Genomic DNA, 57,671 nt, shown 5'->3' on the forward strand with positions numbered 1-57,671 from the left:
AAGCAATCGTAGACAAGGAAACTAAAGAAATGAGGTTTCACCCTGCATATTTAAACAAAGATGAAGGCAATAGACCCGAAACTACGGCTGAAGGTTTGGCGAGTTTACGTTTAGTAAATGAAGGTGGAACAATAACTGCGGGTAATGCTAGCCAAATGTCTGACGGTGCTTCTGCCTGTGTTTTAATGGATTCTAAATTAGCAGAACAACGTGGTGTTTCACCATTAGGTATATATCGCGGTATTGCCGTTGCCGGTTGTGAACCTGATGAAATGGGAATTGGTCCTGTTTATGCAATACCAAAATTATTAAAGGCAAATGGCTTAAAAATGAGTGACATTGGTCTTTGGGAACTTAACGAGGCTTTTGCCGTTCAAGTACTATATTGTCAAGAGCGTTTAGGTATACCGAATGAATTAATGAATGTTAATGGTGGGGCCATTTCTATTGGTCACCCGTATGGCATGTCTGGATCAAGAATGGTAGCACATGCATTGATAGAAGGAAAAAGACGCGGCGCTAAATATGTAGTATCGACCATGTGTGTTGGAGGCGGAATGGGCGCTGCAGGACTTTTTGAAGTGGTATAACAATCACATCAAATATTGTAATTAATACAACCATTACAAATTTTATATATAAACAACCTCGTGGCGAACCCACGAGGTTTTACATTAGAAATAACCTTTAATTTCAACCTAAGCTTCACCTTATTTAAATATCGATTGCCCAGCTAGTTTATAATTGACAACAAAACAGTATTACTTAATCATTTAAGGAAAAAAAACTTTTATCACTTTTTAAAAGAATGTCATAATCTAGATTATACTTTATCAGAATTACACCGTAAAAAATATAGTAAAAGTTAAGAATAACTTTTACAATCATTTCTAGAACTACTGATTTGATTACAAAAGTACAACATCTCGCTGTGTACATTTTCGGTTACCAATTACTATTCAATAACAGCATACTTAATATCGACTTAATAGTTATAGCATTGATTTGAGCTTACGTTAACCTTATACCAGTACTTTTAAAAACACATATCAATAGAACTATTTTAAGTAGTCATATACGATTGAAAGATGTCAAAAACTAATTATTCATAGTGATTATACAGAAGAAATTGAGTATTTGTGATTTAAATTTTAATCAATAAAAACACATATAAATTATCATATTCATAAATATTTAGTATTAAAATTATTAATTTAATTTATTAAACTAGTTTAATTTAATTATTTAATAATATCTATATATTAGGGCGAACATTAAACCGATCAACCAAAATGAAAAAATTATTCTTAGCGACATTGGCAATTTTTGTGCTATCAACAGTCGCTCTTACAGCACAAACCACTATTTCTGGAGTAATTACAGATGAAGAAATTGGCGACCCTTTAGTTGGTGCCAATGTAATAATACAAGGAACCAATACTGGTGCTAGTACAGATTTTGATGGTAAATTCACCATTACTAGTAATGAACCGCTTCCTTGGAATTTATCTATTAGCTATTCTGGTTATGCTGCTAAAATAATACCGGTAACCAGTGCTAGCTCTAACCTAAAGTATAGCCTAAAAGAAAGTGCTTTTATAATAGATGAAGTGGTCATATCCGCCTCAAGAAGGAGAGAAAAGGTACAAGAAGCTCCTGCTTCAGTAACTGTACTGTCCGCTAAAAAATTAGTGGGCTCCCCACAGATTGATGCCGCCAGAAATTTGGTAAATGTACCAGGTGTTACTGTTCAACAGCAATCTGGCTCTAGAATGAATTTTGAAATGAGAGCAGCTGCTAGTACCTTTAGTACAAGAGTTTTCCCTATTAAAGATTATAGAAGTCTGGTGGCTCCAGGAAATAATACATTTCAATCAGATAAATCAGGTCTTAGCAATATTGATTTGGAAAGAATTGAGGTAGTAAGAGGTGCGGGTTCTGCACTTTACGGTCCTGGTGTAACTTCTGGTGTTATACATTTTATTACCAAAGGTGCAATAGACCACCCCGGAACTACACTTCAAGTTTATGGTGGTGAATTAAATACATATGGCGCTGCTTTAAGACATGCGACTAAAGTTTCCGATAAATTCGGTTTCAAAATAAATCTTCAATACAATAGAGGTGATGAATTTACACTTGATGGTTCTGAAGGCACAACTGCAGCTGATGGCACTTTTACAAGACAAATTGATAAGTTTCAATCTACTATTATACAACCTGCCCTAACTGCTGAAGGTGTAGTAGATAATAGAGTGCCAGGCAGAACTTTACTAGAATTGACTCCTAGAGCAGATGGAAATGTGATGCAAGATTATTATTGGAATATGGGTTCAGATATAACATTAGAATTCCGTCCGCAAGATGATTTAAGTATAATTGTAGCAGGTGGGTTAAATCAAGCTTCTTCTGTGTTTTATAATGATTTAGGGGAGGGTTTATCACAACCGCAAGAAGTTTGGGGACAAGCAAGAATGCAAAAAGGTGGGTTGTTTGCTCAATTTTATACAACTCACACGAATTTTGGTCCTGAAGACAGACCTATATTTTTATATCAAACAGGTAATAGAACTCCCACAGCTATAAAACAATACGAAGGGCAATTGCAATATAACTTTGATATTCCTGATTTTTTAAATTCAAATTTTACGGTTGGGTCAGATTACCGTCTTACTAAAACAGATACCGAAGGATTAGTGCATGGTAGAAATGAAAACGATGATGATTATAATGTATTCGGTATCTATGCACAGGGTAAATTTGAATTGGCAAAAAAGTTAGATTTAGTTTTGGCAGGACGTTTTGATAAATTTAATATTCCTGACGAAACGGCCATCGCTCCTAGAATTGCATTAGTTTATAAGGCAAGTCCAAAACATACGTTTAGAGCTTCTTTTAATAATGCTAGTTTCTCTCCTTCTGCGTCCGAATGGAATTACGATTTCCCTGTTAATTCCCCTGTTCCAGGCTTTTTTGATTTTTGGTTAGCCGGGTCAAATGACATTCATTCATTTGATAATGCAACAAGTATCGAATTTCTAAATCATAATATAACAGCTGCTGGAATAAGTGCGGCGACTGGTATTCCTATTGAAGCACTAACGCCTCTTGCTGGTGCTCTTCCGCAAGAATTACCTAAAGAATTATTAGGCACAGGCGGTCTTAGTAATGAGTTTGTTCATCAATTCGCATCAGGCTCCTTAATTGCAGCTATGCAAGCCAATGGTTTAGAAAATTTTATTGATGATATTCAAGACGTGTTGGCAAATAGCCCTACCGGAAACAACGGAACATTTCTTGGAATTAACGCATTGGAAGGTGGTGCACCTAATAATAATTTAACCAATACAGTACGTGGGGTAATAGCAACATCTAAGACTTATGAAGTTGGTTATAAAGGGATTATAGGTGATAAATTTTCTGCTTCTCTTGATTTGTATGCTATTACAGAAAGAGGCGGTTTTGACTTTACAGCAATTGCTCCGTTAATAGGTTTAAATGGTTTTAGTCAAGATCCTTTTTTAGCTAAAACAGGAGAATTAATAGGCGCATTAGTAGAAGCTGGTTTACCTCAAGAAGCTGCTATAAGCTTAGTCTCGCAAGCCTATGCAGGTACTGCTGCCCTGATTCCCAATTTTTATGGAACAGGCAGTGTTGAAACTAATAGAGTGCCACAAGATGACGGAATCCTACATGTTGCTGCAGGTTACAGAGTTTTTGATGCTCCTTACACAAGATATGGCGCAGATTTAGGTCTTCAATATTTTGCATCGGATAAGTTAACATTCTTCGGTAACTATTCTTGGGTTAACGCTTCTGAGTTTGAAAGAGAACAAGGCGATGGCAGCGCTCCATTTACTACCTTTTTAAATTCACCTGCAAATAAATATAGATTAGGAGCAAATTATGGAGAAGAAAAAGGGATTAGAGCTAACGTATCTTTTCAACATGATGATGCCTTTACTGCAAGTGCCGGACAGTTTTCTGGTGAAGTACAAGAAAAAAACTTAGTAGATGCCGGTATTGGCTACGTATTTAATAACGGTTTGGCGGTAGATGTATCGGCTCAAAATTTATTTGACAATGAATACAGAGCTTTGGTTAATATGCCTTCTATTGGCAGAAGGGTAATTGCTAAATTAACCTATAATTTTGGTGGAAATAAAAAATAAGAATAGTTTTTAAAAAAAGGTAAATGTTGATATTATGAACCAAAGTAAAACTTGAAATAGGTTCAATTATAAGGCTTGATGAATAAAAATTTTATTTTGAGAGCCTCTATAAAGCAGCTTCTTAATTGAACAAAATGCCTATATTTATAGAGTCCCAAAAAGATTTTATAAATAAATGACTTCAACTGTTTCCAAAGATTATTTAAAGAACCTTAAAAATAAAATTCTTTCATATACAGAGGTTGACGAAGATCTTTTAAACCATTGGTTAGGCTATTATAAAAGAATTGATGTTAAGAAGGGTGATACCTTAATTTCTCCTGGGCAAATGGTAGAGCACTTTTACTACGTTGCAAAAGGCTGTATTTACTATTATAAATTGGAAGAGGGTGAGCAAAAAGTGCTTGAATTCTATACAGAAGATATCTTCTTTACAGATTTACCTGCCTATGTAAAAGAAACACCTTCTGACTATTATTTAAAAGCTTCTGAAAATACTATTGTGTATGCCATATCAAAATCTGATGGCGAAAATTCATTCAAAAAATCGCATCAATTAGAGCGTTTTGGCCGCCTTTCAATGCAAGAGGCTTTTATGAAAATTTTTACTCGGGTCGAAAGATTAAGCAATAGAACAAACGAAGAACGTTATCTACGTCTTCTAGAAAAACGCCCAGATTTACTTCAAAGAGTACCACAGTATTTAATTGCCTCATATTTAGGACTAACCCCAGTCGGACTTTCAAAAATCAGAAAGCGTATAAGCATATCGCAACAGAGTTAAATAATTAACAACTACATATTTTTAATCTGCTTTATACCTCTTAAATTATCATAATCGTAAAATTTTAACCTTATATTATTATTTTATTAAACTGGTTTAATCAGTTTCGTATGAAATAATTCTAAATTGTCGTACGATAATTTCAAAGATAAAATTCGATATGGCAAACCAATATGTAGACTTAGAAACCCTTAAATTTTTATTATACAAAGTACATAGTGTACAAGATGTACTTGAGCAAGAACGTTATGCCGAGTATGATAAAGACTCTATAGAAATGCTTTTAAATTCTGTTAAGGATTTCTCTGACAAAGAATTATTTCCTTATTTCAGAGAGATGGATGAACAACCGGCACATTTTAAAGATGGTGAAATTGTAGTACATCCGCAGGTAAACAAATACATGAAAGCCGCTGGTGAAATGGGTTTTATTTCTGGATCTTTTTCATATGAAGATGGTGGTATGCAACTGCCTCAAATGGTATTGAATGCTTCTGCTTTTATACAAGAAGCTGCTAACAATTACTTACCTGGCTATGTTGGTTTAACCGTAGGTTCTGCAGAATTAATAACACATTTTGGTAATAAAGAACTTAACGAAACCTATGTACCAAAAATGTTAGAAGGTACTTGGGGCGGTACAATGTGCTTAACAGAACCACAAGCAGGTAGTTCTTTATCTGATATTGTCACCTCTGCTACACCAGATGGCGATTCATATAAAATAAACGGACAAAAAATATTTATTTCAGGAGGAGATTACCAAGGTGCAGAGAACATTGTGCATTTAGTATTAGCTCGAATAAAAGGAGCTCCTGCAGGTACAAAAGGGATTTCTCTCTTTGTAGTACCAAAAAAGAGACCAACTTCAGACGGTGGGTTAACCCCAAATGATGTTACTACAGTTGCAGATTTTCAAAAAATGGGTCAACGGGGGTATTGTACAACACACCTCTTTTTCGGTGACAAAGAAGATTGCAAAGGTTGGTTAGTCGGTGAGCCACAACAAGGTTTAAAATATATGTTCTTAATGATGAACGGAGCAAGAATTGGTGTTGGTAGAGGTGCTGCAGCAATTGCTACAGCTGCTTATCATGCTTCATTAAATTATGCGAATGAAAGACCTCAAGGACGTAAGCTTACAAGCACAGGTAAAAAAGATGCTAATCAAGAACAAACATTAATCATTAACCACCCAGATGTTAGAAGAATGTTATTGCTTCAAAAAGCAATTTCTGAAGGTTCGTTAAGCCTGATTTTTTTAACGGCAAAATACCATGACCTTTCTCTTGCAAGTGCAACTGCAGAAGAACGAGAAAAATATAGATTATTATTAGAAATAATGACTCCCGTTGTAAAAACATACCCATCAGAAATGGGCAAAACATCTGTTGACAATGGGGTACAAGTTTTAGGCGGATATGGCTTTTGTTCTGATTACGTTTTGCAACAATACCTAAGAGATATTCGAATTTTTGCGCTTTATGAAGGTACCACGGGTATACAATCTCAAGATTTATTAGGCAGAAAGGTAACCATGAATAATGGCGAAGCGTTAAAACTATTATCAGTAGAAATAAGTAACTCAATTCAGGCTAGCATGGCACATGATTCATTAGCCCCATATGCAAAAAAACTTGCTGCCAAATTAGAGTTAACGCAATATGTATTGAAATCATTAATGGGCTTTGCCATGAAGGGTGATTACCAACGTTTCTTAGCAGATGCGACCCCATTTATGGAATTTTTCAGTAACATTTTAATGGGATGGTTATGGTTAGACTTAGCTAGAGAAGCACAAAATGCCCTTGTAACTGGCAATAAAGAAAACAGTGCTGAATTCTACGAAAGTAAAATACATACAATGCAATTCTACTTCAAGTATGAATTGCCAAAAACTACAGGATTAGCAGAAATTTTAATTGACAATAAGACAGCCTTGACTATAGGTACCGATAAGGAAGTTTTTGTATAATTAAAATACTAGATTCTAAAATGTCATACTGGGTATAGTCCAAAAATAAGACTGATTAATATTTTTCAGTATGACATAAATTCTATCAACTAACAACGAAAAATGAGTATAAAACAAAGATTTGATCTTACTGGAAAAGTAGCCGTAATAACAGGTTCTAGTAAAGGAATAGGACTCTCTATAGCTAAAGGCCTAGCAGAAAATGGAGCTAAAGTAGTCATCAGCAGTAGAAAACAAGACGCTGTTGACGCTATTGCTAAAGAAATGCAAGAAGCTGGTTTTGAAGCAATCGGTATTGCATGTCACATTGGCGAAGCAGACCAACGCGAAGCATTAATAGCCAAAACCATTGAGGAATATGGAAGAATAGATATTTTAGTAAACAACGCTGCTATCAATCCATATTACGGTCCGTTAGAAGCTTCTGATGAAGAAGTTTTCGATAAAATAATGAATGTAAATGTTAAAGCGCCTTGGTTACTTTCAAACTTAGCTCACCCACATATGAAAGCACAAGGCGGCGGTAGCATCATTAATATTTCGTCTGTAGAAGGTATTCACCCAGGTTTTAAACTTGGCTTATATAGCGTTACAAAATCAGCTTTAATAATGCTATCTAAAAATCAGGCAAAAGAATGGGGAAGACATGGTATTCGTTCTAATGCAGTTTGCCCTGGTCTTGTTAAAACAAAGCTTAGTCAAGCACTGTGGTCCAACGAAAAAATGGTAGCAGGTTATACAGGTGTAGTGCCATTGAAAAGAATAGCCGAACCCGATGAATTAGCAGGTATAGTAATGCTTCTAGCTTCAGATGCAGGATCTTATATGACAGGCGGTGTCTATACTGTTGATGGAGGATATTTAATCTCAGGTTAAGGAAAGTAATCAGTACAAAGTATTAGTATTAAGTATTAAGTTGATTAAAGAAAAAGCTAATGAATTTCGAACATAGTGACAAAGCAATCGCATTACAACAAAAAGTACAAGCTTTTGTGGAAGAACACATCAACCCAATAGAGGTCGAGGTAGATTCTTTTCATCACAACCCTAATAATGCCTGGAAAAAATGGCCAGGATTAGAAGGTTTGAAAAAAAAGGCTAAAGACGCCGGTCTATGGAATCTTTTTCTTCCAAAGTCTTATGGCGATTTAAGCCCGGGATTAACCAATTTAGAATATGCTCCCTTGGCTGAAATAATGGGTCGTATTATATGGGCTCCCGAAATTTTTAATTGTAATGCTCCTGATACAGGTAATATGGAAGTAATAGCAAAATACGGTACTCCAGAACAGCAAGACAAGTGGTTGAAACCATTATTGAATGGCGAAATACGTTCTGCTTTTTTAATGACTGAACCAGATGTTGCTTCTTCAGATGCTACTAATATTGAAACATCTATAGTTGCTGATGGTGATGAGTATGTCATTAATGGTAAAAAATGGTGGTCATCTGGTGCTATGGATCCAAATTGCAAGATTAGCATTGTAATGGGGAAAACAGATTTTGATGCTCCAAGACATGCTCAACAAAGTATGATTTTAGTACCTATGGATACTCCGGGGCTAAAAATCATAAGACACTTACCCGTTTTTGGCTATACTGATTCTCCCGAAGGGCATGCAGAAATTTTACTAGAGAACGTTCGGGTTCCAAAAGAAAATTTATTAATGGGTGAAGGTCAAGGTTTTGCAATAGCCCAAGGACGATTGGGACCGGGTAGAATTCATCATTGCATGCGTCTAATAGGCATGGCACAACGATCGCTAGAAATCATGGCAGAACGCACTACTAAACGTAAGCCTTTTGGTAGAACTTTAGATACGTTTAGTAGTGTACGACAAGATATTGCAAGTTCAGCTTGTGAAATTGAGCAAACACGTTTGCTGGTATTATCTGCTGCCGATAAGATGGACAGGCTAGGTAACAAAGAAGCAAAAGATTTGATTGCGATGATAAAAATTGTTACACCAAAAATGGCTTTGAGCGTAATAGATAGAGCCATTCAGATTTTAGGCGGTATGGGCGTAAGCGACGATACACCATTAGCTCACTTTTATGCAGCTGCGAGAACATTGAGATTAGCAGACGGTCCAGATGAGGTTCACATGAGTCAGTTAGGCAAGAATGTTATTAAGAAATACGCCAAATAAAGTAAGAAGTTCAACAACCAAAATATCGCGGTTTACCAATATCGACATCGTAAAACAGGTAAGCCATAGAAACATCAATCAATTTCAAAAGCATCCCTCCTATTTGGGAAAGAAAATAACATATGAATATAAAACCAGTCAGAGAAGGTGAAGAATTAAATCAGATAAATCTCAAGAAATTTCTTCTTGAGAACAATTTAATTGCTGATGTCGAAAGTCAACTTCAAGTTGAGCAATTTGCCAATGGCTTTTCAAACCTTACCTACTTACTGAATATTGAAAATAAAGAATACGTTTTACGACGACCACCTTTCGCTGCTCCAAAACGCGGGCACGATATGAGCCGTGAATACAAAGTAATTTCAAACTTAAATTCCGTTTTTGACAAAACTCCGAAAGCGTACACGTATACAGAAAATACTGATATTATAGATGCTCCTTTTTATATTATGAGTAAAGTAGAAGGGATTATTTTGACCGCTAAAGAAGCACATAAAAGACAGATTCCTGAAAATGATTTTAAAACAATCTCTAATACTTGGCTAGATACTTTTGTTGCCTTTCATGCAATAGATTACAAAGCAGCAGGACTTGAAAATTTAGGACGCCCAGATGGTTATGTCGAACGACAAGTAAGGAATTGGAGCAAGCAATATTTGGCTGCCGCAACAGATGATGTACCTACCGCAGAGAAGGTAATGAAATGGATGTCAGAAAATCAACCTAAAAGCTACGACCACACTCTAATACACAATGATTTTAAATATGACAATGTGGTTTTTAAGGATAATAGCTGGAAAGAAATAATAGCTATTCTAGATTGGGAAATGTGCACGCTAGGTGATCCCTTAATGGATTTAGGCACTTCTTTAGGATACTGGACTACAGCAGCAGATCCAGATTTTATGAAAAAAGGTTTACAATCACCAACAGTAATGAAGGGCAACCCGCTACGGTCTGAAATTGTGCAACAATATGCTGCCAAAAGTGGTCGAAACATAGATAATCTAGTATTTTATTATGCCTACGGATTATTCAAAATAGCAGTAATCGCACAACAAATTTATTATCGATATAAGCATGGGCATACAAGCGACCCAAAATTTGCCCAATTGAACAAGGCCGCTGAACTATGTTGCAAGACTGCTTGGGAAGCGATACAAAAAAAACAGATAGACAATTTATTTTAAGCATTTGGAAGAAAAATCACATACAGAAATTAACACGGAGCAATTAAAGGCATTTGCGCAATTACCTATGGACAAGCCCGTGGTGATGCTTAACCTTTTGAAATTTAAAGAAACCGTTATAGAAACTGGATTAACAGGAGCTGAATCATATAAAAACTACATGAAAGCGGCTATGCCGTTCTTTCAAAAAGCAAATGCTGAAATTCTTTATATGGGAAAACCTCAACGAACATTAATTGGACCAGCAGATGAAAATCTATGGGACAAAATATTGTTGATAAAATATAACACCGTAGCTGACTTTTTAGGGATGGTAAAAGCAGAGGGATATCCTTCACATTTAAGAGACCAAGCCTTATTAGATTCAAGGTTAATTCAATGTGACTAGAATACCAGAATCAAAATTAGAAGAGCTTAGAGAAACTAAGAATAAAACAAAATAGATGAATTTAAAAGATAAAGTAGTCATAATAACAGGTGCCGGAAGCGGTATAGGTGCAGCTGCAGCCAAACTTTTAGGCGAACGAAACGCAACCGTCGTGGCGTCAGATATCAACCTGAGCAATGCAGAAAAAGTAGCTGCTGAAATTGAAAAAAATGGTGGTGTTGCATCTGCCACAAAAACTGATGTTACAAAATTTGAAGAGGTTGAAGCCCTAATAGCGCAAACAGTCTCAAAATATGACCGTGTAGATGTCATTGTTAATAATGCCGGTATTGGTGGCAAGCACCAATTGAAAACCGCTGAGCATACCCATGACGATTGGCATAATGTCATTGCCGTTAATCAAACAGGTGTTTTTTACTGTATGCAGGCTGCATTAAAACAAATGATAAAGCAAGGTCATGGCACCATTGTTAATGTAGCTTCTTTAGCAGGTCTAAAAGCGTCAGGAAACAATTTATCCTACAGTGCTAGCAAATTTGCTGTGGTTGGTATGACAAAGTCAGCAGCTTTGGAATATGGCAGTAAAAATATTCGTATTAACGCGGTTTGCCCTGGTTACACACATTCTGCCTTATTAGACCAATTACTTACGGTAAGACCAGATATGGGCGATTTATTGAAGAGATTAATACCCATGAAAAGATTTGGTGAGGCCAATGAAATTGCAGAAGGTATTTGCTTTCTTGCTTCTGATAATTCAAAATTCATGACTGGGCAAACATTAACATTAGACGGAGGAACATCCTTATAAAATATATGAAGACATTAGAAATAACTTATAAAGACGAGTACGCTATTGTACAAATGAACCGCGGTAAAGTCAATGCTATCAATGCAGAAATGGTAGCTGAATTGCGAGATACTTTTAAATCTATAGCAGCAAATGATGAAGTTAAAGGAGTTATCCTTTCTGGTCAACCGCATTATTTTTCTGCAGGTTTAGACTTAATTGAACTCTTTCAATATGACAAAAACCAAATAGAAAATTTCTTTTCATCGTTCGGTACTCTGTATTTAGAACTGGTACAATTTAAAAAACCCTTCATTTCTGCCATTACAGGATATTCACCCGCCGGAGGTTGTGTTTTAGCTGTAGCAAGTGATAATCGCTATATGGCCGATGGAGATAAATATGTAATTGGTCTTAATGAGGTTGCGGTAAACATTCAAATAAGTCAAAATCTAACCGAAGTATATGCTTTTTGGATGGGTGATGGTTTGGCAAGCAGATATATTCTAGAGGGAAAATTATTAACCGGTAAAGAAGCAGTATCTGCCGGTTTGGTAGATGAACTTGTTCCATTAGAAAATGTTTTGGAGCGCGCAGAAAAACAAATGCGCCTTTACATGAAAGCAGACCAACAAATTTGGATAAATACCAAAGCTAAAATTAGAAAACATCTTCTTGAAAAATTAGATGCAGATGGTAAAAACTCTCTAAAAGAAGCTGCTGAACTTTGGTGGAAACCAGAAATACGAGCAAAGATGAAAGCTTATGTAGAAAGTTTTTCAGGTAAGAAAAAATAAAAACTCAACGATCATAAATTAAAATCAATCAGATTCTAACTCTTATCAGATTGATCATAAAATAACTAACTCATGAATAAACAATTATTATTTGTAAAAAGACCCACTGGTGATGCTGACGCTTCAACATGGTCATTAGTCTCTAACCCTATTCCTACAATCAAAGAAGGTGAAGTATTGATACAACAACATTATGTATCTCTAGATCCTGCTATGCGTGGTTGGATGAATGATGCAAAATCTTATATAGCACCCATGGAAATTAACTCTGTAATGCGAGCAGGTTCTGTGGGGCAAGTAATAGAGTCAAATAATCACCCAAAATTTAAGGTTGGTGATTACGTTGCCGGTTATGCTGGTGTACAACAATACATTGCCACAGAAGGTGAAGGCTATTACAAAGTTGACCCAAACCTTGCTCCCCTACCCACCTACATTGGTACTTTAGGTATGACAGGTATGACCGCTTATTTTGGAATTACAGAAGTAGGCAAAATAAAAGAAGGTGATATTGTTTTAGTTTCTGGGGCCGCAGGTGCTGTTGGTAGCATTGTTGGTCAAGTAGCTAAAATAAAAGGTTGCAGAGTTGTAGGTATTGCAGGCGGTGCTGACAAGTGTAAATATGTTGTTGATGAATTAGATTTCGATGCATGTATCGATTATAAAAACGAGAATGTAAAAGACCGCATAAAAGAAGAATGCCCAAAAGGTTTAGATGTTTATTTTGATAACGTAGGTGGAGAAATTCTGGATTTAGCTTTAGGAAGACTTCGAATGCATGCTAGAATAGTTATTTGTGGAGCAATATCTCAATACAATAATAAAACCGCTATGAAAGGACCTAGTAACTACTTGTCTCTATTAGTAAATAGAGCTAGTATGACAGGCATGGTTGTTTTTGATTATGCAGATAGATATGCAGAAGGAGCTAAAATTTTAGGCGGATGGATGGCGCAAGGAAAACTAAAAAACAAAGAAGACATCTACGATGGAATAGAAAATTTCCCAGAAACATACAATCGTCTTTTCTCTGGCGATAAAATGGGGAAATTGATATTAAAAATAATTGAGGAATAAAAAGTATACCACCACTTAGAGCGCAGTGGAGAACTTAACAATGCGAGATTTAAAATATTTCTGTTTACACAGAAATGAAAAACAAAGAACTTATATATGAAAGCTATACGATGTAAAAAATTCGGTCCTCCTTCTTCATTAGTATTGGAAGATGTTGCTAATTTAAAACCGAAGGCAAAAGAGGTTTTAGTCGAAGTCAAGGCATGTGGATTGAATTTTCCAGATACATTGATTATTCAAGGCTTATATCAGTTCAAACCAGAATTGCCCTTTACACCAGGGAGTGACGTCGCCGGTATTGTTAAAGAAGTTGGCGAAGGTGTTTCTCATTTAAAAGTAGGTCAAGAAGTATTTGGTTTTGTAGCTCATGGTGGTTTGGCAGAAGAAGTTCTAGTTCCTGCAAATGCTTGTTTCCCAAAGCCTCCCCAGATGGATTTTCCCATTGCCGCTTCTTTTCTTATGGCGTATGGAACTTCATACCATGCCTTAAAAGACAGAGGTAATTTGGCAGAAGGTGAAACACTTTTGGTTTTAGGTGCTTCAGGTGGTGTAGGCTTAGCCGCTGTTGAACTTGGCAAACTTATGGGTGCAACGGTTATTGCTGCTGCATCAACTGATGATAAACTCGATTTATGTAAGGAATATGGTGCTGACAAAACAATTAATTACACTACCCAAGATTTAAAAATAGCCATAAAAGAACTAACTGATGGTAAAGGTGTAGATGTTATATATGACCCTGTAGGCGGAACATATTCAGAAGCAGCCTTTAGAGGTATTGCCCGAAATGGCAGGTATTTGGTCGTAGGTTTTGCTGCTGGCGATATTCCTAAAATTCCGCTGAATCTTCCTCTATTAAAAGAAGCAGCGATAGTTGGTGTTTTTTGGGGTGCATTCGCAATGAAAGATGCTAAAGCGAATATGCACAATACAATGGCTTTAATGAAATGGCATGCCGAAGGCAAACTAAAACCACATATTCACGCTGTTTATGATTTAAAAGATACAGCAACTGCTCTTGAAGAAATGACCCAAAGAAAAGTGAAAGGCAAATTGATTGTTAAGATTTGAAAAATATAAATAAAGAAAAATGACTGTCACTTCTAGTACTGTCAAGAATATAGAAATTACAAAATAGAATAACATGAGATTAGAAAACAAAATAGCAGTAGTAACAGGTGGTTCTAGAGGAATAGGACAAGCGATATCAGAATTATTTGCAAAAGAAGGTGCTACAGTAATAATAGTAGACCTATTACCAGAAGGGCAAGCAGTTGCAGATGGCATAAATGCTAGTGGTGGTAAAGCAGAGTTTCATTCCGTATCTGTAACAGAAAAATCGGCTATTGAAACCTTATTTGCATCGATAAACGATAAGTACGGAAAACTAGATATCCTTATTAACAATGCCGGAATTACAAGAGATAAAACTCTTGAAAAAATGAGTGAAGAAGAGTTTGATTCTGTGGTAAACGTGAATTTAAAAGGTGTGTTTTTATGCACCCAAGCTGCTGCACCATACATGAAAGCCAACAAATATGGTCGAATAGTAAGTGCTGCTTCTAATGTTGGGTTACGAGGTAACTTTGGTCAAACAAATTATGCAGCTACAAAAGCCGGAGTTATAGCAATGTCAAAAACATGGACTGTTGAATTAGGTAAGTATGGCATTACTGCCAATGCAATTGCACCAGGTTTTACCATGACCGATATGGTTGCTAAAATACCTAAAGAGCATTTTGCTGCTATTGAAGCAAGTATACCTCTAAAAACTGTTGCACAGCCTATTGATATCGCTTACGGATATTTATATCTGGCATCAGATGAGGCGCGATTTGTATCTGGTATTTGTTTAACAATAGATGGTGGAACTTCAAGATAATAATATGGCAAAGTTAGAAATAGAAGATTTTAAGGCATTCAGAGAACTCGAAGGCAAACCACTACCAGTAGGTAATTGGATAACCGTAACTCAAGAAATGATCAACGATTTTGCCAAAGCTACGGGAGATCATCAATGGATTCATGTTGATGTTGAAAAGGCGAATAAATACTCTCCTTTTAAAAAACCAGTAGCTCATGGTTTTTTATCAGTGTCATTACTATCTAAAATGCTGGAAGATCTCATTATGGTAAAGTCAGCAAAAATGGGGGTGAATTACGGATTAAACAAAGTTCGTTTTCCTAGTCCTGTTTTGGTCGATAGTCGTCTTCGACTTATAGGTAATATCGCTAACATTGAAGAATACGGTGATTCTGGCTTAAAAGTTATATGGAATTGTACAATTGAAATCGAAGGTTCTGAAAAGCCTGCCTGTGTTGTAGAATTTATTAGTCTTATGTTTTCTTAAAACCTCAACTTATATAATTAAATAAAATCACGTGTAATTTATCTCAATTAAAATTAACAAAAAACAATCCAAAGCAATGACTAGACTCTTTGACCTCTTATATTACCAATTAGAAAATCATCCATTAGAAAACTCTATAAACGGTCGAGATACCTCTGGTAAATGGAAATCATATAGTTCGCAGGAAGTTAAAGAAACTGCGGAAAGTATGGCATCAGGATTATTGAATCTTGGTCTAAAACCTGGCGATAAGGTTGCTTTTGTTACTTATAAAAATAGACCAGAGTGGATGATTCTAGACTTTGCCATGCAAATGGCCGGATTGATAAGTATTCCTCTGTATCCGACAATTAGTGTAGGTGAGTATGAATATATTTTAAATGAAGCAGAGGTAAAAGTAGCTTTTTGTGGAGGTGGAGATTTGTACAAGAAATTAAATGCTACACGTAAAAACGTTACCACTTTAAAGCATATCTACACTTTAGACAAGCAAACTGACATTCCCTTCTGGGAAGATTTATTCAATGATTCACATAAGGCGGAAGTTGAAAAAATTAAAAGCGGAATTACAACTGAAGATCTGGCTACAATTATTTATACCTCAGGTACTACCGGAAACCCAAAGGGTGTTATGCTATCGCATAAAAACATAATGCACATCGCTTTGAAAACTTCTCCACATTTACAAGCCAAGCCTGGTAATAATGTGTTGAGTTTTTTACCCTTATGCCATATTTACGAACGATCGGTGTCTTTTGTATACTATTACAAAAGTGCTAAAATATTCTTTGCAGGTACAGATAATTTAAGCGGTCCAGATGGCGATTTAGCTGCTGTGAAACCCGCAACATTTACAACCGTTCCAAGATTGCTTGAGAAGATATACGAGGCTATTTATAATAAAGGCTTGGCTTTAGATGGAATAAAAAAGAAGCTTTTCTTTTGGTCCTTATCATTAACCGATGACTATGAAATAAATCAAAAATTATCTTTTGGTAAAAAGTTGAAATGGAAAATTGCCGATAAATTAATTTTTTCTAAATGGCGCGATGCTCTTGGTGGTAATATAAATGCAGTTGTTACAGGCGCTGCCCCATGCCCTGTAAAAGTAATGCGTGTTTTTTGCGCAGCAGGTATTCCAATACGTGAAGGGTACGGACTTACAGAAACTTCACCAACATTAAGTGTAAATACTATGGAGCCCGATGGCGCACTATTAGGTTCTGCCGGTCCTCTTATTAATGGAGTAGAAATATTAATTGATCAAGAAGGCGGAGATTACAGAGAAGGTGAAGGTGAGATTTTAGCATACGGTCCAAATGTAATGATGGGCTACTACAAGAAACCAGAAGTAAATGCCCAGGTTTTTTGCGAAATAGATGGCAAGCGATGGTTTCGTACTGGTGATATAGGTACATTAGTAAAAGGACCTACAGGTCGAGAATTTCTTAAGATTACTGATAGAAAAAAAGAATTACTTAAAACATCTGGAGGTAAATATGTTGCCCCAGCACCAATTGAAAATAGAATAAAAGAGGAGTTTTTAGTAGAACAAATGATGGTAATCGGTGACAAACAAAAATTTGTTTCCGCTTTGATAGTGCCTGCAGAAGAAGCTTTAAAAAGTTATTGTAATAAAAAGGAAATTCCCTGGACCAGTTTAGACGAAATAATAAAACACCCAAAAGTATTAAAACGATACCAGAAGATTATAGATACGTACAATCCTGAATTTAGCCATGTAGAACAAATTAAAAAGTTCAAACTTATTGCTCGTGAATGGCTACCTGTACATGCTGATGGTGCAGATGCAGAATTAACCCCTACCCTTAAATTAAAGCGTCGGGTTATAAGAGAGAAGTTTAGTGCTGAAATTATGGATATCTATGCTGAATAAAGAGTCTAACTAAAAAATTGAATTGAATTCTTTAGTAAGGCTGTAATTATTGTGAATTAATAACTTGATTTTTTTTGAAAAAATTATCATAACAAATAACAACTTCACAAATTGAAAACTACACTTTGATTTATATGCCGTAATCTATTTTCGCTACCATTACAAGGCGAAATTCGTAAGCAAGCTGATATGAGTCAGATTGGAAGATAATGTTTCTGTAACGGCTTTAAAAGACCTACAAATCATTAATGCCCTATAAATAATAAGTTTAATGTAAATATAAATTACGTTGAAGTAAATTCAATTGTAATCATCACGGTACTATAGAGAATATTAGATTATAAAAAGATTTAGGACCAAGTAACACATCTGAACAAAGGCTAAAATTAAAGCAAAAAAAAACCAGTTCATTTCTGAACTGGTTTTTGTCGGGGTGGCAGGGTTATACCCCTACCCCACAATAACTTATAAATCAAACAGTTACATATTCAAAAACTAAGCTGTTAGCCGAATTGTTGACGGCAATATAAATGACCTCAAAGTAAAATGCTTTACTCTCTGATAAATCAAATATATAGTTTTGGGTTAAAAAAATCAACAAAACAAGTTAAATCTTGACTACTATTCTCAAGTTTGCGTAATTCATATTTGGAAGGACTCACTGTAATCGAATAGAATTTAGGTTCTTTCTTTTTTAGTTTTACTGTGTTTCCATCAATTTCTTTAACCACCTCCTCCGCAGAAATTTCGTCGCTAAATTGATTAAAAAAGTGTTCCATATCCTGTTGTTCTAAACCTTGATTTTCTTTCTCCAAATAGCCTACAAAATCCCCTGAACTTTGACTATAGTTAGCACCCATTTTTTGAGGTGTAATTGTAATGTACATAGCTCAAATATTTAGAATTGATTACTCGGATTTTGCTTCTCTCCCAAACCTACTTCTTTGTTTTCTTTAGCGTATTTCTTTTCTATCATCATGGGTTTTTTCCTTGGCTCTTCTGTTTCAAAAAGTGATTGAATCATAGCTACCGTAGGTTTGGTCTGTGTCTTTTCCACATCCCTCATAATTGCAATAACCGCGTTGATTCTTTTTAAGAGTTTAGCTTCAATAGTTCGCCCTGTAGGACCTAATTTTTCCTTTGGCGAAATTTCGTTGTAGAAAAAAAAATCGAGCATCGTTGCCATTGCCTCGGTATGCGATTTAAAGTAAGTTCGGGAGAATGTTTGGAAACGTTTTGTAGTCTCTTTCTTAAATCTAATTCCAATAAATGAGTCCATATTTCGCCAATTTGTCGCAAATTCTTCCCTAAAAACAGGCGTTTACAAGGCGTTTGTCGCAAATTGCTGAAGGTCAAGAAATTAAATAATTTTCAAGTAGCTGAATATCAGCGTTTTGAAAACGAAAAGGAATGCTTAACACCGCATAGCGTGTTACCCTCTTGCTATTCCTTTTCGTTCGCTACAGGCGAACAAAAATTTCATACAATCTGGCTACAAAGCCAATTGCCATTTAAAGGAAATGAATTTCCGATATGTTATTATTTCGATGTGTATGGTTATCGGCGAAAGTCGAAAAATGGATAACCCTACTTAAAATTGAATGCTGTATATCAGCAAACTAAAGATACAATTTTTTTCTTAATATGATATTCCCTAAAAGCAAAACACCCCTGAAAATTTAGAGGTGTCAATTTAGTTATTTCAAAATTTAAGGGTTAAAAACAAAAGTATAGGAATATAAATTTCGTATTGCTTCTTACTCAACCATCGTTTCAAAACAGGTGCGATTTCCTTTAATATATTTCCGAATACTATCGCCAAATTTTCGTTCAACGTCTTTCTTAGAATTTTCTAAAAGTCGGTTTTGAGCCTCTTCGCTCAGGTCTGTAAAATTCAGATATACCATAGCTGTAGATTTTAATATTCGCTAGGTAACATTAACGTATCATTTACAAAAAACAACCGCAGTTCATCGAGCGGAAAATCGGTTACGCTATACCTTTGCTTTTCCAAAATAGTATCATTGCCATCGCTGTAAATTATCTCCGCTTCGTATCCTTCAAAATCCTGCTTTTCTTTATTCAGCCTTTTGAAGTCTATCGTTATAAACTCGCTTCGGTTCATCAAGTTTTTTGCCATTACTGAAGTGTCTGTTATCAGCCAAAAACATTCAGCGACTTCGGCTAAATACTTTAATCCGTCCGTAAAACGGGTTCGCAATAATGGGATTTGATAGAACATTTCCGTTCCGTGAAAATGTTGTAAACCTTCTTTGATTTCGTTAACTTGTGCTTTACTCACTTGTAAATATTTGTTTTGGTGTTCGTGAATCTTCGATTTCATTGTGCATCGTATTAAGGTGTGAATAATGAAAAAAGAGGGCGCATCTTTAGACGGTTACACCCTCTTTAATTTTAAGTTCTATTTGTCGTTCTTACTTCCAAGTAATAGCATTTCGTTCGCTTCGATTTCCGTAACATAGCGTTGGTTTCCATCATCAGTGGTATAGGTCCTAGTCTTAAGTTTTCCGGTTACCCCTATCTCTTTACCTTTTACGACATATTTTTCAATGATATCGGCAGTTTTACCCCAGGCTACCACGGTATGCCAATTCGTTTCAGTTTGCTTTACGCCTTTGGCGTCTTTGTAATACTCGTTTGTTGCCAACGATAAACGGGCTACTTTTTTACCGCTTTCAAGATTTGTAATAGCTGGTTCCTGTCCAACGTTCCCAATTAACTGTACATGATTTTTTAAAGTACTCATAGTAATAGATTTAAAGATTAATTAAAATGCTACCTGAACCATTCAGATAGTTTTTGTTTATTTTTTTTGAAGTGATTTACTTATTATATCTAGAGCGTTTTCCTTTTTTGTTTTTTTTGGTGTCGCTTCCTTTTTGATGTTTTTGTAAGATTTCATATCCTTCATTTTAGATTTACTTCCCATAGTGCCGTCGCTGTTCCCTTTTTTTGTTGCTGATACTTTTTCAATATTTGGAATTGATAAGGACTTATAAAAAGTGGAGCGCAGCGAGAACGGTTTATGCAGTCCGTTCAACTTCCCAATGTTGGTATTTTGCTGGCATAAAAAGGGAATAACAGTGATGGTACGAAAGGAGAATCTAAAGGACTTTGTGAAGTACAAAACCATAGGAAGTGACACCAAATGAATAATGGAATTCGGATTTGGCGGACTTGATTCACGATTTTAGCTCTGGAATGGAGCGTTTCATTCCGGCGCAGCGGAATGGGTTAGCAGAATGGAAAGCTAAAATTGGGGATTGTGTCCAAGACCTTTTGTTAGTGAAGCTCTTTCCCTGAAATGTAGGGAAACGGAATAAAGAGGAATGTGCTGAACGGGTTATGCTAATCGATTACTAATATTTTGGTAGAATATAGGGCAGACTTAATTTCTAAGATGGATATTGGAAATGAAGCGTTTCCCGCACTTTTTGCGGGTTTAGTGTAGTGGAAATCGTAATCTTTGACATTGTGTCCAAGACCTTTTTTAGCGAAGCTTTTTTCCAAGAATGAAGCTTTTCGCGGAATGCAGGGGAATGGGCTGTCTAATTGAATAAGTGTCAAAACATTTTCAAGAAAGAAATTTATTTCTGACCACATAAAATATAAACCAATATTTGACAGATTCCAATTTTATTCAAAAAAATTATTAAAACACAACGAGTGTCTCAAAGGACGAAAAAATCAAAGATCGACCTTTGACATTTAAAAGTAGAATCGACATTAAGCATGCCTCACTTGTCCCTTCGTAACTTTGTACTACCTAACCTTTTTAATCTTGAATTTATAAAAATTATATCAATTTTTTAGTAGAATTACCAATAGTTAATTTTGTTTTAATAATAGTATGAGAAGGGCTTTCTATATTTTTACTCTCAATACGGCTTATAAGAATGTTAGCAGCAGTACTTCCCATATTAGATGCTTGATGGCAAACTGTTGTTATAGATGGGTTTGAGTATCTAGTTAAATATCCATTTGTAAAACCAATAATTGAAACGTCATTTGGCACCTTATAACCTAGAGCCTGAATAGTATTCAAAGTACAAAAAGCAGACAATTCATCGGTAATTAAAAAAGCGTCAATTTGATGTTCACAAATGGCCTTTTTTAACATTTTTTTTAAACCATCATAATTTTCAATATTAAATATAAAACCATCATGAGAATGACCATTTAGTTTAATCGCTATCAAATAACCTTCTTTACGGAGTTCACCTATACTCGTTTTAGAAATTGTTGTTATGAATCCAATTTTTTTACACCCAGTTTCAATTAAATATTCGGTAGCGGTATATGCACTATCGAAATCATTAATAGTAATCTTGTCTCCAACCAATTTGTCATAAACTCTATCAAACTGTACGATGGGTAAATTATGATTAAAGAAATTTTCTATGTAAGATGTTTTATTTTTACGCTGGGTTTCTTCTGCGAAAGAAATTAAAATACCGTCAACGTTATCCTTTATCAAACTTTGCAAACTCTCTTTTTCTTTAATATGTTTATCATCTGTAATACAAACGAATACTTTATACCCATAGGTTGAAGCTTCTTTTTCAATACCATGCAAAACTTTCGCAAAAAAACCTCCGGTAACATTAGGAATTACAAGACCTATGGTCTTTTGTTTTACTCCAAGTTTTAAACTTCTGGCCAAATAATTAGGCACATACCCATATTCATCAGCGGTTTTTCTAACCTTTATCTTGGTTTTTTTAGGTATCTCAATACTATCATTAAGTGCCTTAGATATTGTAGAGACAGAAAGGTTTAAAATTTGCGCAAGCTCTTTTAGTGTTGTCTTTTTCATGAGTTTTAAAGTGAAAAATCACACATAAAAAATGGTGAATTTTGAATTATTAATCAGAGCGCTTTTTCTATTATATTCTCGACTACTTCCGGATTCAACAAAGTGGAGGTATCTCCAAGATTACTTGTATCCTTGGATGCTATTTTTCTTAAAATACGCCGCATAATTTTTCCGCTTCTCGTTTTAGGGAGACCTGGAACAAATTGTATTTTATCCAATTTTGCAATAGGTCCAATATGTTCTGTAATGACTTGATTAATTTCTTTCTTAAGATTATCGCGATCTCTAGACTCCCCCGTTTCCTTTAGAATTACATACCCGTATAAAGCGTTACCCTTAATATCATGAGGGAATCCTACAATGGCAGATTCGGCAACAGCTGGATGCTCATTAATAGCATCTTCTATTGGAGCTGTGCCTAGATTGTGACCAGAGACAATAATAACATCATCTACACGACCTGTAATACGGTAATAACCAACTTCGTCTCTTAGTGCTCCATCCCCGGTAAAGTACATATTTTTAAAAGCAGAAAAATAGGTATCCTTATAACGTTGATGATCTCCCCAAATAGTTCTTGCCATTGATGGCCATGGGAATTTTATACATAATCTACCATCTACTTGATTACCTGTTATCTCTTCTCCGTTCTCGTCTATTAAAGCAGGTTGTATACCAGGAAGAGGCAAAGTTGCATAGGTAGGTTTCGTTGGTGTTGAAAATGGTATCGGAGAAATTAAAATTCCACCTGTCTCTGTTTGCCACCAAGTATCTACAATAGGACATTTTTTATCTCCAACATGGTCATTGTACCAATGCCAAGCTTCTTCATTTATGGGTTCTCCTACAGTTCCTAATACTTTAAGACTAGAAAGGTCATGTTCCGTTACAAAGTTTAAATTCTCTTTCGCTAAGGCCCTAATTGCCGTAGGCGCTGTATAAAATTGAGTTACTTTATGTTTTTGTACTACATCCCAAAAACGACCAAAATCAGGATAAGATGGTACTCCTTCAAACATTACCGTAGTTGCACCATTAGCTAACGGACCGTAAACTATGTATGAATGACCCGTAATCCAACCAATATCTGCTGTACACCAGTATATGTCATTTTCACGATATTGAAATACGTTTTTAAATGTGTAAGCTGTATTTCCATATACCCAGCTGTAGTGTGCATCATTCCTTTGGGCTTTCCTGTAGAGCCAGAAGTGTACAGAATAAACAATGGGTCTTCAGCATCCATAACTTCTGGTGGATAATCTGCGTAGGCATCCTCCATCAAAGGAGCTAACCACTCATCCCTGCCCTCCTTCATTTTAATATCCGAATTAATACGGTTTACTACTAAAACACTTTCTATTCCTGGGCAGTCTTCCAAGGCGTCATCTACAATACCTTTTAAATCAATTGTCTTTGCCCCACGATAAGAACCATCTGATGTAAGAACCATCTTTGCTCCACAATCATTAATACGAGTAGATAATGCTGTTGATGAAAAACCAGCAAACACAACAGAATGAACTGCACCTATACGTGCACAAGCTAAAAGTGAAATAGCTAGCTCGGGAATCATTGGTAAATAAATAACGACTCTACCTCCTTTTTCTATACCCTTCTCTCGTAACACGTTAGCCATTTTACAAACACGCTCTTTCAGCTGTTTATAGGTAATATGCTGTGCCTCCTCGTCAGGATTGTTAGGTTCAAAAAGTATAGCCGTTTTATCTCCTCTTATATGTAAATGCCTATCTATACAGTTTTCTGTAATGTTTAGTTTAGCCCCTTCAAACCACTTTACTTCTGGCTTTGAAAAATTCCAATCTAATACTTTGTTCCATTTTTTTCTCCAAACAAAATGCTCCTCCGCAATTTCGTCCCAAAAACTTTCTGGATTACGAACCGACTTACGATATACTTGATAGTATTCTTCTAGATGTTTAATATGATAATTACTCATGTACTTAATTACTAATGATTAATGGCTTCTCCTGCACCACTTGGTATTCTTATACTCTCAACTATTTCCTGTACATTTTTTGGGGGAGCTGGGGTGAATTTTGAAATAACAATTGATACCCCGAAATTTACAATCATTGCTACGGTTCCAAATCCTTCTGGAGAAACTCCGAACCACCATTCTCTTTCTGTGCCACCTCCAAACCAATCAAATTTGAATTTGAGCATATAAAATAACATGAGTAAAATACCTGCAATCATACCTGAAATAGCACCTTCTTTATTCATTCTCTTATAAAAAATACCTAGAATAATAGCCGGAAAAAAAGAGGCTGCTGCAAGACCAAAAGCAAGTGCTACAGTTGCAGCTACAAAATCTGGGGGATTAATTCCAAAGTAACCCGCTACAGAAACTGCAAAAACCGCAGCTAAACGTGCTGCAATTAATTCTCCTTTTTCTGAAATGTCCGGTTTTACCATTTTTTTAATTAAATCATGTGAGACTGATGCAGAAATAACTAATAGCAAACCTGCAGCTGTTGATAATGCAGCTGCCAAAGCACCGGCAGCCACTAAGGCAATAACCCAATTTGGCAATTGTGCAATTTCAGGATTTGCCAAAACCATGATATCCTTGTCTACAATGAGCTCGTTTACTTTTGGGTCCGCTACGTATTGCACTTTACCATCACTATTTTTATCGTTAAATGAAATTAAGCCAGTGTCTTCCCAATTTTTGAACCAGCTTGGTAAATCTTCATAATCTTTATTACTAACCGTCTCTATTAGGTTTATTCTTGAAAAAACAGCTATGGCAGGTGCGGTAGTATATAAGATAGCAATAAGTAATAATGCCCAACCAGCTGATTTACGCGCATCGCTTACTTTTTTAACGGTAAAAAAACGAACAATTACATGAGGAAGACCTGCTGTACCTACCATTAAGGCAGCGGTTATAAAAAACACATCTAATTTTGACTTGCTTCCTGAAGTATACGCTGCAAAACCAAGGTCTCGATGCAAACTATCTAATTTTTCTAAAAGTGAAACACCTTCACTATCATACCCTCCGAAACCTATTTGTGGAATAGGGTTGCCAGTCATTTGTATTGATATAAAAATAGCTGGCACCATAAAGGCAAAAATAAGCACACAATATTGAGCCACTTGTGTATACGTAATGCCCTTCATGCCACCTAATACGGCATAAAACAAGACTATTATCATGCCTATAATGACCCCAGTATTAATATCTACTTCTAAAAATCTTGAAAAAACTAATCCAACACCCCTCATTTGCCCAGCCACATAAGTAAAAGAAACCAATAAGGCACATACTACCGCAACACTCCTAGCCACATTAGAATAGTAACGATCACCTATAAAGTCAGGAACAGTAAACTTCCCGAATTTACGTAGGTATGGCGCTAGCAGGAGAGCAAGTAGCACGTAACCCCCTGTCCAACCCATTAGATATACGGAACCATCATAACCGCTAAAAGATATTAAGCCCGCCATCGAAATAAATGAGGCGGCACTCATCCAATCAGCAGCTGTTGCCAAACCATTTACTAGTGGAGAAACCCCACCACCTGCAATGTAAAATTCTTTTGTTGAGCCTGCTCTAGACCAAATAGCAATACCAATATAAATAGAGAACGTTATACCAACTAAAACCCAAGTCCATGTTTTTAAATCCATACTATTCTATTTATCAAAATTATATTTTTTATCTAGTCTATTCATTAATAGTATGTATGCGAAAATTAAAACTACAAATACATAAATTGAGCCTTGTTGGGCAAACCAAAAACCTAGTTTAAATCCGCCTAATTTGATACTGTTCAATTCTTCTACCCAAATGATTCCAAATCCGAAAGAAGCTATAAACCATATAAATAAGAGAATGCCTAAATATTTTAGATTCTCTTTCCAGTACTTTGTTTTCATTGATGTTGACATATATTTAGTATGATTTACTTGGGTTAGGGTTTGTATATTACTATTATTCTAGATTTGGCATTATTAAACATTGTGATTTTAGAAATATAAAATCATAATTATTTGACTCATTTTCAAAATTTATTGCTGTAACGATTTAATTAACGTAAGTATATTTCTAACTTCCTGTTCTAGTTTACTGTAATTTTCATTAGCCAAAATTTCTTTTGAAATTAATTTAGAACCAATTCCAACACAAGTAACTCCAGCATCAAACCACCCTTTAAGATTAGACTCTTCAGTACTAACACCGCCTGTAGGCATTACACTCGTCCAAGGTTGTGGACCTTTTATTGCTTTCACAAATCCGGGGCCATAAGTAGATCCCGGAAATAACTTAACAATTTCACAACCCAGTTCTTCGGCCTTGTTGATTTCAGTTAACGAACCACAACCAGGAGACCATAATACTTTACTTCTATTACAAACCTTGGCAATGTCTTCTTTTAAAGATGGGGTTACTATGAAATTAGCACCCATTTGCATGAACATACTAGCTGCTGCTGCATCTGTTATAGAGCCTACACCCATTATCATTCCCGGTAGTTCTTTAATAGCATATTTATTAAGTTCTAAAAAAACTTCATAAGCAAAATCACCACGAGCCGTAAATTCCATTAAACGTGCTCCACCATCATAGCAGGCTTTTAAAACTTTTTTTCCTAATTCAATATCAGCATGATAAAACAAAGGAACCATACCCGATTCCTTCATTACTATTGCTACTTCTATTCTAGAATATTGTGCCATTTATATAGATTATTAATTATTAGATTCTTCGATTATTAGCATTTATTCATTTCTATTAGCTATCTAGCCACTCTACCTGACGCATCACCATTCATTAGCTTTTCAACTTCAGGTACGGTTACTAAATTCGCATCACCTTTAATAGTATGTTTTAGACAGGAAGCTGCCACTGCAAAATCAAGTGCGTTCTGATCATCTTCAGGATATTTTAATAGACCGTAAATAAATCCTCCAACTAAAAACAAGTTATCTGAACGAAAGGTTGGATACACTTTGGTAAAAAAACCTTTTTCAGCAATTTGTTTGTGGTATTTTAAATCATCTGTAGGGTCGTCTGTAGTGCAAACCACCTTAACGTTCATCTCTTCTAATAGCCGTGCAGGTGTCTTTATCCTTAATATCTCATTCGCCCTAGTATAAGTAGACTTTGCTGAACTACTTTGTAAAATAGCGTCAATATCAAAATAGCGTTTGAGTTCTAACTGTGTCCAATGGAATAATGGGTTCCTAAGTGTGTAAGGCACAGTTTCCGCCCATTTGACAAACTTCTCCTCTGAAGAAGCGTTCCCTGTAATATATTTTTCTTCAATACCATTCGCACGCATACCGCGCCATTTGTAGTGATCACCACTTAACCAAGCTTTCGTGATATTTTCAATAGGAACATCTTCTGCAATTTCTTTGGCAGATAAGTGATTATGGTAATCGATAATGGGCATTTCTTTCGCATAATCATGGTATAGCGTACAGGCTATTTCTGAATTAAGAAGGAAATCCTCGGTAATAAAATGATTAGCGTTTATCTCCATTTCTAAATACTTTTATTTATACCCATCTCTAAACCCCGTAATTCTGCTAACCCGCGTAATCTTCCAATACCTGAATATCCAGGGTTTGTCTTTTTGTGAAGATCATCTAACATCTGGTGCCCATGATCTGGTCGCATTGGTATTATCGCATCCGTTCTTCCTTCCACTTTTCTTCTACGTTCTTCTATGACCACTTCTTTTACAACTCCATACATGTCAACATCCCCTTCTAAATGGTTCGCTTCATGAAAATTACCTTTGGTGTCACGTTGCGTGCTCCTAAAGTGAAGAAAATGTACTCTATCTGAAAACCGTTTGAAAATTTGCACCAAATCATTATCGGCTCGGACACCTAGTGAACCTGTACAAAAGGTAATTCCATTAGCAAAATCAGGTACCTGTTCAAAAATAAATGCGTAATCTTCTTCTGTACTTACCACTCTTGGTAAACCTAAAATAGAATACGGCGGATCATCTGGATGGATGCACATTTTAATATTATTACCGGAAGCAATTGGAATGATTTCCTTTAAAAAATGAATTAGATTCTCTTTCAGAGTCTGTGAGTCGATATTTTTATAAGTATCTAAAATAGATTGAAACTGTTCTAAAGTATACCCCTCCTCTGCACCTGGAAGTCCGGCTATAATTGTTTGTACCAAAGCTTCTTTTTCCTCCTTTGAAAGTTTGTCAAAATACGTTCTAGCGTCGGCTTTCTGCTGATTTGAATAACTATTTTCTACACCCGGTCTTTTGAGTAGATAAAGCTCGAAGGCAGCAAAAGCGGTAGTATCAAAACGCAAGGCTCTTGAACCATCCTCAACTTCAAAATCTAAAGAAGTACGTGTCCAATCTAAAACAGGCATGAAATTATAGCACACAATAGGAATACCGCAACTTGACAAATTGGCGATACTTTTCTTGTAATTTTCGATATAAATTTCAAATTCACCTGAACGTGTTTTTATATTTTCATGTACCGGAATACTTTCTACTACGCTCCATGAAAGTCCAGCAGTTTCAACTATTTCTTTTCGTTCGTTAATAGCTTCAGTAGACCAAACCTCCCCATTTGGTATTTGATGCAATGCAGTAACTATTCCGGTTGCACCTGCTTGTTTTATATCTGATAGGGATACCGGGTCTTTTGGTCCGTACCAACGCCATGTTTGTTCCATTTCTTATTATTTTTTCAATTAAACACCACTATATGCGGCAAATCCGCCATCTATGGGGATGACAACACCTGTTACAAAAGCTGATGCATCATCACATAGGTAAAGTGTGGTACTCACTAAATCGTCTGGTTCTCCGTATCTACCCATTGGAGTTTGATCTATAATTTGCTGTCCCCTTTGGGTTAAACTCCCGTCCGTCTCTGTTAATAGAGCTCTGTTTTGATCGGTCAAGAAAAATCCCGGAGCCAAAGCGTTCACACGGATACCAACTTTAGAAAAATGAACGGCCAACCACTGGGTGAAATTGGACACGGCAGCTTTGGCTCCGCTATATGCCGGTATTTTGGTCAATGGAGTAAAAGCATTCATTGATGAAATATTCAAAATGCTACAGCCCTTTTTACCTATCATATCTTTTGCAAAAACCTGAGTTGGTAATAATGTTCCAATAAAATTTAAATTGAAAACGAATTCAATTCCTTTTGAATCTAAATCGAAAAAGGTTTTAAATCCTTCCCTAGTATTAAACAAATCCTCTTCAAGAAGGTACGGATTTGAAGTTGTTCCTAAAGGATGGTTTCCTCCTGCTCCGTTTATTAAAATATCACAGGTGCCTAACTTTTTATGAATTATCCTTTTCGCTTTTTCTAACGATTCTTTTTCTAAAACATTAGCCATTACACCAATACATCTTCCTCCTTCATCATTAATCTCTTTCGCTACTTCTTCGGCAGCCTCTAAATTTAAATCTAACACCGCAACTTGACATCCTTTTTTAGCTAATGCTTTCGCTAGGGTACTGCATAAAACACCACCAGCCCCTGTTAATACTACTACCTTATTCATCTAATTAAATATGATTAAAAATTAATTACTATTTCAGTTATTATCGTGTAACAATTCAGCTATAGAAGTTAGAGCTACCTCTGGATTTGCTCCCTTCTTGCTGGCTACACATGCTCCAACTGCAGAAGCATAATCCAATGCTATTTGCGGTGATTTTCCTTTTAATAATTTGTCTATTAATCCTGCTAAAAAGGAATCTCCTGCACCTACAGTATCAGCAACCTTTATTTGGTGACCATAATTATAATAATATTTAGTATCAAAAAATAAAACTGACCCTTCCCCCCCTTTTGTTATACAAATAGTTTTTGTACCCGTTGTTTTTGAAATAAGCTCTATACTCGCTTCTAAATTATTTAGTTCAGCACCCATCCCCGATATGATTTCATCAAGCTCATCCTTATTCAATTTTATAAAATCTGCATACTTCATCAAGTCTAACAACAACTCAAAACTATAATTAGGCGGTCTTAAATTAAGATCAAGTATCTTATATACTGGTAGTTTTAAAAGTTCATATAATGTGGTTCTTGAAATCTTATCTCTTGCTGCTAAACTGCCATACAAAAAGGCATCAGATTCAGACACTTGTTTTTTTATTCCTTCCGTTATTTTAATATTATCCCAAGCACTCGGATAACTGATATCATAACTTGCAGAACCTTCTTTATTTAATGTTACGTTAACTATACCGGAATCAAATTTTTCATCAATCTGTAAGCCTTCGATATTGATTTTATTCTTTCGTAAATAATCTATTATTTCCCAACCATCTTTATCTTCACCAACACTACTAATTATACTAACATTATTTTTAAAAGATTCTAATCGTAAAGCAACGTTTAAGGGCGCTCCGCCAATAATTTTATAGTTTGGAAAATTATCCCATAAAACTTCACCAAAACAAGTTATCTTATTCATTTTGTTTGCGTTTTGGAATTAATAGCTATTACAGATTTTTTAATACCATCAGTAACTATGTTGTTGTAGTTTCTTGTGAAGCTATCTACAAAAGGTTTTGAGTTACTTAAACTACCAAAGACTTGTTTCATCTCTAAAAATAGCTTGGGCTCTTTTTGCGCGGCTTGTGCTTTTTCATTAGCCTCTTCTTTCATCGCATCTATAATATCTAAAGTGATGCCTTTTTCATCTTTTCCTAAACTATAGACTGCCCATGCTGCAAGAACAAATGCAGCCCTATTATACGTGCCATTTTGCTGCAGTTGTTTTAGTACTGTTGGCAAAATAAATATGGGAATTTTTGAAGAAGATTCTGAACATATTCTAGCTACTTGATCCTTTATATTAATATTCGCAAAACGTGCTATTAAGGAATCTTTATATTCTGTTAAATTAACCCCATCTAAATCACTAAGTGTAGGCGTTACCTCTTGATCCATAAAACCTCTTAAAAAAGTATTGAGGTCTGAATCTTGAACAGCCTGATCAATAGTATCATAGCCGATTAAAGCACCTAGAATACCTAATACAGAATGCCCTGCATTTAATAAACTCAGTTTCATTTTTTCAAAAGGCGCTACATCGTTTACAAATTGAGCTCCTACATTTTCCCAATGTGGCCTACCTGTACTAAAATCATCTTCAATAACCCATTGTATAAAGGGTTCACATACCGCAGGCCAAGCATCTTCTATTCCGTAATCATTTCGAAGTTTTTCAATATCAGTTTTTGTTGTTACTGGTGTAATACGATCAACCATACTATCTGGGAATGAAACATGCTTCTCCATCCAAGCTAACAGATCGGGTTGTGCTTCATTTACATAGGCAAACAAGGTCTTTTTCATAACCTTACCGTTACTCTGTACATTATCACAAGATTGAATTGTGAGCCCTTTAACCTGATTTTCTTTACGCATCTTAAGTGCCTGTGTCAGATAACCGAATACTGTTTTTGGGTTTTCTGGATTGGCCAAATCATGTTGAACTAACGGATTTTTTAAATTGAATTCACCTGTAGCCTCATCTATATTATAACCACCCTCGGTAATAGTCAAAGAAACTATTTTAGTGGCAGGATTTGCGATTTTATGAATAACTGCCTTTGGATTTTCTGGTGCAAACATATATTCAACCATAGAACCAATAACTCTAGGGCTCCATCTGCCATCTAGCTCTTTAACAATAAGGGTATACAAACCATCTTGCGCCTTTAAGGTTTGGTAGATTTTTTCATCTCTTTCTAAGAGTGCTACCCCACAAATACCCCATTGTTCAGAATTATTTTCATGTAACAACTGGTCACAATAAAACGCTTGGTGCGCCCGATGAAAACCTCCAATTCCTATATGAACTATACCTGCCTTCACCCTACTTCTATCATAAGTAGGTACTTTAATAACAGATGATAACCCTTTAAGGTTTTCTTGTTTTAATACTGTAGCTTCTTTCATTTTAATTCTTGAATAAGTTTAAACTAAATTGATTTTTGCAATGCCTTATTTCGAACAAGAACCAAATAAGCGCTAACAAAATAAGTAAGCGTACAAACAAAACCGTAGGTATAAAAAGTATCGCGATTAGCTTCGTATGTTGGCATATCTGGACTCCAAAACATGGTGATTACCGCTAGTATCATAGTAACTATCAAACTTACCAATGCAATACCATTTAACAATTTCGTCAATATTGAACGGTCTTTTTGTATGGGTTTCTCTTGAAGTGCCTGTTGTTTTTGGAATCTTTTTATTTCTTGGTTACGAACAAGTTCTTTTGCCTCCTCAACAGGATACTTTTCATCTGCTCCAGATTTTTTAGCCAATACGGTATACAGAATAATGGTAACAATCCAAGTGGGAATAAATAAATAATAGAAGGACATGATATTTAAAGCATTCAGTCCAAAACCGAATACTAGTCCCAGTCCCCAAGAAGATACGGCTGGCGTACTATGGGTCAGTTTTTTATAGCTTACCCAATACCGTGTGAGACCGATACGCGGAAAAATAACATGCTCCGCAAAAACTATGGCACCAACAGGTACTACTAAAAGCCCTGCATAGGTTAATAAGGGTAATATTTGAGAAAATACAAAAGGAAAACAAGCTACGATAACAGTTACAATACCAACGACCATCGTGGTCTGTTTGCGAGAATATCTAGTAAAGATGGCCTGTGCCGCTAGCCCTGCGCGATATAGGTTGGCATTTGCAGTCGTCCAGCCCGCAACGATTACAATAACAAAACCAGAAAGGCCCAATGCGTAATAGGCTACATCTCCAGGATCTAGTTCTACAATACTTTTTTTCAATAATACTGCTGTACCAGCGCCCATAATACCTGCAGATATCCAAGCAATAAAATGACCGAAAAGCATACCTGAACTTGTAGCTAAACCATATTCTTTCTTTTTAGCATAGCGTAATAAGGCCATATCGATGAGCCCAAAATGGGTAATTGTATTTGCCGCCCATGCAAAACCGATAACCTCTAAGAGGCCTATCCCAGGTTCTCCCTCACTATTAATACCTGTCCATATAGATTTGTCACCCATGGTTAGAAAATCTTGCCAACCACTAATTACTGTTGTTCCAAGTACAGATTCAGCTAAAGCTGGCATAAGTACCAACGCGCCACAACTAAACATTACAAAAAGCCAAGGAGCACAAATGTTTGAGAATTCTGACACCGCTTTAAAACCGTACATGGCGACAAAAACAACTATAATTCCCACAATCAAAACAACAAGCACAAACCATGCATTAGTAGGGTACCAATTGAGCTGTGCGGGTATATCAAAAGCGAAACGAACTGCCGTTGATGATACCGTAATCATTGCTGCCGAGATGACCGTAAATATCAAGACATTTGCCCAATTATAGAGTTTAGTCATTGAATCACCAGCAATCTTGTTCAGGTAGGTGTAAAGACTCATTCTCGTATCTACTGCGATTGGAGAGGTAATTAGCGTCCAACTTAATATTGCCAAAATATTTCCTATGAGAAGCCCCCAAATAATATCCATTGTCGTTGCGCCTAAAGCTACAAAGGTTGCACCTATTACGAATTCAGTAGCTGCTACATGTTCTCCTGCATATAACCCAAGAATATGTTTCCAACCATGTAGCTTATGCTCCGCTATGGGTAATTGTTCTTCGTTTAATTGTTCAAATTGATTATAATCTTCAGTCATTTCTGTTTTACTAAGTTGATTTTTTCTAAAAGTTATTTTTTAAATACTTCGTTTATAGGATACCTAGAAGAAGTACTTGGCAATGGAATATTTAATAACATTGATAATGTGGGTACAATTTGATCTATACTATAATTGGTTATTGTTTCCCCTTGAGGAATATTCATACCATACCAAAGTAATGGAACATGGGTATCATCATTGTATGAAGAACCATGGGTTGTACCTTCGGTTCTTTTGATCATCCAACCAGGTTTAAACTGTAGAATGATATCGCCTGAATTTTTGGTATTATAATTTTTCCTAAAAAAAGAATCAATGGCTAAGTTTCTTGAATTATGAAGTGTAGGTATATATACCTCTTTTATACCTTCAAATGATTTAAGAATGATGAGTGCACCCTTCAAAAGCTCTTCTTTAGGTGTTGACGACTCATTAAAATAAATTTGTGTTGCATCCATATATGCTACATAATCAGCTTCGCCATATAATTTGGTAAGCTCTGTATCTAGAAGACGTTTTATAGTTTTCAAATCAAAGAATTTCCCTTGCAGTCTTGATTTTTTCAGAAATTCCGGATGGTCGCTGGCCGCATGATCGGCGGTCAAAAAGAGCAAATAATTATCTTTCCCGACTTCGCCATCCAGATACATGAGTAGTTCGGCAATCTCATTATCCATTCTAACATAAGTATCCTCAATTTCTTTAGAACGTATACCAAAATTATGACCTACATAGTCCGTACTTGAATAGCTTAAGGTTAAAAAATCGGTATCATCGTCCTTACCCATTTCTTCTGATGAAACAGTTGTTTTCGCCAACTGAGTCAAAAGACTGTTACCAAAAGGAATTTGAGTTAACAAAGCAAAATTTCCATTCTTATTTCTCAGTTTTTTAAAATTATAAGGAAATGTAGCGTCTTTCTTCCCCTTAAAAATCTTCTCCATACTAACATCGTCTAGACCACTATTCTTGTACTCTTCAATAGGTTTAAGCGTATCCCAAGTAAGATTAAGCAAGGAATCTGCTATATGCTTCCTATTAAATTCTTGCAACCATTTGGGAAGACTATCTGAATAATAAGAACTTGTAATAAAATCGCCGGTTTCTGTATGATACCAAAAGGCATAGTCCGCCAAATGACCCGAAGGTAAAATAGACGCCCTATCTTTAAGTGACAGACCAATCACCTTTGAATGGCCGTTACTAAATAATTTTAGCTCATCTGTAATGGTTAATGATTGAAGGTTTTTTGGAGAACGGGAGTACTTATTTAATTCCTTTTTTGAATTGTTTTGCCCATCTATTAAAAAAGCCGTTTCGTCTTCAGCGCAATAGACTGTTTGTTTTTTGGATTCATCATACCAGTCATTCGCCACGATACCATGATTGGCAGGGGTGGTACCAGTAAAAATCGATGCATGCCCCGGACCTGTTGTTGTCGGAATATAATTATAATGCATATTCTTTACATTAAAGCCTTCTCGCATTAAACGTTTAAAACCATTTTCTGAGTAGTTATCTTGAAAACGATATAAGTATTCTGCCCTCATTTGATCAACAACAATCCCTACTACTAATTTTGGCTTGTCTTTTTGTTGAGCAAAAAATGTATTGATACTAAAGAAACCCAGTATGAAGAATATTCTAATTCTATTCATAATTAATTATGCAATTGCTTTTTTCTTAAATAATCTAATACAACTTGAGGTCTATCTGTTTGAATGATAGTCGTCCCTTGGTCCAGTATCCAGCCTAAATGAGTTTCAGGGTCTTGCATGATTTTTTCGTCGGTATGCCCTGCGCTATGAAATTCCTCTAACGTATTCATCCATAACCATAAGCCTTTATTTTTGGCGTCAGGAATCATTTTTAATAATGAATCTGTTTCTGTTATTGCTCTTGTTTGCAGAATTACGGACTTGGTGTTTTTTAAAAAAGTGTCTAAATATTCCTTAGGTATTTTAGTATCGTGCTTTATTTTGGGCATGTAAAGAATACTATCAATTAAACTACCGGAAAGTTTTCTCAGTTTTTCATAGGGATAATAGCTGCTAAAAATAGTTTGATCTAAAGTTCCTGTATTCTTAAGTATGGGATACACCAGAGGTATGTGATCTTCTCCCTTATCAATATTGAAAAGAATTTTACCTTTTATCTTTTCTAGGGCTTGCTCTAGCGTTGGTATATCATATCCTGTAAGGTCATCTATACCATCTTTTAGTTTGCATTTAGATAAAGAAGCATAGGTATGATCTTTAACCAATCCATCACAATTGGTTGTTCTATCCAATGTTTTATCGTGCATTAAAACAGGTATGCTATCTTTAGTTACGGCAATATCAATTTCAACAATATCAACACCCATCGCTATAGCTTGTTCTATAGACTGTAAAGAATTTTCTGGAGCATTACGCCAATCTCCCCGATGTGCCGCTACCATCACATAATTATCTATTGGCTTTAAAAGCATTTCTTTTAAGGCATTAAAAGAACTTGCTTTTGTGGCGTTTAGAATTTTCTGTTTCGGAAGATTTTTAATTTCTAAATATTTTTTGGCATAGCGTGCTCCTAATAAACGTTGTGATTTACTATTAAAATGATGTTCATCAAAATTGGTAAGCCCATCAGAAGAAACCAAAAAAGAATTGGGTATGGTATTTTCTATTTTTGAAATCTCATTACGTATATTTTCATATTCGGGATTCCATTGCCCTAATTGTCCGCATATAAAAGGAAGATTTGGACTATTTAAGTCTGTTCTATAATCTCTTGTAAGTTTATTTAGGTTTGTAAGATAGTTATGATAGCTATTTCTGTTAGACTCTCCTTGGTGCCAGATTATAGCTTCTAGCGTTGCAGAAGGTTCTTTTCTTTGTACTTCTTTAACACGGTCTATTGTTTTTTCGTAATAACCACTACTATCGTTTTTCATAAAACGTTCTATAGCTGTGCCACCTCTAGCGTTAACTACCAACAAAATAGTATCTTTTGGATGGACATTGTGTACTGCTTTTGCAAAGGAATAAATTGGTCCTAAGCGTTGTCTGTATGTTTCTTTTTTAATGTTTGAATATAGGTTTAAAGGATTACGAGAGGGTATAAAATTATTTGTATCATCTACAACGTAGACATTGGGTATACTTTCAAAATCTATTTCTTCTATCTCAGCTCTACCCGCCATATTTGATTGGCCTGTAAAAACAAACAGTTTTTTCTGCGCATATATGTTTTGATACAGTAATACAACACCTAAAACCATAATTACCAATAATTTCTTGTAGATTTCAGTAAACAAGTCAGTACAAAACATATAGATTTTTTTATAATGATTAATCACTCTATTTTTTTCTGGAGAAAAACAGATATCGAAAGGTTAGTAAAAAAAGCGCAGCATAAATGTTTATGCTACGCTCTAATCAAACTAACTCAACAAACTATTTTTATATCTCTTGTATTTATTTACACTAATTATATCCCTGATTCTGTGTTAAATTAGGGTTTGCTTCAATCTCTATTTGTGGCAGAGGTAATAATTCATTTCTATTAGCTGTAAATCCTCTGTCTACAAATTCGGCTTCTTCCACTATTGCATTTATAGCATCATTAGCAAGACCTAGTGTAACTAAATCAAACCAACGTTGACCTTCAAACGCTAATTCTACTCTACGTTCGTGTACAATTTCATCTCTTATACCATCTTGGGTAAGACCTACTAAACTAGGTAATCCTGCTCTATCTCTAACTAAATTTAAAGCCGTTAAACCATTAGCACCTGTCTCGTTTAAGGCTTCTGCTTGCATTAATAATAAATCTGCATAACGTAAAACAGGCATATCTAGAGTGCCAAGATTAAAACTTGCCGTAAAATCAGTAGTCACAAATTTGTACATAAATAAATTGGTTGCACTACCCGGTGAATTAGAACCCACAAAACCACCCTCGTCTGTACCGTTATAAGTAAGGCCATTAAAGGTTAAACCTTCATGCATTACATTAACACTTAATCTAGGGTCTCTACCCACAAACGTATTATCAGCTGGGTCATATTCTGTACCGTCTGCATAGTTAAAAGCATCTACAAAATTTTGATGCGCATACATTACTAAAACACCTGCATCCCATGAATATCTTTCTTGAAAAGAATCTGACAAATCAATTGAATTAAATTTCACAGAAAAGATAAATTCAGAATTTGCTTCACCACTTTCAGTAAATAGTGACTTATAATCAATATCAGGATTATCAGTATCCACTAATAGATGCCCCCCTGCGTCGGCAGCAGTAACCGCGTTATTAATTGCCGTTAGCGCCTCTGCCCATGTTTTGTTACCAAGTCTTGCTTCATAAAGCATTACTTTAGAGTGAAAGCCTAAAACTGCTTGTGAGGTTAACCTACCATCGGAAGAACTAGAACCTAAGATACTGGACGCATCTGCAAATTCTTCTAAAATAAAGGTGACAATAGTATCGCGATCTGTTCTAGAAATTTCCAAAGATTCTTCTCTACTTATAGATGTTGTAATAAGTGGTACATCACCAAATAAATAAACAAGTTTCATGTATGCTAATGCACGGAGACTTCTGGCTTCAGCTTTAACTAAAGCTAAATCGTTGGTAGTTATTCCGTCTATACCATCTGCATTATCTAGCAATAAATTTGCACGTTGTATAACCACATAAGGATCCTGATAAAAATCAATAAACGATCCTGCAACTTCAACTTGATTACCTGCTGCAAAAGTGCCAACATCAGGTCTAAAGACATCATCTACTATACAATTATCACTTAGGCCATCTAGTAATACCTGATCACCAAACATACCATTAAGCTGTAAACCATCATAAATACCGAATAAACCTGCATTTAGATTTTGTGCAGTAGTATAAAAGCTATCTGCATCAACTGAATTTATAGGAGATAAGTCTATATCGTCCTCACATGATGCTGTACTAATAATTAGCATCAATATTATATATATATTAAATTTTAGTTTCATAACGTTTATTTAAAAATTAAGATTAAGCCCCAAAGTAACTACCTTCGCCTGTGGTAATGTCGCAGCAAAATGATTCGTAAATGCATTTCTTTCAGGATCTAAATCATCTAACTTAGAGTTCGTCCATAAGTTTTGCCCACTAACATAAATTCTAAATTTATCAAGAGATAACTGCTCTAATACCTTCTCTGGAAAATTATACCCAATAACCACGTTTTTTAGTCTTAAGTATTGTCTATCTATAATCCAATTAGACGTTTGAGCTAAACCACCAACACCTTCTATAGTATTCCCGTTCCATCCTTCTCTATCAACAAAAATTCTAGGTACCGTATTACTTCTATTCTCTTCAGTCCAACCGTTTAACCAATATTCTCTTAAGCCAGAATGACCAAAATTACCAGTATATCTATTTACCAAAGAATTAGCTTTTCCAATACCTTGAAACAATAAACCTAAATCAAAACCTTTATATTCAAAATCAAAATTAAAACCATATAACCATTCAGGGTTGGGATTACCAATTACCACCATATCATCTTCATTGATGGCACCATCTCCATTCTGATCTGTGTATTTAATGTCACCTGGTCTAGGAGTGTTGCTACCTAACCAACTAAAATCTAAAGGCTGCAATAAATTACCAGCTGTGTCAAAATCTTCTACTTGATATATACCGCCAAACTCATGACCGAAAAAAGAATTTATAGCTTCTCCTCTAATCCACCAACCTTGACCTACTCTTCTGCGATCATCTTCATTTGTTAAACTTGGATCTACAGAAGTAACTACATTCTTTACATGAGTCACATTAGCCCCAGCGGACATTTTAAAATCACCGAAATTATGACGTAATTTAAGTGTCAAATCAAGACCCTCATTTTGAATAGATGCCGCGTTTACAGAAATATTAGAATCAACTCCTGATGTAAGCGGATTTGCTAAATCTGTTAAAATCCCTGTACTTTCTTTCAAGAAATAGTCGGTTTCAAGAGAAACCTTTCCACCAAAAAACTTAAAATCAACACCAAAATCCGTTACTGTAGTTTCTTCCCATACCAAAGCTTCATTACCTAAAGTATTTAAAGATGCTCCAGATACCCCGTTATAGTCTGACCCTAAAAGAATTTCGGAAGCAAAAGGATACAAGTTTGTACTTTGTACACCTAACTTACCCCAAGAACCTCTTAACTTTAAATAAGTTAGGAATTCGCTTTTCCAAAAATCCTCATTAGAAACTATATATCCTGCAGATATACCTGGAAAAGATGCCCATTTATTTTCGGAACCAAATCTTGACGAACCATCACGTCTTATATTCGCTTCTAGCAAATATTTGTCTTTATAGTTATAATTTAATCTACTAAAAACTGATTGCAGAGCCCAATCTCCGTCATAATTATTTATATCGACAGCTTCCGTACCATTACCTACTTTTACAAGAGAAGTTGAACCAAATCCTTTTTCAAAAGTTGCTGTTCTTCTAATTTCAGAAGTTTCTTGATTAGCACCTAGTAATAAATTAAAATTATGATTACCAAATGATTTTTTATAATTAGCCTGTAGCCAATTTGTGTGGTTTAGAATTGTTGATTCTCTAGTAATCAATAAACTACCCTCTTCTCTAAGTGCCGTTCTATTTCCAAATCTGTCATATTGTTCATGCTCTAAACGCGTATCTGCATATGATTCTTGTTGGTAGTTTATTGCTGAAGTATACCTCAGAGTTAACCCATCAACAGGTTCATATTCAATAAATGCATTTCCTAAGAATTCATTCCCATTAATATCTACCCATTGGTTATCAATAAGCGCTTGTACATTGTGGCGCTGAGACCTTGATGATTCACCACCAGTTCCACCATATCGTCCAAATTCATCAAAAACAAAGCCGTTTGGAGCACTTACATTAAGTATAGTGAACAAAAAACTTCCTTTATTACCGTCGCTCGAAAAACTAGGAATTATTCCTTCACCCTCAGGGATGCCACGCTGAGTGCTATTAGCAGGCGCATCATTTTTAGTTGCCTGTCTGTTGTCACTATTTACGTAGGATAAAGATGTTCCTATTTTTACCTTGTCACTTAACTTAACATCAAGATTCAAACGAGTATTCAATCGTTTTAAATAATAATCGCCAGCCAAGAAACTTTTTTGATCTAAATAACTTGTGGACCACCTGTACTTAACATTTTCAGTTCCACCAGAAATTGATAAATCTTGATTCGCTATGGAACCTGTATTAACATAATCACCTAACCAGTCTTTAGAACCCAAAGCGGAAATTTCATCAATTAATTCTGGAGTAAAAGGATGAGTTCTACCAGAATATTCCGCTGCATCAACAAAGGTTTCTAAATAAGTTCTAGTATCAGTTACCGTATTGGCTAAAACTGTTGGCGATGTGACACCATAAGATGAATTAAACGTAATTGATGGCTCACCTGTTTTTCCTCTTTTTGTTGTAATTAATATTACACCGTTTGCAGCTCTAGTACCGTAAATAGATGCTGAAGCCGCATCTTTAAGCACATTGATAGTTTCTATATCATTTGCATTAATACTATTTAAAGGACCTTCTATACCATCTATCAAAACTAAAGGATTTGAATCATTCAATGTTCCAACTCCCCTAATATTTATCGTGGCGTTATCATTACCAGGTTCTCCAGAATTGGTATTAATCTGAACACCAGATGCTATACCTTGCAATGCCTGCGAACCCTGCGTAATTGGTCTCTTATTAATATCATCACCGCTTACACTGACTACTGACCCCGTTAAGTTGGCCTTCTTTTGTGATCCGTAACCAACTACAACAACTTCCTCTAAAGCAGCAGCATCTTCTGATAAAGTAATTATAATCTCACTTTTTCCATTTACTGATATTTCTTTGGTCAAAAAACCTAAATAAGAAACCACAAGAATCGCATTATCATTGGCAACTTCTAAAGTAAAGTTTCCATCAAAATCAGTTTGAGTACCATTGGCGGTTCCCTTTTCTAGAACGTTCGCACCAGGTAAAGGACCTCCATTTTTATCTATAATCGTACCTCTTACCTGTAAGTCTTGTGGTGTAACTACCGCAGATTCATCAACAAGTAATCCTTTTTTTACCACTTTTTGACGTAGAAGAATTTTTCTGTTGTCTATTTCAAAAGTTGTTTCCGTATTATTGAATAACTTTTTCAATACCTTATCTACCGTAAGTTTCTCGACATTTATTGAAACCAGCCTTTTTAAGTCTAGTGCTTTCGTATTAAAAATGAATTTAAATTCAGTTTTAACTTCTATTTCATCTATTACCTGTGAAACGGTAACGTTTTGCATATCTAAAGAAATCTTTGTTTTTTGAGAATAAGCCGTATTCGCACTCATAGAGAACATGGTTATCAATAAAAAGAACAAGGAAAACTTCATCTTTAAGTCAATTTTTGGTACCCCAATGCTTTGAGCAAAAGGGTTTAGTGCTTTTTTCATATATTTAGTGTGTTTATGGTGGTTAACTCATTAGAGTTTAATCACATTTTACAATCGGGAAATGTTCGCGCATTTTCCGATTTTTTATTCTTTTAAAACGGATTAAGTATTCTTTTTTACTTCTAATTGTTATTAGCTTTTACATCATACGCGTTTTTGGTTTTTAAGTTAGTTTATGATTACTTTATTATTCACAACTCTATAATCTATTGCATACACTTTATTAAAGTAGTTTAGTACTTCTTCTAAACTCTCCCTTTCAAGTTCAATACTAGCATTAAATGTTTCTTGCCCTAGCGTGGTATTATTGTTTATTATAGTCGTGTTATACTGCCGTTCTAAACTTTTTAGAATATTCTCAAAGGGCTCGTTCCTAAAAACTATAGTTCCATTTATCCAAGAAGTATAAAGGGTAGTATTAACTTTTTTGGTGTCTACTGTTTTGTATTCTTTATCAAAACTTCCTTTAAACCCTGGTTGTAACATTATATTTTTATCTACATCAAACTCCTCCTTACTCTCAAATAATCCGACAGACCCTTCAATAAGTATCACATCAGTATTGGTATTCTCAGGATATGCAATAACATTGAATTCTGTACCTACAACTTGCACATTCAACTCATAGGCGTTTACAACAAATGGGTTCTTTTTATCTTCAGTTACATCAAAATATGCTTCCCCTTTTAAAAAGACTTGTCTGATTTGACCCTCTATAAATTTCACAGGATATCGAAGTGATGTTCCCGCATTTAAATAAACTTTTGTGCCATCAGAAAGACTCAAGTCAAATCTTTTTCCATAAGGTACAGTAAGGGTATTGTAAGATACTTTAGAAGCAACTGCATCATCAGAATAAATCAATTGACCCCCATGTTGCTTACCAACAACTTTTCCATTAAAATCAACAATCTTTGCAGAACCGTCTTCTGAAATAACTTTTATATTTCCATTTTCTAACTCTAGAGTAATACTCTCTTCCTTTGGACTGGGAATATCTTCCAATACAGATTTTCCAAACTCCGTTTGAACAATATATCCGACACCTAAAAAAAGAAGACCTACAGCTGCATACTTTAATATCGATTTTGGCTTTATGTGATAAAAGATATTTTTTTCTTTTCGAATTTCCTTCAAGAGTAGCTTTCTTATTTCTGAGGGGTCTGGTTTATTCATGCTAATAGTAATTGCAAAATGTGTTTCAATATATTCCTTAAATAATATATCATTAGATGGGTTTTGAATCCAGTTATTCAAAATATCTAAATCTGGCCCTGTGGCCGAATTATTTAGATAACGTAACAGACAATTTTGAATTTTATCATCAATCATCAACAGTACTTAATTTGAAGGTTTACGTTAGTATTACAAAGCTAAATGACGATACCCTTACTTTTATTTAAATTATTCTTCAAATTCATAAAATATTTGGTTCGTAATTGTGATATTCATATTATTGTGATATTCATATTCATATAAAATGGACTTTACTAAAAATTCAGAGCTAATTAAAAGCCTTAAATCAGGGGATGAGAAAGCCTATATGTTTCTATTGGATAAATACCACAGAAGACTATATGCTTACGCAATGAACCTAGTAAATGATCATACGTTGGCAGAGGATATTGTGCAAAACGTATTTTTAAAAACTTGGCAGTATAGAAAAAAGTTAAATACTGAATTATCTATTCAAAGTTTTCTTTACAAATCTATCTATAACGAATTTGTAAATAGTTATAAGAAGGATAAGTCGGTTATGATGCTTCAAATGAAATATTACGAATCATTAGTAGAAGTAGTTGAAAACTCTGATGATAAGATTATTGAGAAAATGATAAATTTGGTTTCTAAGGAAATAGAAAAACTACCTCCAAAATGTAAGGAAATATTCTCTTTAAGCAAAAAAGAAGGTTTATCTAATATTGAAATTGCGGAGTATTTAAATATCTCGCCAAAAACAGTAGAAGCTCAAATAACAAAAGCTTTCAGTGTGCTAAGAATTTCTCTGAAAGAGAAATATCATACTATTTTGTTTTTAGTTTTTGGAATTAAGTCCGATGAAAATGATTTGGAATTGAGCCAATAAATAAGGTAGTATCAAAATTTTAGTAATAGTTGTATTGTTTTATTCCGAATATCTATTTGTAAACTACCTCACATCAATGAACAGATTACTCTTTACTCAACTTTTGAAGACATTTAGGAACCTAGAGTTATTTTAGCATATTTTAAATCATAAAAAGTTCACAAATCGTCAACACGATAGGTGAATTTCAGCAAGTACTCGATTCTCATTGGGTTGAGAACATTAGGTTCAAACCCCAGCCAGATGAAATAAATACTTCATAGATCAAGTATTGATATCAAATAATACTCATTTAAATCATCTAGGGTTAAAATGTCTGGTTTAACAGGAAGAGGTCAGTCTGTTAGACTTTTATTTCAAATCTATTTTTAAGTGTTTGCGTAGAATTCTCATATTATAAATCATAAAAATCTTTTTAACAAAACGCTTTTCCTAGAATGGATTTTTTTCTACATAATATAGAGGAATGGGGCTAACTAAGATGCGAACCAGTATCTTATCTTCTCGTAATAAGTAATTCACAACATACTTGATATCCCTGAATTTAAAATTCATCTTCTCTTCCTTTCGAACTATTTCGTCTTTTACGTACCTTATTTTTATTTTTAAAGCATATTATAGTCACTAAGAGCTTTTAGAAGCCAATTAGCATTCAATAGTATTAAAATGCTTCCTTAATCGATTCATATCGTCACTTACCTTGCGTTCAATAACCTTCGCATAAATTTGAGTAGTAGCTATCTTTGAATGTCCCAATAATTTAGAAACGGTTTCTATAGGCATCCCGTTACTTAGGGTGACCGTTGTGGCAAAAGTATGCCTAGCAATATGAAACGTCAGATTCTTTTCTATACCGCAAACGTCTGCTATTTCTTTTAAATAAGAATTCAATTTCTGGTTTGATATTTTGGGAAATACCCTGCCTTGTAAAATCGCTTTTTGGTTATCCCTATACTTCTCTATAATATCCAAAGCCTTTGGCAATAAAGGAATATGAATAGGCTTGGTTGTTTTTTCACGGTTATAATAAATCCATAGTTCCCCATCAATACCAATGCGAATATTATCGGCGCTAAGATTGATAGCGTCGATATAACTCAAACTCGTATAACAGCTAAACACAAACAAATCCCTTACCAACTGTAATCTTGGAATAGTGAAATTCTTTTTTTCTATTTCCTGAAGCTCTAATAGACTTAAGAAGCCTCTTTCCGTTTTAATAAACTTTGCATGAAAATTAGCGAACGGGTCACTCACCATCCATCCTAATTTAAAAGATAAATTAATTAATTTTCTCAAGCGTTCTATGTGCTTCATTACCGTGTTATTACCCAATTTTTTATGATGGTCTTGGGGAATGTAAGCCCGTAAATATTTCTCGAACCTTATGATAAAATCATAATCTAATTCTTTTAGAAACATATCCGTAGAATTGTACGCTTTTAATATAAAGTTAGAGATATAGCGCTGTGTAGTAAAATAGTTCTTTTGCGTGCCCCATTTTAACTTGCCTTTCATATCCTCATTATGATAGCAAATGATATCCATAACCGAACGGTTGATTTCATCCAAACCAAGGAAGCGTGCTTTAATCGACCGCGCAGTTATCTCCTTATGTTCGGACTTTAAATCTTGATAGGCTTGAAATAACTGATTAAAAGTTTCGTCTAGATAGGTATTAAGTATACGTGATTTTTGCCCGGTTCCCTTTGCCTTGTTTCTGTCACTATCCCAGTTGGCTATTAAAACTTTGCGATTTAAACTGATGGCAGCCCTTTTTCCGTTTACGGTAATCCGTGCGTAAAGAGATGCCTCGCCGTTCTTTGTTCTAGATAAGTTTACCCAAAACAGAATACTGAATGAAGAAGATGTTTTCATAATTTCGTCTTTTTGTTAACATGAAATATTGCTATCAGACGAAAGTCAAATCACTTAAAGATACATTTATTTAGCCTAAACAGCGAAATTTTAACAATTCGGTCAACACTTTTTAAAAAATTAATTTGTTAACCGAATTGTTGACGTGTTCTTTGGATATAATTGTTTTATTATGATATCCCTAAAACCATAAAAACCTGTTAATCATAAGATTAACAGGTTTTTGGTATAGATTGATACTATAATTTGTCGGGGTGGCAGGATTCGAACCTGCGACCTCCGCGTCCCAAACGCGGCGCGATAACCGGGCTACGCTACACCCCGAATTGGTTATCAAAAAATATGTCTCTCAACACATTGTTGCGGAGAGACAGGGATTCGAACCCTGGGTAAGTGTTTCCACCTACGACGATTTAGCAAACCGTTCCTTTCGGCCACTCAGGCACCTCTCCAGTAATTCTTCAATGAACTGTTGCTCTAAATAGCGGATGCAAATGTATAAGTATAACTCGTTTTACGCAACTATTTTTGATGTTTTTTTTTAATAAAAAAATACCTCCCTGTTACTCAGGATATTCCACACGCAAATGATAGATATTTATTAACTTTTGTTTGAAGATTTTCTTGATTTTTTCAATTTCTTTGAATGTGATATCTGCATTCAAAAATTGATTTGCCTTCATTTGACCCGAAATTATCTTATCGACAAACTCATCAATGATTAAAAAAGTTGGATTTTTCAAACTTTTTGATGCTGCTTCTACAGAATCTGCCATCATTAAAATTGCTGTTTCTTTAGAAAATGGCAACGGACCTGGATATCTAAAATCTTCTTCATTTACATCTTCTTCTAATTCTTTTTGCTTTTTGTAAAAATAAAATACCAAAGTTGTACCATGATGCGAACGTATAAAATCAATAATTCGGTCAGGTAAATTATTCTTTCTCGCTATCTCAATCCCCTTAATTACATGATCAATAATAATACGTGCACTGTCTTTAGGACTCAGCTCGTCATGCGGATTTACATTGGTGACCTGATTTTCGGTAAAATAAGTCGGTTCGTTCATTTTACCAATATCATGATATAAAGCCCCTACCCTAACCAACATGGCATTAGCCCCAATTTCATTAGCCGCTGCCTCAGCCAAATTAGCTACTTGTAATGAATGATGAAATGTCCCCGGAGCCTTATTAGATAATTCTTTTAAAAGCTTAGAATTGGTATCTGACAACTCTAACAGCGACACATCTGACACTAGACCAAAGAGTTTTTCATAAATATAGATTAGCGGCTGCACAAAAAGAGTAATCATTCCGTTCAAAAGAAAAAGTCCTAAAGTATACCACTCAATATCACTTAAATCGCCTTCATGTATCGTATGAAAAGCTAAATACCCTATAATATAAATAAGTGTAATCTGACCTACACTCACAAAAAGATTTGCTCTTTTATACAGCTCAGATACAGTAAGTATGGTTACTATACCTGTAATTATCTGCAAGAATATATATTCAAAACTGTTGGGCACTACAAAACCCAAAATTAAGATAGTCAGTACATGCACGAATAAGCCCAGTCTAGCATCAAAAAACGTTTTCAGAATTAATGGAAGAATACACAACGGAACCACAAATACTAATTGGTCATTATATTTTATAACCATGGTGGTTATAAAAACCATCAACAGAATATTGAAAAAGATAAAGGTTACTTTGACATTGTTATCATATACCGTTCTTCTATATTTTTTCAAAAACAAAAACAGCATAATAAGTACCAAAGCAACAAGAACGGTGTAACCTATTAATATGTAATAATAGTTACTAGCCGTCCATAATTCAGACTCATATTCAGACTTTAACGACTCTAATATCTTTAAATTTTCAGCTTCGACAACTTCACCTTTAGCGATTATTAATCGCCCTTGATCAACCGTGCCTCTTGTATATGATAATTTGGATAAAGCCTCATTTCTAGCTTTTTGAGTGAGATTGTTGTCAAAACTGACATTAGGAGCTATAATATCGAAAAACAATGCTTGCGTATCTTTCTCAAATGCCGATAAGTTATTATCAGCGAGTACTTGACGCACCAATTTATTAATCTCATTTACTCTAAAAAAATCTGAAACCCTTACTTTTCTTGCCTCATTATCCTTTACTAAATAAATAAAACTACGTTGAACCTGCTTACCATTGTTTTGCAAAATTCCCTTAGCATAAACGGAGTCTAATACTACTTTTGAAAAATATTTTAATCTTGCTTTCTGATTTTCTCCAAGTGCGGTTCCTCCCCATTTATCTTCGAACTTTTGCTCAAATTCTGCTGAAACTTTAGTTACCTCAGCCTGATCATATCTGTAATATGGTAATTGATTACTTTCTATTACTTGTTTTTCTTTTGCTATTTCAGTATCAGTTTTCTGAATAGAAAAATCAAAAGGGGCATATAGATTTTCAAATTGCCAAGGCTTCCCTTTTTGAAATTCATATTTAAACTTCCCTCCCTTAGGCAAGAAAAAAACAATAAATGCAACAGCTACAACATAGAGTATATATTTGAAAATGAGCGATTGCTGTTTGTAAAGATTATCCAAAAGAAAATTGTATTAGGTTCATCAAAAATAGAAAATTATAAACTGATAACTAGTAATTGAAACGATATCCCGCGGGTTGCTACAGAATTTAGTAATTTCGTGTAATCAAATAACAAAAAACATGAAAGAAGTCGTTATCGTATCAGCCGTAAGAACTCCAATAGGAAGTTTTATGGGCGGATTATCAACAGTTCCAGCTCCGAAACTAGGAGCAATTGCTATTGAAGGCGCATTAAAAAAAATCAACCTTTCACCTACATTAGTAGATGAAGTAATAATGGGCAATGTAGTACAAGCTGGCACAGGTCAAGCACCTGCAAGACAAGCTGCTATATTTGCCGGTATTCCTAACACCGTACCTTGTACAACCATAAATAAAGTTTGTGCCTCTGGTATGAAAGCGGTAATGCAAGGTGCACAAGCTATTGCGTTAGGTGATGCAGATGTTGTTGTTGCAGGTGGAATGGAAAATATGAGCCTAATTCCTCATTATGTTCATTTGAGAACAGGTACCAAATTTGGACCTACCACTTTGATAGATGGTATGCAAAAAGACGGTTTAGTTGATGCATATGATGAAAACGCCATGGGTGTTTGTGCTGATGCATGTGCTACTGAATATGAATTTAGCAGAGAAGATCAAGATGCCTATGCTATTCAGTCTTACAAGAGATCTGCCGATGCTTGGGAAAATGGAAAATTTGACAACGAGGTTATTCCTTTAGCAGTACCTCAAAGACGTGGAGAACCTAAAATGGTTACCAAAGATGAAGAATTCAGTAATGTATTTATTGATAAGATTCCAAATTTAAGACCTGCATTTTCAAAAGACGGAACAGTTACCGCTGCAAATGCCTCAACTATTAACGACGGTGCTGCGGCATTAGTTTTAATGAGTAGAGAAAAGGCAGAAGAGCTAAACCTAAAACCATTAGCCGTTATAAAAAGTTATGCTGATGCAGCTCATGAACCTGAATGGTTTACTACAGCCCCAGCAAAAGCATTACCGAAGGCTCTAGCAAAATCTAATTTAAAATTGGAAGAAATTGATTTCTTCGAATTTAACGAGGCATTTTCTGTAGTTGGTCTTGCCAATATGAAAATATTAGGTCTAGATGACAAAAATGTTAATGTAAATGGTGGTGCTGTTTCTTTAGGACACCCTTTAGGATGTTCTGGCGCACGTATTTTAATAACATTACTAAACGTATTGGAGCAAAATGATGCTAAACTTGGCGCAGCTGCAATTTGTAATGGTGGCGGTGGTGCTTCAGCAATAATTATTGAAAAGGTTTAAGTGGATAAAAAATTGCATGCAATACGGTATTTGTCAGTTAAGCATTATTCCTGTAAGAAGTACGCCAGCTGAATTAGTTACACAACTTCTATTTGGGGAGCACTTTAAAATTTTGGAATGCCGAAAAAATTGGTCTAGAATAAAAACCATTTTCGATAAGTGTGAAGGCTGGATAATGAATAGCCAGCTGTTTTTTATACCTGAGGATGAGTTTAATGACATTCAGGCACATAAAAATAAGAGCTATGTTACTGAGTTAATATCATATGTTGAAGATGCCAATCAAATACTTACCCCTATTCTTATAGGGTCTTGTATTACCAACACTCCGTCGCTGTCGGTTAATTTTGAAGGCAAACTTTTAAGTGAGCCACAACCTAAAGAGAATTTAGTTAAAACTTCATTGCTCTATTTAAATTCTCCGGAATTGAAAGGAGGAAAATCAACTTTTGGCATCGATAATGCCGGATTCGTTCAAATGGTATATAAAATTAATGGATATAGCATTTTACGATCTGCACAAGAACAATCTACACAGGGTACAGCCCTAAGTTTTTTAGAAGAAAGTGAGACTGGCGATTTAGCCTTTTTTGACAATGCCAATGGCGAAATTAATCATGTTGGCATTATTATAGAAAATAACTATGTTATTCATGTAAACGGAAAAGTTAGGGTTGACCGCTTAGACCACACAGGAATTTTCAATAATGACATTAGAATATACACACATCAGTTACGAGTCATTAAAAAAATAGTATAAAAAAAGGCCCTTAATAAGGGCCTTTTATTTTATTGTTAGGTTTGTAATTACTCACCTAACATCTTCTTCATTTTCGTAAAGTTTTCAGTATCACCCATTGCTCCATAGATATTCTTAAGCTGAGTCATTATATTTTCACTTTCAGGATTGTTTTTCAACGCATCTTCTAAAACATCAGCACCTTGCTTGAACAAACCATCTTTCTTCTCTTTAAGCTCATCATATTTTGCAATATCAGCTCTAGAGTTACCTAATGAATTCATTTCATCGATTAATGCATTACCTTCATTAACATATGTCGTAGAAAGATTTAAATATGCATTAGTATACTTAGGATCAATTTCAATAGCTTTTTTATAAGATACTCGTGCATCTGCATAATTATCTTGCTCCATGCTTATTACACCAACATTATAATGTAAATCAGGATTATCTGGAGCCAAAGCGATCGCTTGAGCCATTAATTCTTTAAACTTATCCTTATTTCCTTGCTTGAAATATAAGTTTGCTTCATTTAGAATAAGATTTACATCTTCTGGATCATTTTTTCTAGCCGCCTCATAAGCCTCTAAAGCTTTTTCATCTTGACCTAATTGCGTATAGATCAATGCTGTATTCTTAACAATCTCAGCTTTTTTAGATGGCGTTTTCTCATCTACCGGGTTTGAATACGTACCTGATTTTACCATAAGATCACGTTGAACCTTATCCATTTCTTCAACCTCACCAGAAGCTGCATTAGTAGCTTTGTACACTACCGCACTACCATCATAACCTACCACTTGTAGTTTATCATAGTAATCTAAAGCCATTTCATAATGACCACCGTTTACAGCACTACCTGCTGCGTAGTATAAATAAGAAGTATCTTTTGGACTAAGCGTATAGCTCATATACAACTTTTCAGCAGCTTCTTTAAACTTACTATTACTATTATCACTAACAGCAGAGTTTACAAGGTCAGCCGTTAAAGATGCCATGTATTGGTTTGTTTCAGCAGTATATTTTTGCTTACCAGAAGCTTCTTCTAATTCTATAACCTTTTTGAAAGAAGTTGCAGATTTTTCAAATGCATCATTATTTCCTTTTTTAGCCAAATCGCTATAAATTTTACCTCTAGTGAAATAATATTGTGCTTGCGTCTTCTCATCTGCAGCTGCAATAGTTCCAGATGCAGCCTCAAGAGCAGTTTGCGCCGTTGCGGCATCACCTGACTTTAAAGCCTTTTCAGCAGCTTTTATTTCATTTTTTTGAGCAAAACCAATCATTGTAAATGATAGGGCCGCTACAAGTAATAATCTATTTTTCATCTTTAATATATTAATTATTAGTGTTTAATTTTTTGATACTTAATCTTCAGTTTCAGAATTATCAGTCCCTGTACCTTCTTCGGGTTCAGAATTATCAATCTCCGTGCCATTATCGACATCTACCTCAATATCAAGTATTTCTGCTTCTTCTAAATCATCTTCATCCTTCATCACTTTTGCAACTGCTGCAATAGAGTCATTACCTTTAATATTTATCAATCTAACACCTTGTGTTGCCCTACCCATTACACGTAAATCTTCTACGCTCATTCGTATTGCAATTCCAGATTTATTGATAATCATTAAATCATCAGAATCAGTAACGTTTTTAATAGCTACAAGTCCACCAGTTTTATCTGTTACACTAATAGTCTTAACTCCTTTACCACCTCTATTGGTAACTCTGTAATCTTCAATGCTTGAACGTTTTCCATAACCTTTTTCTGAAACAACCAATATTTCATCTTCGAAATTATGTACCGACACCATTCCAATTACCTCGTCGTCATCATTCGCCAAAGTGATACCACGAACACCAGAAGCATTTCTACCCATTGGTCTCGTCTTACTCTCTTCAAAACGAATGGCCTTACCAGATTTAAGTCCTAAGAAAATCTCACTTGAACCAGTAGTTAATTTAGCTTCAAGCAATTCATCACCATCACGAACGGTAATGGCATTTATACCATTTTGACGTGGTCTAGAGTATTGCTCTAAAGATGTTTTCTTAACAACACCTTTCTTAGTTGCCATAATAACATAATGCGCATTGATATACTCTTCATCTTTTAAATCTTGCGTACAAATGAATGCTTTTACACTATCTCCTTGTTCAATATTTATAAGATTCTGTATTGCCCTACCTTTAGATGTTCTACTTCCTTCCGGTATTTCAAATACACGCATCCAGAAACATTTTCCTTTTTGTGTAAAGAACAACATATATTGATGGTTGGTACCAACGAACAAATGCTCTAAGAAATCTTCATTTCTTGTAGATGATGCTTTTTGACCAACACCACCTCTATTTTGTGTCTTGTATTCTGTTAACGGAGTTCTTTTAATATAACCGGCATGAGATATTGTAATAACAACCTGCTCATCTGGTATCATATCTTCCATACTAAGATCACCACCTGCAATATTAATTACAGATCTTCTTTCATCTCCGTACTTACCTTTAATTTCAAGAAGCTCATCTTTAATAATAGACATTCTACGTTCTTTCTTATCAAGAATATCTTTAAGATCTGCAATAAGAAGCATAATTTCATCATACTCGGTCCTTAGCTTATCTTGCTCCAGACCAGTAAGTTGACGAAGTCTCATTTCTACAATTGCCTTCGCTTGAATTTCACTTAATTTGAAACGTTCAATTAAGTTTGCTCTTGCTTCATCAGCATTATTAGAAGCTCTTATTATAGCAATTACCTCATCAATATTATCAGAAGCAATAATTAAACCTTCTAATATGTGAGCGCGATCTTCTGCCTTCTTTAATTCAAACTGTGTACGTCTAACTACAACTTCATGTCTATGCTCAACGAAATAGTGAATCATTTCCTTCACATTCAATAACTGAGGCCTTCCATTCACCAAGGCAATGTTATTAACACTAAATGAAGTTTGTAATGCCGTATACTTGAACAGCATATTTAAAACGATATTAGGAATTGCATCTCTTTTTAAGATATACACGATACGCATACCGTTACGGTCAGATTCATCTCTAATATTGGATATACCCTCCAATTTTTTGTCGTTAACAAGATCAGCAGTTTTCTTGATCATATCGGCCTTGTTGACCTGATAAGGTATTTCCGTAACAACAATACATTCACGACCCTGAACTTCTTCAAAAGTTGCTTTAGCACGCATTTTTACACGCCCTCTTCCTGTATGAAAAGCTTCTTTTACACCATCATAGCCGTAAATAATACCTCCCGTTGGAAAATCTGGCGCTTTAATATGCGTAATCAACTCATCTATTTCAATATCATTATTGTCTATATACGCAACAGTACCATCAATGACTTCCGCTAGGTTATGTGGAGGCATATTGGTAGCCATACCTACAGCAATACCAGATGCTCCATTAACTAATAAAGCAGGAACTCTAGTAGGTAGAACAGTTGGTTCTTTCAAAGAATCATCAAAATTCAATTGATAATCTACAGTTTCCTTTTCAATATCGATAAGCATATCATCTGCAATCTTACGCATACGGGCTTCCGTATAACGCATTGCTGCAGGGCTATCACCATCAACAGAACCAAAGTTACCTTGTCCATCTACAAGCATATATCGTAGACTCCATTCTTGTGCCATACGAACCATGGCATCATATACAGAAGTATCACCATGCGGGTGATACTTACCAAGAACCTCACCCACAATACGGGCAGATTTTTTATGCGAGCTATTACTTCTAACCCCTAATTCATGCATTCCAAAAAGAACTCTTCTGTGCACGGGTTTTAATCCGTCCCTGACATCTGGCAGGGCTCGTGACACAATGACCGACATTGAATAATCAATGTAAGCAGATTTCATTTCGTCTTCAATGTTAATGGGAATCAATTTTTCACCGTCAGCCATCTTAAAATCTTATGTTTTTTAATTAGTAAAAAAGCATGCCAATATACTTAAATCCTAAGCGTTTAAAGACTAAGTCGTTTTAATTATATCAAATTTTATTAACACATGCCCAAGAAATGTTAATTTTCATTATATACGGTCATTTTCATGCTCAGAGTCGCACATTTAATGGGTTTTACAATAACTTTAACGATTATAGGTACGGTATTTGCCATTGATTGAATGAGATTTAGTAATTTTATAGAAGATAATATAGTATATGGATGATAATTTTTCCCCAAGAGTAAAGGATGTAATTGCTTATAGCAAGGAGGAAGCATTGCGACTTGGTCACGATTTTATCGGTACCGAGCACCTCATGCTAGGGCTTCTTAGAGATGGAAACGGGAAGGCTATAAGCATTTTAGATGCTTTAGAAGTTGACCTGGAACACCTACGTAGAAAAGTAGAAATACTTAGCCCTTCTAACCCTAACGCTAGTGGCGTACAAAAAGATAAAAAGAACTTGCACTTAACAAGGCAAGCTGAACGTGCATTGAAAACTACTTTTTTAGAAGCTAAACTTTTTCAAAGTTCTTCTATCAATACTGCACACCTTTTACTTTGTATCCTTAGAAATGAAAATGACCCTACTACGAAGCTTTTACATAAATTAAAAGTTGATTATGATGGCGTCAAGGAACAGTTTAAATTTATGATTACAAGCGACGACGATATAGTAGACGGCCCAACGGCCGAATCTTTCCCTAGTGATTCTGAAGACACAAACGAAGGCAAGGAAAGCACTTTTGGTGCTGCTTCTAGCCAGAAGGGTACAAAAAAATCTAAAACTCCGGTATTAGATAATTTTGGTAGGGACCTTACCCAAATGGCAGAAGAAAATAAACTAGACCCTGTTGTTGGTAGAGAAAAAGAAATAGAAAGGGTTTCTCAGATTCTTAGTAGAAGAAAAAAGAACAACCCATTACTTATAGGTGAGCCAGGTGTTGGTAAAAGTGCCATTGCAGAGGGTCTTGCCTTACGTATAATTGACAAAAAAGTTTCTAGAATTCTTTACAACAAAAGAGTTGTTACTCTTGATCTTGCTTCTTTAGTTGCCGGTACAAAATACCGTGGACAGTTCGAAGAGCGAATGAAGGCAGTAATGAACGAGCTAGAAAAAAATGATGATGTCATTTTATTCATTGACGAAATTCATACCATTGTAGGTGCAGGTGGAGCTACCGGAAGTTTAGATGCTTCGAATATGTTCAAACCAGCATTAGCAAGAGGCGAAATTCAATGTATTGGTGCCACTACCCTTGATGAGTACAGACAGTATATTGAAAAAGATGGTGCTTTAGAAAGACGTTTTCAAAAAGTAATTGTTGAACCGACTACTATTGACGAGACGATTGAAATTTTACATAACATTAAAGGTAAATACGAAGATCACCATAATGTAACCTATACTGATGAGGCTATTGAAGCTTGTGTTAAATTAACAAGTAGGTACATGACTGATCGTTTTTTACCAGACAAGGCTATTGATGCTCTTGACGAAGCTGGTTCTCGTGTACACATTGTTAATATGGACGTTCCAAAACAAATTCTTGAATTAGAAAAGAAATTGGAAGATGTGCGCGAACTTAAGAACAGCGTTGTCAAAAAGCAGAAATATGAAGAAGCTGCCAAGTTACGTGATGACGAAAAAAGTCTAGAAAAGGAACTTGCTATCGCTCAAGAGCGCTGGGAAGATGACAGTAAACTTAACAAAGAAACTGTAAGCGAAGATAATGTTGCCGATGTTGTTTCAATGATGAGTGGAATTCCTGTAAATAGAATTGCACAAACAGAAAGTAACAAGTTAGCCGGATTACCAGAGCTTATTAAATCGAACGTAATAGGTCAAGATGATGCGGTTGCAAAGGTTTCTAAAGCAATACAACGTAACAGAGCCGGACTAAAAGATCCTAACAAGCCAATTGGTTCGTTTATATTTTTAGGACAGACAGGTGTTGGTAAAACACAGTTGGCAAAAGTATTGGCAAAAGAACTTTTTGATTCTGAAGACGCACTTATTCGTATAGATATGAGTGAGTATATGGAGAAGTTTGCCATCTCTAGATTAGTTGGTGCACCTCCAGGATACGTTGGTTACGAAGAAGGCGGTCAATTGACTGAAAAAGTTAGAAGAAAACCTTACTCTGTAATTCTGCTTGATGAAGTTGAGAAAGCGCATCCAGATGTATTCAATATGCTTTTACAGGTATTGGACGATGGCTTCTTAACTGATAGTCTTGGTCGTAAAATCGATTTTAGAAATACTATTATAATAATGACTTCTAATATTGGCGCACGACAATTAAAAGACTTTGGTCAAGGTGTCGGTTTCGGTACTTCTGCCAAAAAGTCACAAGAACACTCTCATCAAAAAGGTGTTATCGAAAATGCTTTGAAAAAAGCTTTTGCTCCTGAATTCTTAAATAGAATTGATGATGTAATCGTATTTAATGCTTTAGAGAGAGAAGACATACATAAGATTATAGATATTGAATTAGCTAAGTTGTTCAAGAGAA

Annotated in this window: 42 protein-coding genes, 2 tRNA genes and 4 pseudogenes (2 of these 48 running past the window's edge); 19 read left to right on the forward strand and 29 right to left on the reverse strand. The window is 35.2% G+C overall.

The window, feature by feature from the left end:
- The 15 genes from Q0871_RS12655 to Q0871_RS12725 form a co-directional block, all read left to right on the forward strand.
- Positions 1–590, forward strand: the final stretch of a protein-coding gene (locus tag Q0871_RS12655; RefSeq protein WP_299324044.1) for an acetyl-CoA C-acyltransferase. It extends 592 nt beyond the left edge of the window; the window shows 590 of its 1,182 coding nt (coding positions 593–1,182); its start codon lies beyond the left edge, outside the window; its stop codon occupies positions 588–590.
- A 702-nt stretch (positions 591–1,292) separates the two neighbouring features.
- Complete coding sequence (locus Q0871_RS12660) at positions 1,293–4,172, forward strand: TonB-dependent receptor (RefSeq protein ID WP_299324047.1); 2,880 nt, start codon at positions 1,293–1,295, stop codon at positions 4,170–4,172.
- Between the two features lie 175 nt (positions 4,173–4,347).
- Positions 4,348–4,956 carry a Crp/Fnr family transcriptional regulator gene (locus Q0871_RS12665; RefSeq protein WP_299324050.1) on the forward strand — a complete coding sequence of 203 codons (609 nt, stop codon included), beginning with the start codon at positions 4,348–4,350 and terminating at the stop codon, positions 4,954–4,956.
- Positions 4,957–5,116: 160 nt separating this feature from the next.
- On the forward strand, positions 5,117–6,931 hold the full coding sequence (locus Q0871_RS12670) for an acyl-CoA dehydrogenase (RefSeq protein WP_299324053.1): 1,815 nt from the start codon (positions 5,117–5,119) through the stop codon (positions 6,929–6,931).
- Positions 6,932–7,033: 102 nt separating this feature from the next.
- The gene (locus Q0871_RS12675) at positions 7,034–7,807 is read left to right on the forward strand and encodes a glucose 1-dehydrogenase (protein WP_299324057.1); all 774 of its coding nucleotides are present in this window, start codon (positions 7,034–7,036) and stop codon (positions 7,805–7,807) included.
- Positions 7,808–7,866: 59 nt separating this feature from the next.
- Positions 7,867–9,081, forward strand: a complete 1,215-nt coding sequence (locus tag Q0871_RS12680; RefSeq protein ID WP_299324062.1) for an acyl-CoA dehydrogenase family protein — start codon at positions 7,867–7,869, stop codon at positions 9,079–9,081.
- Between the two features lie 122 nt (positions 9,082–9,203).
- Positions 9,204–10,271: a phosphotransferase family protein gene (locus Q0871_RS12685; RefSeq protein WP_299324067.1), complete on the forward strand. Its 1,068-nt coding sequence runs from the start codon at positions 9,204–9,206 to the stop codon at positions 10,269–10,271.
- A gap of 4 nt (positions 10,272–10,275) precedes the next feature.
- Positions 10,276–10,659, forward strand: a complete 384-nt coding sequence (locus Q0871_RS12690) for a hypothetical protein (RefSeq protein WP_299324072.1) — start codon at positions 10,276–10,278, stop codon at positions 10,657–10,659.
- A 55-nt stretch (positions 10,660–10,714) separates the two neighbouring features.
- Positions 10,715–11,470, forward strand: coding sequence for an SDR family NAD(P)-dependent oxidoreductase (locus Q0871_RS12695; RefSeq protein WP_299324076.1), 756 nt, complete (start codon positions 10,715–10,717; stop codon positions 11,468–11,470).
- A gap of 5 nt (positions 11,471–11,475) precedes the next feature.
- Complete coding sequence (locus tag Q0871_RS12700) at positions 11,476–12,246, forward strand: enoyl-CoA hydratase/isomerase family protein (RefSeq protein WP_299324079.1); 771 nt, start codon at positions 11,476–11,478, stop codon at positions 12,244–12,246.
- Positions 12,247–12,318: 72 nt separating this feature from the next.
- Entirely contained in the window at positions 12,319–13,323 is a 1,005-nt protein-coding gene (locus tag Q0871_RS12705; protein WP_299324082.1) for an NADP-dependent oxidoreductase, read from the forward strand.
- Between the two features lie 96 nt (positions 13,324–13,419).
- Positions 13,420–14,394: an NADPH:quinone oxidoreductase family protein gene (locus Q0871_RS12710; protein ID WP_299324085.1), complete on the forward strand. Its 975-nt coding sequence runs from the start codon at positions 13,420–13,422 to the stop codon at positions 14,392–14,394.
- Positions 14,395–14,467: 73 nt separating this feature from the next.
- Positions 14,468–15,205 carry an SDR family NAD(P)-dependent oxidoreductase gene (locus Q0871_RS12715; protein ID WP_299324089.1) on the forward strand — a complete coding sequence of 246 codons (738 nt, stop codon included), beginning with the start codon at positions 14,468–14,470 and terminating at the stop codon, positions 15,203–15,205.
- A gap of 4 nt (positions 15,206–15,209) precedes the next feature.
- Positions 15,210–15,674 (forward strand): MaoC family dehydratase, encoded by a 465-nt coding sequence (locus Q0871_RS12720; RefSeq protein WP_299324092.1) that lies wholly within the window; start codon positions 15,210–15,212, stop codon positions 15,672–15,674.
- A gap of 76 nt (positions 15,675–15,750) precedes the next feature.
- Entirely contained in the window at positions 15,751–17,571 is a 1,821-nt protein-coding gene (locus tag Q0871_RS12725) for a long-chain fatty acid--CoA ligase (RefSeq protein ID WP_299324095.1), read from the forward strand.
- Between the two features lie 608 nt (positions 17,572–18,179).
- Here Q0871_RS12725 and Q0871_RS12730 read toward each other — a convergent pair.
- From Q0871_RS12730 to Q0871_RS12840, 23 genes and pseudogenes are all read right to left on the reverse strand, one after another.
- Positions 18,180–18,458: pseudogene (locus tag Q0871_RS12730) on the reverse strand (DUF5712 family protein); the annotation flags it as partial.
- An 11-nt stretch (positions 18,459–18,469) separates the two neighbouring features.
- A complete protein-coding gene (locus Q0871_RS12735; RefSeq protein ID WP_299324099.1) occupies positions 18,470–18,850 on the reverse strand; it encodes a BfmA/BtgA family mobilization protein in 381 nt (126 codons plus the stop codon).
- 478 nt (positions 18,851–19,328) lie between these two features.
- Positions 19,329–19,478 carry a hypothetical protein gene (locus Q0871_RS12740; RefSeq protein ID WP_299324102.1) on the reverse strand — a complete coding sequence of 50 codons (150 nt, stop codon included), beginning with the start codon at positions 19,476–19,478 and terminating at the stop codon, positions 19,329–19,331.
- An 11-nt stretch (positions 19,479–19,489) separates the two neighbouring features.
- Positions 19,490–19,915, reverse strand: coding sequence for a DUF6876 family protein (locus Q0871_RS12745; RefSeq protein WP_299324105.1), 426 nt, complete (start codon positions 19,913–19,915; stop codon positions 19,490–19,492).
- 78 nt (positions 19,916–19,993) lie between these two features.
- Positions 19,994–20,338 carry a single-stranded DNA-binding protein gene (locus Q0871_RS12750; RefSeq protein WP_299324109.1) on the reverse strand — a complete coding sequence of 115 codons (345 nt, stop codon included), beginning with the start codon at positions 20,336–20,338 and terminating at the stop codon, positions 19,994–19,996.
- 57 nt (positions 20,339–20,395) lie between these two features.
- The gene (locus Q0871_RS12755; protein WP_299324112.1) at positions 20,396–20,632 is read right to left on the reverse strand and encodes a hypothetical protein; all 237 of its coding nucleotides are present in this window, start codon (positions 20,630–20,632) and stop codon (positions 20,396–20,398) included.
- Positions 20,633–21,388: 756 nt separating this feature from the next.
- A complete protein-coding gene (locus Q0871_RS12760) occupies positions 21,389–22,408 on the reverse strand; it encodes a LacI family DNA-binding transcriptional regulator (protein ID WP_299324116.1) in 1,020 nt (339 codons plus the stop codon).
- Between the two features lie 53 nt (positions 22,409–22,461).
- Positions 22,462–24,368, reverse strand: a pseudogene (gene acs, locus Q0871_RS12765) (acetate--CoA ligase).
- An 11-nt stretch (positions 24,369–24,379) separates the two neighbouring features.
- A complete protein-coding gene (locus Q0871_RS12770) occupies positions 24,380–26,068 on the reverse strand; it encodes a sodium:solute symporter family protein (protein ID WP_299324121.1) in 1,689 nt (562 codons plus the stop codon).
- 6 nt (positions 26,069–26,074) lie between these two features.
- Entirely contained in the window at positions 26,075–26,317 is a 243-nt protein-coding gene (locus Q0871_RS12775) for a DUF4212 domain-containing protein (protein ID WP_299324126.1), read from the reverse strand.
- A gap of 132 nt (positions 26,318–26,449) precedes the next feature.
- Positions 26,450–27,118 carry a bifunctional 4-hydroxy-2-oxoglutarate aldolase/2-dehydro-3-deoxy-phosphogluconate aldolase gene (locus Q0871_RS12780; protein ID WP_299324130.1) on the reverse strand — a complete coding sequence of 223 codons (669 nt, stop codon included), beginning with the start codon at positions 27,116–27,118 and terminating at the stop codon, positions 26,450–26,452.
- Between the two features lie 59 nt (positions 27,119–27,177).
- A pseudogene (locus Q0871_RS12785) lies at positions 27,178–27,360 on the reverse strand (sugar kinase); the annotation flags it as partial.
- 9 nt (positions 27,361–27,369) lie between these two features.
- A pseudogene (locus Q0871_RS12790) lies at positions 27,370–27,927 on the reverse strand (glucuronate isomerase); the annotation flags it as partial.
- Between the two features lie 2 nt (positions 27,928–27,929).
- On the reverse strand, positions 27,930–29,105 hold the full coding sequence (gene uxuA, locus Q0871_RS12795; protein WP_299324134.1) for a mannonate dehydratase: 1,176 nt from the start codon (positions 29,103–29,105) through the stop codon (positions 27,930–27,932).
- An 18-nt stretch (positions 29,106–29,123) separates the two neighbouring features.
- Positions 29,124–29,951, reverse strand: coding sequence for an SDR family oxidoreductase (locus Q0871_RS12800; RefSeq protein WP_299324137.1), 828 nt, complete (start codon positions 29,949–29,951; stop codon positions 29,124–29,126).
- A gap of 33 nt (positions 29,952–29,984) precedes the next feature.
- The gene (locus Q0871_RS12805; protein WP_299324142.1) at positions 29,985–30,872 is read right to left on the reverse strand and encodes a carbohydrate kinase; all 888 of its coding nucleotides are present in this window, start codon (positions 30,870–30,872) and stop codon (positions 29,985–29,987) included.
- Positions 30,869–32,365, reverse strand: coding sequence for a mannitol dehydrogenase family protein (locus Q0871_RS12810; RefSeq protein ID WP_299324145.1), 1,497 nt, complete (start codon positions 32,363–32,365; stop codon positions 30,869–30,871). The genes Q0871_RS12805 and Q0871_RS12810 overlap by 4 nt, the downstream gene beginning before the upstream one ends.
- Positions 32,366–32,388: 23 nt before the next feature.
- Positions 32,389–34,104, reverse strand: coding sequence for a hypothetical protein (locus tag Q0871_RS12815; protein WP_299324149.1), 1,716 nt, complete (start codon positions 34,102–34,104; stop codon positions 32,389–32,391).
- Positions 34,105–34,136: 32 nt separating this feature from the next.
- The gene (pafA, locus tag Q0871_RS12820) at positions 34,137–35,765 is read right to left on the reverse strand and encodes an alkaline phosphatase PafA (RefSeq protein ID WP_299324153.1); all 1,629 of its coding nucleotides are present in this window, start codon (positions 35,763–35,765) and stop codon (positions 34,137–34,139) included.
- A gap of 2 nt (positions 35,766–35,767) precedes the next feature.
- The gene (locus Q0871_RS12825; RefSeq protein WP_299324158.1) at positions 35,768–37,417 is read right to left on the reverse strand and encodes a sialate O-acetylesterase; all 1,650 of its coding nucleotides are present in this window, start codon (positions 37,415–37,417) and stop codon (positions 35,768–35,770) included.
- A 154-nt stretch (positions 37,418–37,571) separates the two neighbouring features.
- Positions 37,572–39,104 (reverse strand): RagB/SusD family nutrient uptake outer membrane protein, encoded by a 1,533-nt coding sequence (locus tag Q0871_RS12830; RefSeq protein ID WP_299324162.1) that lies wholly within the window; start codon positions 39,102–39,104, stop codon positions 37,572–37,574.
- Between the two features lie 9 nt (positions 39,105–39,113).
- Positions 39,114–42,584, reverse strand: coding sequence for a TonB-dependent receptor (locus tag Q0871_RS12835; protein ID WP_299324169.1), 3,471 nt, complete (start codon positions 42,582–42,584; stop codon positions 39,114–39,116).
- Positions 42,585–42,752: 168 nt separating this feature from the next.
- Positions 42,753–43,916 carry a FecR family protein gene (locus Q0871_RS12840; protein WP_299324172.1) on the reverse strand — a complete coding sequence of 388 codons (1,164 nt, stop codon included), beginning with the start codon at positions 43,914–43,916 and terminating at the stop codon, positions 42,753–42,755.
- Positions 43,917–44,064: 148 nt separating this feature from the next.
- Between Q0871_RS12840 and Q0871_RS12845 the strand changes: the two genes are divergently transcribed.
- Positions 44,065–44,670: an RNA polymerase sigma factor gene (locus Q0871_RS12845; protein ID WP_299324181.1), complete on the forward strand. Its 606-nt coding sequence runs from the start codon at positions 44,065–44,067 to the stop codon at positions 44,668–44,670.
- 645 nt (positions 44,671–45,315) lie between these two features.
- On the opposite strand, the gene Q0871_RS12850 is transcribed toward Q0871_RS12845, so the two are convergent.
- From Q0871_RS12850 to Q0871_RS12865, 4 genes are all read right to left on the reverse strand, one after another.
- Positions 45,316–46,548, reverse strand: coding sequence for a site-specific integrase (locus tag Q0871_RS12850; protein ID WP_299324183.1), 1,233 nt, complete (start codon positions 46,546–46,548; stop codon positions 45,316–45,318).
- A 249-nt stretch (positions 46,549–46,797) separates the two neighbouring features.
- Positions 46,798–46,872, reverse strand: a tRNA-Pro gene (locus tag Q0871_RS12855).
- 39 nt (positions 46,873–46,911) lie between these two features.
- Positions 46,912–47,000: transfer RNA gene (locus Q0871_RS12860), tRNA-Ser, on the reverse strand.
- 111 nt (positions 47,001–47,111) lie between these two features.
- Positions 47,112–49,148: an HDIG domain-containing metalloprotein gene (locus Q0871_RS12865; RefSeq protein WP_299324187.1), complete on the reverse strand. Its 2,037-nt coding sequence runs from the start codon at positions 49,146–49,148 to the stop codon at positions 47,112–47,114.
- Positions 49,149–49,269: 121 nt separating this feature from the next.
- Here Q0871_RS12865 and Q0871_RS12870 point away from each other — a divergent pair, with 121 nt between their 5' ends.
- Both Q0871_RS12870 and Q0871_RS12875 read left to right on the forward strand, forming a co-directional pair.
- The gene (locus tag Q0871_RS12870; protein WP_299324194.1) at positions 49,270–50,445 is read left to right on the forward strand and encodes an acetyl-CoA C-acyltransferase; all 1,176 of its coding nucleotides are present in this window, start codon (positions 49,270–49,272) and stop codon (positions 50,443–50,445) included.
- Between the two features lie 16 nt (positions 50,446–50,461).
- Positions 50,462–51,205 (forward strand): NlpC/P60 family protein, encoded by a 744-nt coding sequence (locus Q0871_RS12875; RefSeq protein WP_299324198.1) that lies wholly within the window; start codon positions 50,462–50,464, stop codon positions 51,203–51,205.
- A 47-nt stretch (positions 51,206–51,252) separates the two neighbouring features.
- On the opposite strand, the gene Q0871_RS12880 is transcribed toward Q0871_RS12875, so the two are convergent.
- On the reverse strand, positions 51,253–52,515 hold the full coding sequence (locus Q0871_RS12880) for a tetratricopeptide repeat protein (RefSeq protein WP_299324207.1): 1,263 nt from the start codon (positions 52,513–52,515) through the stop codon (positions 51,253–51,255).
- Between the two features lie 39 nt (positions 52,516–52,554).
- The gene (gyrA, locus tag Q0871_RS12885) at positions 52,555–55,113 is read right to left on the reverse strand and encodes a DNA gyrase subunit A (RefSeq protein WP_299324212.1); all 2,559 of its coding nucleotides are present in this window, start codon (positions 55,111–55,113) and stop codon (positions 52,555–52,557) included.
- A gap of 259 nt (positions 55,114–55,372) precedes the next feature.
- On the opposite strand from gyrA, the gene Q0871_RS12890 reads away from it, so the two are divergent.
- A protein-coding gene (locus tag Q0871_RS12890) for an ATP-dependent Clp protease ATP-binding subunit (RefSeq protein WP_299324215.1) crosses the window boundary here: on the forward strand, positions 55,373–57,671 show its 5' portion. Its footprint extends 254 nt past the window's final position; 2,299 of the gene's 2,553 nt are visible here — the first part of the coding sequence; its start codon is at positions 55,373–55,375; the stop codon falls past the right edge of the window.

The organism is uncultured Maribacter sp., from assembly GCF_947500985.1.
In the GTDB taxonomy this organism is placed as follows: Bacteria; Bacteroidota; Bacteroidia; order Flavobacteriales; family Flavobacteriaceae; genus Maribacter.

Coding starts and splice junctions, on each gene's coding strand:
- Q0871_RS12660 (WP_299324047.1), top strand. CDS start 1,293: ATGAAAAAATTATTCTTAGCGACATTGGCAATTTTTGTGCTATCAACA.
- Q0871_RS12665 (WP_299324050.1), top strand. CDS start 4,348: ATGACTTCAACTGTTTCCAAAGATTATTTAAAGAACCTTAAAAATAAA.
- Q0871_RS12670 (WP_299324053.1), top strand. CDS start 5,117: ATGGCAAACCAATATGTAGACTTAGAAACCCTTAAATTTTTATTATAC.
- Q0871_RS12675 (WP_299324057.1), top strand. CDS start 7,034: ATGAGTATAAAACAAAGATTTGATCTTACTGGAAAAGTAGCCGTAATA.
- Q0871_RS12680 (WP_299324062.1), top strand. CDS start 7,867: ATGAATTTCGAACATAGTGACAAAGCAATCGCATTACAACAAAAAGTA.
- Q0871_RS12685 (WP_299324067.1), top strand. CDS start 9,204: ATGAATATAAAACCAGTCAGAGAAGGTGAAGAATTAAATCAGATAAAT.
- Q0871_RS12695 (WP_299324076.1), top strand. CDS start 10,715: ATGAATTTAAAAGATAAAGTAGTCATAATAACAGGTGCCGGAAGCGGT.
- Q0871_RS12700 (WP_299324079.1), top strand. CDS start 11,476: ATGAAGACATTAGAAATAACTTATAAAGACGAGTACGCTATTGTACAA.
- Q0871_RS12705 (WP_299324082.1), top strand. CDS start 12,319: ATGAATAAACAATTATTATTTGTAAAAAGACCCACTGGTGATGCTGAC.
- Q0871_RS12710 (WP_299324085.1), top strand. CDS start 13,420: ATGAAAGCTATACGATGTAAAAAATTCGGTCCTCCTTCTTCATTAGTA.
- Q0871_RS12715 (WP_299324089.1), top strand. CDS start 14,468: ATGAGATTAGAAAACAAAATAGCAGTAGTAACAGGTGGTTCTAGAGGA.
- Q0871_RS12720 (WP_299324092.1), top strand. CDS start 15,210: ATGGCAAAGTTAGAAATAGAAGATTTTAAGGCATTCAGAGAACTCGAA.
- Q0871_RS12725 (WP_299324095.1), top strand. CDS start 15,751: ATGACTAGACTCTTTGACCTCTTATATTACCAATTAGAAAATCATCCA.
- Q0871_RS12735 (WP_299324099.1), bottom strand. CDS start 18,850: ATGGACTCATTTATTGGAATTAGATTTAAGAAAGAGACTACAAAACGT.
- Q0871_RS12740 (WP_299324102.1), bottom strand. CDS start 19,478: ATGGTATATCTGAATTTTACAGACCTGAGCGAAGAGGCTCAAAACCGA.
- Q0871_RS12745 (WP_299324105.1), bottom strand. CDS start 19,915: ATGAAATCGAAGATTCACGAACACCAAAACAAATATTTACAAGTGAGT.
- Q0871_RS12750 (WP_299324109.1), bottom strand. CDS start 20,338: ATGAGTACTTTAAAAAATCATGTACAGTTAATTGGGAACGTTGGACAG.
- Q0871_RS12760 (WP_299324116.1), bottom strand. CDS start 22,408: ATGAAAAAGACAACACTAAAAGAGCTTGCGCAAATTTTAAACCTTTCT.
- Q0871_RS12770 (WP_299324121.1), bottom strand. CDS start 26,068: ATGGATTTAAAAACATGGACTTGGGTTTTAGTTGGTATAACGTTCTCT.
- Q0871_RS12775 (WP_299324126.1), bottom strand. CDS start 26,317: ATGAAAACAAAGTACTGGAAAGAGAATCTAAAATATTTAGGCATTCTC.
- Q0871_RS12780 (WP_299324130.1), bottom strand. CDS start 27,118: ATGGCACAATATTCTAGAATAGAAGTAGCAATAGTAATGAAGGAATCG.
- uxuA (WP_299324134.1), bottom strand. CDS start 29,105: ATGGAACAAACATGGCGTTGGTACGGACCAAAAGACCCGGTATCCCTA.
- Q0871_RS12800 (WP_299324137.1), bottom strand. CDS start 29,951: ATGAATAAGGTAGTAGTATTAACAGGGGCTGGTGGTGTTTTATGCAGT.
- Q0871_RS12805 (WP_299324142.1), bottom strand. CDS start 30,872: ATGAATAAGATAACTTGTTTTGGTGAAGTTTTATGGGATAATTTTCCA.
- Q0871_RS12810 (WP_299324145.1), bottom strand. CDS start 32,365: ATGAAAGAAGCTACAGTATTAAAACAAGAAAACCTTAAAGGGTTATCA.
- Q0871_RS12815 (WP_299324149.1), bottom strand. CDS start 34,104: ATGACTGAAGATTATAATCAATTTGAACAATTAAACGAAGAACAATTA.
- pafA (WP_299324153.1), bottom strand. CDS start 35,765: ATGAATAGAATTAGAATATTCTTCATACTGGGTTTCTTTAGTATCAAT.
- Q0871_RS12825 (WP_299324158.1), bottom strand. CDS start 37,417: ATGTTTTGTACTGACTTGTTTACTGAAATCTACAAGAAATTATTGGTA.
- Q0871_RS12830 (WP_299324162.1), bottom strand. CDS start 39,104: ATGAAACTAAAATTTAATATATATATAATATTGATGCTAATTATTAGT.
- Q0871_RS12835 (WP_299324169.1), bottom strand. CDS start 42,584: ATGAAAAAAGCACTAAACCCTTTTGCTCAAAGCATTGGGGTACCAAAA.
- Q0871_RS12840 (WP_299324172.1), bottom strand. CDS start 43,916: ATGATTGATGATAAAATTCAAAATTGTCTGTTACGTTATCTAAATAAT.
- Q0871_RS12845 (WP_299324181.1), top strand. CDS start 44,065: ATGGACTTTACTAAAAATTCAGAGCTAATTAAAAGCCTTAAATCAGGG.
- Q0871_RS12850 (WP_299324183.1), bottom strand. CDS start 46,548: ATGAAAACATCTTCTTCATTCAGTATTCTGTTTTGGGTAAACTTATCT.
- Q0871_RS12870 (WP_299324194.1), top strand. CDS start 49,270: ATGAAAGAAGTCGTTATCGTATCAGCCGTAAGAACTCCAATAGGAAGT.
- Q0871_RS12875 (WP_299324198.1), top strand. CDS start 50,462: ATGCAATACGGTATTTGTCAGTTAAGCATTATTCCTGTAAGAAGTACG.
- Q0871_RS12880 (WP_299324207.1), bottom strand. CDS start 52,515: ATGAAAAATAGATTATTACTTGTAGCGGCCCTATCATTTACAATGATT.
- gyrA (WP_299324212.1), bottom strand. CDS start 55,113: ATGGCTGACGGTGAAAAATTGATTCCCATTAACATTGAAGACGAAATG.